The sequence below is a fragment of the Lederbergia sp. NSJ-179 genome (assembly GCF_022867885.1).
GTDB lineage: Bacteria > Bacillota > Bacilli > Bacillales > Bacillaceae_C > Lederbergia.
Window position 1 is genome coordinate 1 of record NZ_JALIFP010000020.1, and the last position, 57,671, is coordinate 57,671.

The 57,671-nt window shown below is 37.5% G+C and carries 47 protein-coding genes and 4 pseudogenes (1 of these 51 running past the window's edge); 39 read left to right on the top strand and 12 right to left on the bottom strand.

Annotated features, from left to right (window positions below):
• The 10 genes and pseudogenes from MUB24_RS14510 to MUB24_RS14555 form a co-directional block, all read left to right on the top strand.
• A pseudogene (locus MUB24_RS14510) lies at positions 1–381 on the top strand (DDE-type integrase/transposase/recombinase); the annotation flags it as partial.
• Positions 382–751: 370 nt separating this feature from the next.
• Positions 752–1,624 (top strand): helix-turn-helix transcriptional regulator, encoded by an 873-nt coding sequence (locus MUB24_RS14515; protein WP_244705307.1) that lies wholly within the window; start codon positions 752–754, stop codon positions 1,622–1,624.
• A gap of 65 nt (positions 1,625–1,689) precedes the next feature.
• Positions 1,690–2,490 carry a hydroxypyruvate isomerase family protein gene (locus MUB24_RS14520; RefSeq protein ID WP_244705309.1) on the top strand — a complete coding sequence of 267 codons (801 nt, stop codon included), beginning with the start codon at positions 1,690–1,692 and terminating at the stop codon, positions 2,488–2,490.
• A gap of 2 nt (positions 2,491–2,492) precedes the next feature.
• The gene (locus MUB24_RS14525; protein ID WP_244705311.1) at positions 2,493–3,542 is read left to right on the top strand and encodes a zinc-dependent alcohol dehydrogenase; all 1,050 of its coding nucleotides are present in this window, start codon (positions 2,493–2,495) and stop codon (positions 3,540–3,542) included.
• Positions 3,543–3,742: 200 nt separating this feature from the next.
• Complete coding sequence (locus tag MUB24_RS14530; protein ID WP_244705313.1) at positions 3,743–5,038, top strand: ABC transporter substrate-binding protein; 1,296 nt, start codon at positions 3,743–3,745, stop codon at positions 5,036–5,038.
• A complete protein-coding gene (locus MUB24_RS14535) occupies positions 5,031–5,936 on the top strand; it encodes a carbohydrate ABC transporter permease (RefSeq protein WP_244705314.1) in 906 nt (301 codons plus the stop codon). Before MUB24_RS14530 ends, MUB24_RS14535 begins: the two co-directional genes overlap by 8 nt.
• An 8-nt stretch (positions 5,937–5,944) precedes the next feature.
• Entirely contained in the window at positions 5,945–6,751 is an 807-nt protein-coding gene (locus MUB24_RS14540; protein WP_244705316.1) for a carbohydrate ABC transporter permease, read from the top strand.
• Positions 6,752–7,026: 275 nt separating this feature from the next.
• On the top strand, positions 7,027–7,278 hold the full coding sequence (locus MUB24_RS14545; RefSeq protein WP_244705318.1) for a hypothetical protein: 252 nt from the start codon (positions 7,027–7,029) through the stop codon (positions 7,276–7,278).
• Positions 7,279–8,326: 1,048 nt separating this feature from the next.
• The gene (locus MUB24_RS14550; RefSeq protein WP_244705319.1) at positions 8,327–8,917 is read left to right on the top strand and encodes a DUF3990 domain-containing protein; all 591 of its coding nucleotides are present in this window, start codon (positions 8,327–8,329) and stop codon (positions 8,915–8,917) included.
• On the top strand, positions 8,904–9,161 hold the full coding sequence (locus MUB24_RS14555) for a hypothetical protein (RefSeq protein WP_244705321.1): 258 nt from the start codon (positions 8,904–8,906) through the stop codon (positions 9,159–9,161). Before MUB24_RS14550 ends, MUB24_RS14555 begins: the two co-directional genes overlap by 14 nt.
• Positions 9,162–9,469: 308 nt before the next feature.
• Here MUB24_RS14555 and MUB24_RS14560 read toward each other — a convergent pair whose 3' ends face one another.
• A complete protein-coding gene (locus tag MUB24_RS14560; protein WP_244705323.1) occupies positions 9,470–10,879 on the bottom strand; it encodes a serine hydrolase domain-containing protein in 1,410 nt (469 codons plus the stop codon).
• A 308-nt stretch (positions 10,880–11,187) separates the two neighbouring features.
• Here MUB24_RS14560 and MUB24_RS14565 point away from each other — a divergent pair, with 308 nt between their 5' ends.
• The 5 genes from MUB24_RS14565 (at position 11,188) to MUB24_RS14585 (ending at position 16,859) form a co-directional block, all read left to right on the top strand.
• Positions 11,188–12,222: a mandelate racemase/muconate lactonizing enzyme family protein gene (locus MUB24_RS14565; RefSeq protein ID WP_244705325.1), complete on the top strand. Its 1,035-nt coding sequence runs from the start codon at positions 11,188–11,190 to the stop codon at positions 12,220–12,222.
• A gap of 309 nt (positions 12,223–12,531) precedes the next feature.
• On the top strand, positions 12,532–13,704 hold the full coding sequence (locus MUB24_RS14570; protein ID WP_244705327.1) for a DUF819 family protein: 1,173 nt from the start codon (positions 12,532–12,534) through the stop codon (positions 13,702–13,704).
• 205 nt (positions 13,705–13,909) lie between these two features.
• Positions 13,910–16,006, top strand: a complete 2,097-nt coding sequence (locus MUB24_RS14575) for a CocE/NonD family hydrolase (RefSeq protein ID WP_244705329.1) — start codon at positions 13,910–13,912, stop codon at positions 16,004–16,006.
• 237 nt (positions 16,007–16,243) lie between these two features.
• Positions 16,244–16,738 (top strand): Gfo/Idh/MocA family protein, encoded by a 495-nt coding sequence (locus tag MUB24_RS14580; RefSeq protein WP_244705331.1) that lies wholly within the window; start codon positions 16,244–16,246, stop codon positions 16,736–16,738.
• A complete protein-coding gene (locus MUB24_RS14585) occupies positions 16,722–16,859 on the top strand; it encodes a hypothetical protein (RefSeq protein ID WP_244705333.1) in 138 nt (45 codons plus the stop codon). Before MUB24_RS14580 ends, MUB24_RS14585 begins: the two co-directional genes overlap by 17 nt.
• A gap of 346 nt (positions 16,860–17,205) precedes the next feature.
• Here the strand turns inward: MUB24_RS14585 and MUB24_RS14590 are convergent, their stop codons facing one another.
• Entirely contained in the window at positions 17,206–18,543 is a 1,338-nt protein-coding gene (locus MUB24_RS14590) for an ABC transporter substrate-binding protein (RefSeq protein ID WP_244705335.1), read from the bottom strand.
• 412 nt (positions 18,544–18,955) lie between these two features.
• On the opposite strand from MUB24_RS14590, the gene MUB24_RS14595 reads away from it, so the two are divergent.
• Positions 18,956–19,798 (top strand): AraC family transcriptional regulator, encoded by an 843-nt coding sequence (locus tag MUB24_RS14595; protein ID WP_244705337.1) that lies wholly within the window; start codon positions 18,956–18,958, stop codon positions 19,796–19,798.
• A 134-nt stretch (positions 19,799–19,932) separates the two neighbouring features.
• On the opposite strand, the gene MUB24_RS14600 is transcribed toward MUB24_RS14595, so the two are convergent.
• On the bottom strand, positions 19,933–23,133 hold the full coding sequence (locus MUB24_RS14600; RefSeq protein ID WP_244705339.1) for a discoidin domain-containing protein: 3,201 nt from the start codon (positions 23,131–23,133) through the stop codon (positions 19,933–19,935).
• Positions 23,134–23,252: 119 nt separating this feature from the next.
• Between MUB24_RS14600 and MUB24_RS14605 the strand changes: the two genes are divergently transcribed.
• From MUB24_RS14605 to MUB24_RS14620, 4 genes are all read left to right on the top strand, one after another.
• Positions 23,253–23,513, top strand: coding sequence for a hypothetical protein (locus tag MUB24_RS14605; RefSeq protein ID WP_244705341.1), 261 nt, complete (start codon positions 23,253–23,255; stop codon positions 23,511–23,513).
• Positions 23,514–23,629: 116 nt separating this feature from the next.
• On the top strand, positions 23,630–25,048 hold the full coding sequence (locus MUB24_RS14610) for an ABC transporter substrate-binding protein (protein WP_244705343.1): 1,419 nt from the start codon (positions 23,630–23,632) through the stop codon (positions 25,046–25,048).
• A gap of 340 nt (positions 25,049–25,388) precedes the next feature.
• On the top strand, positions 25,389–26,372 hold the full coding sequence (locus MUB24_RS14615; protein ID WP_244705345.1) for a carbohydrate ABC transporter permease: 984 nt from the start codon (positions 25,389–25,391) through the stop codon (positions 26,370–26,372).
• Positions 26,372–27,202: a carbohydrate ABC transporter permease gene (locus MUB24_RS14620; protein WP_244705346.1), complete on the top strand. Its 831-nt coding sequence runs from the start codon at positions 26,372–26,374 to the stop codon at positions 27,200–27,202. The genes MUB24_RS14615 and MUB24_RS14620 overlap by 1 nt, the downstream gene beginning before the upstream one ends.
• A 676-nt stretch (positions 27,203–27,878) precedes the next feature.
• Here the strand turns inward: MUB24_RS14620 and MUB24_RS14625 are convergent.
• Both MUB24_RS14625 and MUB24_RS14630 read right to left on the bottom strand, forming a co-directional pair.
• On the bottom strand, positions 27,879–28,595 hold the full coding sequence (locus MUB24_RS14625; protein ID WP_244705348.1) for a ferredoxin reductase domain-containing protein: 717 nt from the start codon (positions 28,593–28,595) through the stop codon (positions 27,879–27,881).
• Positions 28,596–28,996: 401 nt separating this feature from the next.
• On the bottom strand, positions 28,997–29,584 hold the full coding sequence (locus MUB24_RS14630; RefSeq protein WP_244705350.1) for a hypothetical protein: 588 nt from the start codon (positions 29,582–29,584) through the stop codon (positions 28,997–28,999).
• 443 nt (positions 29,585–30,027) lie between these two features.
• Here MUB24_RS14630 and MUB24_RS14635 point away from each other — a divergent pair, with 443 nt between their 5' ends.
• Genes MUB24_RS14635 through MUB24_RS14650 form a run of 4 tightly spaced genes read left to right on the top strand, consistent with a single transcriptional unit; the run spans position 30,028 to position 32,246 of the window.
• Entirely contained in the window at positions 30,028–30,327 is a 300-nt protein-coding gene (locus MUB24_RS14635) for a DUF2089 family protein (RefSeq protein WP_244705352.1), read from the top strand.
• A complete protein-coding gene (locus MUB24_RS14640; protein WP_244705354.1) occupies positions 30,327–30,614 on the top strand; it encodes a hypothetical protein in 288 nt (95 codons plus the stop codon). The genes MUB24_RS14635 and MUB24_RS14640 overlap by 1 nt, the downstream gene beginning before the upstream one ends.
• Positions 30,615–30,635: 21 nt before the next feature.
• Positions 30,636–31,331: an ABC transporter permease gene (locus tag MUB24_RS14645; RefSeq protein WP_244705356.1), complete on the top strand. Its 696-nt coding sequence runs from the start codon at positions 30,636–30,638 to the stop codon at positions 31,329–31,331.
• 3 nt (positions 31,332–31,334) lie between these two features.
• Complete coding sequence (locus MUB24_RS14650; RefSeq protein WP_244705358.1) at positions 31,335–32,246, top strand: ABC transporter ATP-binding protein; 912 nt, start codon at positions 31,335–31,337, stop codon at positions 32,244–32,246.
• 211 nt (positions 32,247–32,457) lie between these two features.
• On the opposite strand, the gene MUB24_RS23295 is transcribed toward MUB24_RS14650, so the two are convergent.
• Complete coding sequence (locus tag MUB24_RS23295) at positions 32,458–32,679, bottom strand: phospholipase D-like domain-containing protein (protein WP_280516999.1); 222 nt, start codon at positions 32,677–32,679, stop codon at positions 32,458–32,460.
• 57 nt (positions 32,680–32,736) lie between these two features.
• Between MUB24_RS23295 and tnpA (MUB24_RS14660) the strand changes: the two are divergent.
• The 13 genes and pseudogenes from tnpA (MUB24_RS14660) to MUB24_RS14720 all read left to right on the top strand — a co-directional run.
• Positions 32,737–33,033 (top strand): annotated as a pseudogene (tnpA, locus tag MUB24_RS14660) (IS200/IS605 family transposase); the annotation flags it as partial.
• Positions 33,034–33,177: 144 nt separating this feature from the next.
• Positions 33,178–34,398 (top strand): site-specific integrase, encoded by a 1,221-nt coding sequence (locus tag MUB24_RS14665; RefSeq protein WP_244705362.1) that lies wholly within the window; start codon positions 33,178–33,180, stop codon positions 34,396–34,398.
• On the top strand, positions 34,395–35,375 hold the full coding sequence (locus MUB24_RS14670) for a tyrosine-type recombinase/integrase (RefSeq protein WP_244705363.1): 981 nt from the start codon (positions 34,395–34,397) through the stop codon (positions 35,373–35,375). The genes MUB24_RS14665 and MUB24_RS14670 overlap by 4 nt, the downstream gene beginning before the upstream one ends.
• Positions 35,368–36,393 carry a tyrosine-type recombinase/integrase gene (locus MUB24_RS14675; protein WP_244705364.1) on the top strand — a complete coding sequence of 342 codons (1,026 nt, stop codon included), beginning with the start codon at positions 35,368–35,370 and terminating at the stop codon, positions 36,391–36,393. Before MUB24_RS14670 ends, MUB24_RS14675 begins: the two co-directional genes overlap by 8 nt.
• Before the next feature lie 107 nt (positions 36,394–36,500).
• A pseudogene (gene tnpA, locus MUB24_RS14680) lies at positions 36,501–36,659 on the top strand (IS200/IS605 family transposase); the annotation flags it as partial.
• 413 nt (positions 36,660–37,072) lie between these two features.
• Positions 37,073–37,312 (top strand): hypothetical protein, encoded by a 240-nt coding sequence (locus MUB24_RS14685; protein ID WP_244705365.1) that lies wholly within the window; start codon positions 37,073–37,075, stop codon positions 37,310–37,312.
• Between the two features lie 134 nt (positions 37,313–37,446).
• Positions 37,447–38,739 carry an ABC transporter substrate-binding protein gene (locus tag MUB24_RS14690; protein ID WP_244705366.1) on the top strand — a complete coding sequence of 431 codons (1,293 nt, stop codon included), beginning with the start codon at positions 37,447–37,449 and terminating at the stop codon, positions 38,737–38,739.
• A gap of 94 nt (positions 38,740–38,833) precedes the next feature.
• Positions 38,834–39,715, top strand: coding sequence for a carbohydrate ABC transporter permease (locus MUB24_RS14695; RefSeq protein WP_244705367.1), 882 nt, complete (start codon positions 38,834–38,836; stop codon positions 39,713–39,715).
• 4 nt (positions 39,716–39,719) lie between these two features.
• Complete coding sequence (locus MUB24_RS14700) at positions 39,720–40,607, top strand: carbohydrate ABC transporter permease (protein ID WP_244705368.1); 888 nt, start codon at positions 39,720–39,722, stop codon at positions 40,605–40,607.
• A 33-nt stretch (positions 40,608–40,640) separates the two neighbouring features.
• Entirely contained in the window at positions 40,641–42,047 is a 1,407-nt protein-coding gene (locus tag MUB24_RS14705; RefSeq protein ID WP_244705369.1) for a family 43 glycosylhydrolase, read from the top strand.
• Positions 42,048–42,299: 252 nt separating this feature from the next.
• On the top strand, positions 42,300–42,911 hold the full coding sequence (locus MUB24_RS14710; protein WP_244705370.1) for a DUF624 domain-containing protein: 612 nt from the start codon (positions 42,300–42,302) through the stop codon (positions 42,909–42,911).
• 23 nt (positions 42,912–42,934) lie between these two features.
• Positions 42,935–44,677, top strand: a complete 1,743-nt coding sequence (locus MUB24_RS14715) for a sensor histidine kinase (RefSeq protein ID WP_244705371.1) — start codon at positions 42,935–42,937, stop codon at positions 44,675–44,677.
• Positions 44,677–46,284, top strand: a complete 1,608-nt coding sequence (locus MUB24_RS14720) for a response regulator (protein WP_244705372.1) — start codon at positions 44,677–44,679, stop codon at positions 46,282–46,284. Before MUB24_RS14715 ends, MUB24_RS14720 begins: the two co-directional genes overlap by 1 nt.
• 303 nt (positions 46,285–46,587) lie before the next feature.
• On the opposite strand, the gene MUB24_RS14725 is transcribed toward MUB24_RS14720, so the two are convergent.
• The 4 genes and pseudogenes from MUB24_RS14725 to MUB24_RS14740 all read right to left on the bottom strand — a co-directional run.
• Positions 46,588–47,622: an ABC transporter substrate-binding protein gene (locus MUB24_RS14725; RefSeq protein WP_244705373.1), complete on the bottom strand. Its 1,035-nt coding sequence runs from the start codon at positions 47,620–47,622 to the stop codon at positions 46,588–46,590.
• Positions 47,623–47,641: 19 nt separating this feature from the next.
• The gene (locus MUB24_RS14730) at positions 47,642–48,403 is read right to left on the bottom strand and encodes an ABC transporter ATP-binding protein (protein ID WP_244705374.1); all 762 of its coding nucleotides are present in this window, start codon (positions 48,401–48,403) and stop codon (positions 47,642–47,644) included.
• Between the two features lie 3 nt (positions 48,404–48,406).
• Positions 48,407–49,495 (bottom strand): FecCD family ABC transporter permease, encoded by a 1,089-nt coding sequence (locus MUB24_RS14735; protein WP_244705375.1) that lies wholly within the window; start codon positions 49,493–49,495, stop codon positions 48,407–48,409.
• 122 nt (positions 49,496–49,617) lie between these two features.
• Positions 49,618–49,722: pseudogene (locus MUB24_RS14740) on the bottom strand (helix-turn-helix domain-containing protein); the annotation flags it as partial.
• 351 nt (positions 49,723–50,073) lie between these two features.
• On the opposite strand from MUB24_RS14740, the gene MUB24_RS14745 reads away from it, so the two are divergent.
• A complete protein-coding gene (locus MUB24_RS14745; RefSeq protein ID WP_244705376.1) occupies positions 50,074–50,466 on the top strand; it encodes a substrate-binding domain-containing protein in 393 nt (130 codons plus the stop codon).
• A gap of 679 nt (positions 50,467–51,145) precedes the next feature.
• Here MUB24_RS14745 and MUB24_RS14750 read toward each other — a convergent pair.
• Together MUB24_RS14750 and MUB24_RS14755 are read right to left on the bottom strand one after the other, a co-directional pair.
• Complete coding sequence (locus MUB24_RS14750; RefSeq protein ID WP_244705377.1) at positions 51,146–53,200, bottom strand: galactose-binding domain-containing protein; 2,055 nt, start codon at positions 53,198–53,200, stop codon at positions 51,146–51,148.
• A gap of 407 nt (positions 53,201–53,607) precedes the next feature.
• On the bottom strand, positions 53,608–54,927 hold the full coding sequence (locus MUB24_RS14755) for an ABC transporter substrate-binding protein (protein WP_244705378.1): 1,320 nt from the start codon (positions 54,925–54,927) through the stop codon (positions 53,608–53,610).
• Between the two features lie 1,298 nt (positions 54,928–56,225).
• Here MUB24_RS14755 and MUB24_RS14760 point away from each other — a divergent pair.
• Positions 56,226–57,671 carry the 5' end (the start) of a GH92 family glycosyl hydrolase gene (locus tag MUB24_RS14760; RefSeq protein ID WP_244705379.1) on the top strand. 2,748 nt of this gene lie beyond the right edge of the window, so the window shows 1,446 of its 4,194 coding nt (coding positions 1–1,446); it begins with the start codon at positions 56,226–56,228; its stop codon lies beyond the right edge, outside the window.

Sequence of the window (57,671 nt, forward strand, 5' to 3'; positions counted from 1 at the left end):
GATGGAAATCCCATCTATCTTCTAGCTCAACATTTTTTCGCCCAACACGACATCCAGTTTGATGTCAAACAGGTGATTGGTCTGACAAATGAAGACCCTGTTTCAACCGAATTCAGGCCCCTTAAACAAGTCATTGAGCGACTTAATCGTACATTTAAGGGAAACTATCGTTCTACACACGGCTTTGGTTCAGAACATGGTTCTGTTTCCTATGTCACCTTGTTTGTCGCTTACTTTAATTTTCTGCGACCACATGCCTCTTTAGAGGGAAAGGTACCTGTTGTCAATCCATCCTTATCAGGTCTTCCTACAATGCCGGCACGGTGGACAAAGCTGATCGAGTTAGCTCAACAATGGATCGTTAAACAGCGGTTAGCCTAACTTTTTGTTTAGCTGAGCCCCTTGTTTTTTATTCGGCTATTCAGCAATCGGCGGAGCGAACTCTTGACAAACCGAACTTGCCAATGGTTTAAAATTGGAAAAACCAAGGGCTTATTTGACCTGCCTTCTTTTTGTCCCCTTCGCCCTTGTTAGTCTGAATTCAAACCATTGGCGTGTTTGTCAAGAGCGATTGCGGCAGCTTACCACCCCTTTTAGACCTTAGAGTTACTTTTCGGCTTTTGTTTTCATAGAATTTTTGACACTACCTCACCACCTGTAAATATGCAAATTAACACTTTAAAATGACCATTTAATTCCTTTATGGAAAAGGGATATAATAATTTATATAAATGGCATATGTTATAAATACATGCTTCGATATATCGAAGGAGGTGCTCGTATCAAAGATAATCTGCAGTATATTTTAGAACGCTCCGAGCTTCATCTTATAGAATTTGATATCCATGTGCGTAATGAAATGAGTTTTATGAAACGTTCATTGCCCTATTATGTCATGTCTTACCACAAGAAAGGTCAAGCGAAGCTTAGACTTAATAATGAGATAAAAGAAATTTATCCTGGAACAGTCATCTTTATTCCTCCACATCACGAATTCGATCATTATATGGATACTACCATGGAAACGGAATTTCTTTGGTGGCACTTTACTCTTAAGGTGGGGAATACCATTGACATTTTACGCCTGTTTCAATTTCCTCATACGTTCACTTTAAATAATAGGGATTATTTTGAAAGCATTTTCTCTGAGTTTATTCGGGCATCTGAACAAGGGAACTATCTAACTAGGACCATTCTAAAGAAAGCGAAAGCTTATGAACTGCTCTACTTAATTTTAGAAGGGGCACTCCATTCCAATGAAGGAAATATAATGGACGATCAGTCGATGAGCTTCCTATCAATTCTTATTCATATTATTAAGAAACCAGAAAAAGAATTGCGATTGCAAGACTTATCCAAAGAGTATCACCTGCATCCAACGTATATTAGCAACCGTTTTAAAAAAATTTTCGGAAAGTCGCCTATTCAAATGCAAAGGCAGCTCCGTATAAATCAAGCAAAAGTATTGCTAAAGACGAGTCAATTAACTGTATTAGAAATTGCGCAATCAGTGGGCTATACAACGGTTCCTGTATTTTCGCGAATGTTTAAAAACCATGTTGGTTTATCGCCTAGTCAATATCGAAGCCTAAAAGTATTAGAAAGTGATGAACAGATAAACTGAAGACGCTTGTAGCTGGTAAGCATGATATTTCTCGGAACGATTAAAAATAAAAGGCGGTGAGCATATTGATTTTAAATCAAAGCATGGAAAGGAATAATCAGAAGTTTTCGATCTGTGTTGACTCTGTGTACTCGGGAAGAGATTTCTTTGAAAGCTTAGAGGAAATCAATCAACTCGGCTTCACTCATTTTGAATTTTGGAGTTGGTGGAATAAAGATATAAAACGTATCGCAAAAGAAAAAAAACGATTAAATCTGCAAGTTTCTTCATTTTGCACAAAGTTTGTTTCTCTGGTTGATGCTTCAAAAAGGGATGATTATCTCAAGGGTTTACAAGAAACACTGACGATAGCCAAAGAGTTAGATTGCAAAATTATAATTACGCAAGTCGGAGATGAATTAGCCAATGTATCGAGAAAAGAGCAGTATCGAAATGTGGTTAATGGGCTAAAAGCATGCATTCCTATCCTTTCTGAAGCTGGAGTAACGCTTGTGGTCGAACCCTTAAATACGCTCGTTGATCATCCTGGGTACTACCTCTACAGCTCTGATGAAGGATTCGCCATTATTGAGGAGGTCAATAATCGGCATGTGAAGCTATTATATGATATCTATCATCAACAAATTATGGAAGGTCATTTGATATCCCGTATTTTAGCGAATATCGATAAAATCGGCCATTTTCATGCTGCCGGAAATCCTGGAAGGCATGAGTTGGATATGGGGGAAATTCATTATCCTTCAATTTTGGAACATATCAAAAAGAGTAGCTATAAAGGCGTTGTAGGATTGGAGTATTTTCCAGTCGATGATCCAGCAGCTGGACTTAATAAATTACGTAACTTAACTATTAGAAGGAGTTGTTAACGATGCCGAAGCAATTAGTTGCGGTAAAACCTAGGAAAGCTGCAATTCTTGATTATACGGAGCGCTCCGTAAAAGCAAACGAAGTAAAAATTCGATTAACAAACGCATCACCTAAACATGGGTCTGAATTGGCTGCATTTCGTGGGGAAAGTCCGCATCAAATAGATTACTATAATGAAGAATGGCGCTTATTCTTACCAAGAGAAGAAGGACAAGATTCCGAATTTGGAAACTGGAATTTAGGGAATCAATGGGTGGGTATTATTGAAGAGACCGGTTCATCAGTAACTGATTATGCGATAGGAGACCGTGTATGCGGATACGGAGGAATACGTGAGACGCACAATATTGTAGCTGTGGATAATTTTTACTTGTTCCCTATGCCAGAAGATATGTCATGGAAAAGCGCGGTTTGTCTGGATCCAGCTATTTTTGCCTTAGGTGGAATTAGAGATGGACATGTTCGTGTGGGGGATCGTGTCGCCGTATTTGGTTTAGGAGCAATAGGACAAATTGCGGTACAAATGGCTAAGTTAGCTGGTGCATCCTATGTAGCTGCAGTTGATCCTATTGAACATCGACGTGAAGTGGCTTTACGTAATGGGGCGTGTGACATTTTTAATCCACTCAGTCAAGATGTGGGATATGAATTAAAGAAAGCTACCGAAAAGATGGGCGTGGATGTAGTCATTGAAACAAGTGCGAACGAACTTGCAATGAATCAAGTACTAAGGGGGCTTTCCTATGGGGGGACGGTTGCATACGTAGGATGGGCAAGACCTTTTCGAGGAGGAATGAATTGGGGGAACGAAGCTCATTTCAATAATGCTCACATTGTTTTCTCACGATCTTGTAGTGAACCGAATCCAGATCACCCTAGATGGAGCTTTAGACGTATTGAAGAAACCTGTTGGAAGTTATTAAGTGATGGTTTGATTAACTGTGAGGATGTTATTTATCCTGTCGTCCATTTTAATGAATCGGCAACTGCTTATGAAAAATACGTTGATCGACACCCGGAGAAAAGCATTAAATTGGGGATCGAGTTTTAAAAAAGCGAATGGACAAGAAGTAATTATAAAAGTAAAGGCTCTCTAATCAAATTGTGAAAAACTTATTTTGCAATAATGAGAGTCAGCTTGTTTAGTGGCGAATCCCGGAATTACTAAAAATAATATTGCTCTCATTAAATGGATGTGAAACGCAGTTGCTCCTTACGCTTTGAAAATTTTATGACAAAGGAGGTATTATGATGTGTTTCAGGAGGCTTTTTTTCAGCTGCGTCGTCGTTATGCTGGTTACAGGTTGTAACCCAAATACAATAATCAATGATGATGAAATTACGAATGAGATTACCGTGTGGGCTTGGAATCTAGAAGCTGATTACCTGAATGATCTTGTCCCAGCCTTTGAGGAACAATACCCCGAGGTCGAAGTAAATATTGTTAAGCTGAGTGCAGAACAAGTATATCAACGTCTAACAACTGGACTTGCTTCTGGTGAGGGGACTCAACTCCCTGATCTTGTTCAAGTAGAAGAGCAGCGACTCCCTCTATACCTGGATAACTTCCACGAGAGTTTTGTGAACTTATCAGACATGGGTTTCGATCAATACCGTGACGAATTTGTCGAAACGAAGATTGCTTCTCTTTTGAATGAGGAAGATGGGATAATGGCATTTCCGCGTGATATTGCCCCTATGGGGACGTTTTATCGCAAAGACATTTTCGAGGAAGCAGGCATTAATATGGATGAAATAGATACTTGGGATGATTACCTTAGAGCTGGCATTCAACTTCGAGAGAAGACTGGAACCTACTTGTTTGGAATACCCTTCAATGATGATGCTGGAATTTTTAAAGGGATGCTGGAGCAGCAGGATTCATTTTATTTTGACATGAAAGGAAATGTAGCGGCTGATACCGAGGAGGCACACCGTTCGCTTGAAATGCTAAAGAAAATGGACGAGTCTGGAGTAACTCTACGTGCTTCCACCATAAGCGAAATTCAAGCGGCCATGAAAAACAATGCTGTTGCAAGTGTAACGGGTGGTGTATGGTGGAAAGGAGTTATTGAAGAACAAATGCCTGAACAAGAAGGGAATTGGGGGGTTATCCCAATGCCAGCTTTTAAGAAAGGAGGATCAAATGCAGCGAACAACGGAGGAGCGAATTTAGCGATCCCTAGTGCATCTAACAACAAAGAAGCCGCTTATTTATTTGGTGAATTTGCATCGGCAAATGTTGACAACCTTCTCCATGGTTTATCCACTTATGGGCTCTATCCGTCTATGATTGAAGCAATAGAAGCTCCGGAAATGCAGGAAGAGATCGACTTTTTTGGGGGGCAAGAGATCTTCAAGGTTTTTAATGAGCAATTAGAAAATTTACCGGTAAATAATTTTACGAGCGATTACATGCGAGCGGAGAAACATTTTAATGATGCTGTTGGAAGAGTCATACTTCAAAATATGGAAGTAGATGAAGCACTAAAGACTGCAGGTAATCGTTTGAAGGCAAGTACAGGAAGGAGTGCTAGTAATGAGTAAAAAATCTACCGTTACGCACAACCCAATTCCTACACGTAAAGGAATTCAGGATACAAAGATCGCCCCTTATGTATTTATCGGACCAAGTTTGTTCTTTTTCATTTTGTTCACGCTTTATCCTGTGGTTTATTCATTATTTTTAAGTTTTCAAACCAGCGAAGGTGGAGAAAATGTCTTTGTGGGTCTTGGCAACTATATCCGCCTTTTTCAAGATAGCTTGTTTTATGAATCGCTTTTTAACACTTTTATCATTCTCTTGATTCAAGTGCCTATCATGATAGGCTTAGCACTCGTGTTGGCCACTGTTCTACACACGGGCATTCAGAAAGCAAAAGGTGTCTTGCGGGTGGCCTTTTTTACGCCAACTGTCACATCGCTCGTGGCTGCGTCGATAATCTTTCTTTTAATTCTTAACCAGGATTTTGGGATACTCAATTTTTTGCTTACTATTATTGGAATTGAGCATATTCCTTGGCTAAACGATCCAATTTGGGCAAAAGTGTCTTTAATCATGGTTACTGTATGGCGTTGGACCGGATACAACATGATTATTTTACTTGCTGGGCTGCAAATGATTCCAAAGGAACTTTACGAAGCAGCAAACATTGATGGAGCAGGCGTAGTTAAGCGTTTTTTCTCTATCACCATACCTCAACTGAAGCCCGTTATGCTGTTTACAACCATTATGGCGACAATTGGTACTTTCCAACTCTTTGATGAACCATTTAACCTTACGGGTGGAGGACCCATTAACGCTACGACTACAGTCACCATGTATTTGTATGAAAACGGATTCGAGTATTTCGATTTCGGATATGCATCGGCTATTGCTTATGTAGTTGTTTTGATTATTGCAGTCTTATCACTTATTCAATTTAAAATAGGTGATCGCGGATGACTATTGCTATGAAAATACTCAAATACATTGCATTAGCGCTAGGCTTAGTTTTAACGCTGGGTCCTTTTTACTGGATGATGGTGGGAGCGACTAATCCTTCAGGTGCCATTTTATCAGTCCCGCCAAACTTAATTCTAGGAAGTTATCTAGGTGAGAATTTCAAAAACTTGATGAACAGTGTGGATATTTGGCGTTCGCTCTTTAATTCTGTCATTATAACTGGTGCATTCACAATCTTTGCAGGGCTATTTAGTGCAGCAGCCGGTTATGCATTTGCAAAGTTTAAATTTCGAGGAAGAAATGTTCTCTTTGCAGTGTTTTTGATGTCAATGATGATTCCTTATCAAGCGCTGATCATTCCTCAATTTGAGCTTTTTGCCAAATTAGGACTCTTAAATACGTACAGTGCGGTCGTACTACCGCAACTTGCTTACCCATTTGCTATTTTTCTCATGAGGCAAAGTATGCAATCTATCCCAGATTCCATTATTGAGTCCGCGAGGATCGATGGTTGCGGTGAGTATCGAACGTTTTTCCAGATTTCCTTGCCCATGATGTTGCCCGCTATTGGGGCAATGTCCATCTTCTTATTTACTCACCAGTGGAATAACTTCCTTTGGCCATTAGTTGCCCTAGTTACGGAAGATATGTACACATTGCCAATTTTACTCTCTATTTTGGCAGGTCAGGATAATTTGGACTATGGACAGCTGATGTTAGCAGCAACTATCTCTGTGATACCGATTTTTGTGATCTTTTTATTCTTGCAGCGCTACTTTATCGCTGGCATTGTTGGGGGTGCTGTAAAGGGATAGGGTGTTGGGGACGTAACAGGTTCCCGAACAATACTGAATAGTGTTGGAGCCTAGCATATAAGAAGTTAAGCAATATCATGGAATCCAAAAACCACTTCTTTTACCGATATAGACAAGAAAGAGAGGTGTATTTATGGAAATAGATTTCAGTCTGCTTCAAGGACTTAGCAATGAATTTAGTGAATTATTAAACCTTAAACAAACAAAAATAAAAGATAAAAAAGAGTTATAATAAACACATAGATCAATGTATTTATTTCAGAGGGGGTGGTATCGTGAAACAACAAAGAAATTGGGCAGGAAATCTTATGTATCAAATGGGAGTAGATGGTCCTTGGTTTGATCGTTTGCCCCATTTTCGCCTTGATTTTATGCCGAGCAACGGAAGTGAGTTGCAATCAGAGTATCTGATTCCAAGACAATTTGCCATCGAGTCATTGCAAGTCATTCTGGAGATGCGTGCAACGATATCACCTCTACTTCATGTAAATGAAATCCGCAATGTGGCGAGGATGACTTTTGTTTGAGTCCAAGTTATCAACAAGATGTCATAGGTATTCATTTTACTTGGAAAGATGTTCAACAAGTTCTTCCGCAAATTGAAACAGCATTAGAGCCTTTTCAGGCACGTCCACACTAGGGAAAAGTATTCACGATAAGGGTACAATCTTTTTATGAGAAATTACCAGAATTCAGACAATTATTAGTTGAACATGATCCGGCAGGAAAGTTTCGAAATGAATTTATAAACCATTATATTTTCTAGAGGCTAGGTGGCTGGCATATGCCAATGAAGTAAGGTAAATCCTAATACATTTTCGCACTAGTAGAATGACAAAGAATGCCTATTCAATCGTTTGTAATTATTCCCAAATGAAACGGCACAGAAATTAATCAGAGACTCCTGTGCCATTCCCGTTTCATTCTCTAAACATCAAAATTTAACTTTCTGCTTGGATGGGCGGGTTGTCGTCCAAATATCTAGTACCTGTTCCTTGATTTCTTCCATTAGGTTTTCTATGGCGTCAGTTACAGCCTATTAAAGATGGGATGTTGACCCCAGCCATCAATGCTCTCTTCTTCCATATAATAGAAATTCGCAAACCCCTCAAAATGATCCCCATACTGCATGAACAAGACTTGAATGCGTAAGCCCTTATGAGTCGTCCGAAATGATCCTCGTCCTTTGGTAATGGTTGCATGTTTATCCCCCATTTCTATGATAAAACACATATCAGCAAAAAATAGGGTTGACTGTAACCGCTATTACGCTATTAGTATTAAGATGTTATCAAATGTAACCATAATGTAACCAAAAAATAACAATAAACCTATCGAAGAGAATGCCAATTTTAGAATTATCCTCAGCGCTGAAGAGTAAAAGTTTTTCGAGCTAATCCTCCCCAGTTTTTCTGAATATGGGAAAACCAACTGGTAAATTTTACCATGTGGATAAGTCCATTCAACTACTTTCGCATTTTTTCATAAATTTTACTCCTCAAGGCTGGTAATATAATTCCCCTAATTGACTTACAACCAATATATTTACTATAATAGAGAAAAAAGGATATATCTATGGTTTCTTCTATTGTTCTATCTAAAAACTTTAATCAATTTTCAAAAGTTCTATATCACGGAACGACATCCAGTAAATATGAATCACTTCGAGCCGGAGTTAATATTTCCTTCTGTGAGGAATTTACTGACTTTGGAAAGGGTTTCTATTTAACTTCTAATTTTCTACAAGCAAGTAGACATGCGGATAAACGTTCAGGTAATAAGGAAGAATCAATAGTTTTTGTTTATGAGCTTGACATACAAGGTTTAAAACAGTTATATAAAGGATATATACTGAATAAAATGGATGTAGAATGGGCAAAATTTATTTATGACAACCGATCTCGAAAGACTAATTACACCCATAACTTTGACTTTGTATTAGGTGGAGTCGCCGATGGAGCAATTTTTGACCTTGTAAAAGCCGTTGATTTGGGCCTTGATATTAAAGACTTTTATGAGGAAATTGCCAAATACGGAACTTACGACCAATTATCTATACACAATCAAGATATATTCAAATACAATATAATCAAATACTCAAAGGTGGTGAAAGCATATGCAAAAAATGAATCGTATGACCAAAGAGGAATTAATGTCATTTCTTAAATTTGAGCATGAAAACGGATATCCTTCCTTTAGAGCTGAAATTGCACAGGTGTTACATGAAAGGTATAATGTTAGCCTTCAAAAGGCAGAGGAACTTGTATGGAATGATTTTATTGGTGAAAAAATAACCGAAGATATTGAGTGGTCGCAGCATATGGGGCCAAACTATTGGGCAAAATTCATTTTAGCCAATTGTAAGGATGCTTTACCCAAAAGAATGGGACGTTTAGTTCCGCAATATTAAAAGAGCCCCTTTTCGTATTTTACTACTTAATGGGGCTTTTTTTGTGCCAATCGGGACTGCCTTAAGTATGCGCCAAGTTCATCACTAAGTGCCAGCCTCTGATACAGATGATAATCGTTATTTATTTTAAGATAAAAGCTAATCCCGCCTATACGACCCCAAGCCTCTTCACCATTTCCACACCAGAGCTGTTATGCATTCCGTGACGGTTAATAAATAGATAAGTTGTTTTTAAGATGCAAAAAAGAAGTAATACTTAACTTTAAAAACGTTAAACACTACTCTTTAATATGGTCTGTAGACCTATATCAAGCCTTTAAAAGTTGTCTTTCTGCAAACGCTACTCGATCGATTTTTCCAGCATTGTCACGAATAAAATGAAAGGTAATCTCATCTTCTCGCATGTGGGCTAAAAACCAATCTTTATCGATTGCTTGGACATTGTCTTTAAGCAATCCGGGGGCGTCTGCTTGAAGTTTGTTGTCCACGATCGTAAAGGTAACTTTTATTCCCTCACTCGAAACAAACTCTCCAGTATATTCTTGCAATGCTTCAATTGGTAATTCTTTAGCTGTAACATTTAAGTAAGAGGCGTTTAAAGGTTGATCAAGGTAGTCAGCAAAGGCATTAAAAAGAACCTTCGATGATGGAACTGCCCCGAGATTCGCTAAAGCAATCCCCGCTAATCCAATTTCGGGAAGGATATTGATTTGCGCGGCAACACCTTTCAAGTCTCCGCCGTGTTGCAAGAGTTTATGACCAAAATAATCAGGTATGATTTTTAACCCATAACCATAATAGGAACGATAATCACATTGAATATGCGGAGTCATCATCAGCTCAACACTTTCAGGTGAAAGAATTTGTGCATCTCCTACCTTACCATCATTTCGATAAATTTCTGTATATCTGAGCATGTCTTTCACCGTGGATTTTAAGAAGCCCGACGCACGCATCGGAGGCGCATCCCAGGGATTATTGGAGCGAAAGACAATGGTTTCACCGTCTTTTTGCTTTACATCATATAAAACCGCGATATCTTCGTGGCCTTGTAAGTCTTCATAATGAAAGCCACTATGATGCATATCCGCTGGCTTTAAAATATGATCTTTGATGTATTCTTCGTAAGGGAAACCACTTACTCGTTCAATAATTAGTCCCAAAAGTGAGTAACCATCGTTAGAATATGTATACTCTGTTCCAGGTTCGCCAAGTAATGTATACTCTAAATTTCCCAAACTTGTAAGAAAATCCTCATAAGTATTAATATATGGAAAATTCGCTGGAATTTGTCCTTCATCCCCAAATTTCGGATCTTTTTCCATACTCTTTCTTAAGGCTCCAAAAAGAAGCGGTAAAGAGGGTAAACCAGATGAATGGGTCAAAAGGTGATGAATCGTCATTTTTTTCGTGTATTCCGCACGAGGTGTTTTTAACTCAGGGATATAGTTTAAAACCGGATCGTGGATAGAGAGCTTCCCAATCTCTTGAAGTTGAAGAATTGCTATAGCAGTAAAGGATTTGGTTATGGAACCAATTCCAAATACCGTGTTAGAAGTAAGTGGCAAACCTTTTTCCGTGTCGCGATAGCCAATCTTTTTTTCGTAAAAAAGTTCCCCGTCTTTGGCCAGTCCTAAAGCTAAAGCAGGGATTTGATAATTCTCGGTTATTTCATTGCAAAATGCCTCAAAACTACTTTGTATCCCTTCTTGTTTCATTTATTTATCCTCCCCTTTTTCTTCACTATCTGTTCTTCTAGGAATAAATACCCCTATTATCATAATTATATAGTTACTTGACGTTTTCTGTCAATGTGATTAGAGGGAATTTTCTGTTTTTTAATGATGCGAGGGTGCAATTTTTTTCTAATTCTATACTGAACGTGGCCAATAATCTTTTATATTCATTACATTGACACAAATTGGGGAGGTCATTATAATAAAACATAGTCAAAAAGTGCGGTAACTAAATATTTTGAATTTTTGGGGGGATCATCATTAAAATTACTAATATAAAAGTTGACACGTTGAAATTGGAGTTGTATAAACCTTTGACCGTTGCCTTAGGAACAATAGAGCATGTAGAAACCTTACTTGTGCAAATTGAGACAGATGAAGGGTTGATAGGAATCGGAGAAGGGGCTCCGTTTGAATATGTAACGGGAGAAACTCTTACGACCTCTTTATCAGTTGCTGAAATATTCAAAAAAGTGTTAATAGGGGAAAATCCACTGAATATCGAGAAAATCCATACGATGATGGATAAAACCATTGTTGGAAATACAGCTACAAAGGCAGCATTTGATATTGCTCTCTACGATATTATGGGCAAACAGTTGAATGCTCCATTGTATCAACTTTTAGGCGGAAGTGGTCATTCGTTTTTGACAGATGTCACGATCGGTATCGATGCGCCCGAAAAAATGGCTAAAGAGGCAAAAGAACGGGTAGATAGTGGTTTTTCAATTTTAAAAATCAAAGCAGGTTTAAATCCAAACGAAGATATAGAAGCGATCCGCTTGATCCGCGATGCAGTCGGAAACGATATTCGCATTCGGGTGGATGCAAATCAAGGGTGGACCGTTCCTGAGGCGATTCGTGTTATGAAGGCGATCGAAGACTATAGAGTCGAGGCTGTTGAGCAACCACTTCCTAACTGGGATATTGAGGGACATGCCTATATTAGAAATAAAGTGAATATTTCCGTGATGGCAGATGAGAGTGTACATTCCCCTCAAGATGCTTTTAAAGTGTTGAAACAGGGAGCGGCTGATGTGATTAATATTAAACTGATGAAATCAGCTGGTCTTTATCATGCGATTCAAATTAATCATATGGCAGAAGCGGCAGGAATAGCTTGTATGGTTGGGTGTATGCTTGAAAGTAAAATTGGCATTACTGCTGGGGCCAGTCTTGTTGCTGCAAAGAAAAATATTCTTGAGGCAGATATGGATAGCTTCCTTTATGTCAAAGATACTGGCATTAAGGGTGGAGTATCGATTGAAAATGGTATGATCACATTGCCAGAAAAACCAGGATTAGGAATCGAACTTACACTATAAAAATATATCTTGAATCCACTGAAAAGTCCTTCATTTACATGAATTTTTACTGTGAAGAGAGAGTTTTCACACCATTATTAAATGAGTGATAGTACCGAAAAAGTCGGTTGAAAAATATGTTTTTGAGATCAAAATATATTGATTTTAAACTTGCATATAAGACTTTGCTTGCAGATTGTAAAACCTTGGCAGCCTTTTTGGGAAAATGCCAAGTGTATTCCAAGTAGTGAACAAATATGTGAAACACCTTGACAGCTAGTTGGGTGGAAAAAATGAAGGCAGGATGGAAGAACTTAGAAGGAGAATATTATGGGAGCTTTGTTTACGAGTACGGGGAGTTTGTTAGCCATTATGGCCCTTACGGTTGCTGTAGGTTTCTATGTGCAACGATTCAGAGGATTTAAAATGTTGGGCCCTGCCCTGATTGTGATTATTTTAAGTATTATTCTTGCAAATTTGCGAATTGTGCCATTTAGTGCAGATGTTTATGGTGTCATTGCTGAATATGCGATTCCACTATCGATTGCAATGATGCTTTTAAGTGTCGATTTGAAAGCTATGTTAAGGATATCCAAAAAACCACTCTTAGCGATTCTATTGGCTAGCTTCAGTGTCAGTATTGTGACGTTAATTGCTGGGATGATTTTTGCGCCAATCATTGAAGAAGGTTGGAAAGTCGCGGGGATGTTTATCGGGACTTACACAGGGGGAAGCGCAAACATGGCGGCGATTGGTTATGCTTTGGATGCTTTACCGACAACTTTTGCTGCTGCCAATGCGGCTGACTATGTGATTGGCGTCCCTTCATTGGTTGCAATGTTTGCTTTTCCAAGCATTGCTGCAAAATCAAAATGGTTTCAAAAAGTATGGCCTTATTCCCTGTCTGACCCCGAGTTAAAAGGTGACAAAAGTGAAGTGGAAGAAGATCCATTTTTACAAAAGAAGAAGTGGAGCATTCAAGATATTGCTTGGGGCTTTGCGATTGCCTTTACGATTACGGCTGTGGCAACCTTTTTCTCTAGATATGCACCTGAGTCGTTTCAAAGTTCAGCCCGGATTTTATTGATTACCACTTTTGCGATTATCGGGGCACAATTTGGCCCCGTTAAAAAGTTGAAAGGAAACATGGATTTAGGTTTATTTGTTGCGCTCTTTTTCCTGACAACGGTCGGATATATGGTCAATATTAAAGAATTTCTAAGCTCTACTCTGGCGATTGCGTTATTCTGTTGTGTTGTGGTGATTTCCTCATTACTCGTCCATGCGCTCCTATGTCGTCTGTTAAAAATTGAATATCAATATGTTGTGATTGGGATTGTCGCTGCGATCGCAGATGGATCCACTGCCGCATTGATCGCAGCTTCCGCTAATTGGAGAAATCTCATTAGTATTGCGGTTGTTCTCGGCGTAATCGGATCAGTGATGGGGAATTATCTCGGTATCAGTATCGCTTATTTGATTAAATTTATTATCGGTGGATAAAAATTGGAAGCTTCTATCCTTCTGTGGCACTATTTGGACCCAAGCAGGTAGAAAATGGACGTAGATGTCCTACGTAGCTCCTGCACCAGTCCTTGAGTTTTTGCTAATCATAAATTCTCAATTCCCCATCAAATCTTTACTTGAAGTGGAGGGATTTGCTTCTAAACTATGGGGAGAACAAAATCCAATCAGGAGGTCGAAGCCTATGTCAATTTATCATTTGTATCGCTCAGGTATTCATGAAGCGACAATTGAATGTACAGAAGATGTTCTTTTTCTGTGTAGGAGAAATGTAGAGGAAAATAATTGGGAAGAAAAGAGAATCTTAGAGATGGAAGAGGCTGAAAAAATTGAAAAAATGTATCATATCCATCCAATAAAAGTTTACCAGCGACTACCAGAATTAAGAGGAATTTTCCAACCAAATCTACAGATTGTTCATACCTCTTATGGGGCCATTTATCAAAAACATGAAGAGGAGCAAAATTTATGGGTGGAACGTGAACGGCAATTTCCACTCGATATTGTGATGATTGAGCAAGAGCCGGTAGCTTTTATCAGCCCCGCACGGGAGAATTGCCATGTACTGGTAAAGGCAGGTTTTGAGTCCTATACCCCGGTAAAGTTATGGGAGGAAGATGTTTCTCCAGCACAATATGGGATCAATCATCTCGGAAACTTTCGTGTGAAAATGCGCGATGGGATTCATCTTGCAACAGATGTGTGGTTGCCAAAAGAGCTTGAACAGGCCGTTCCTGTTATTTTTGTTCGGACTCCTTATGGAAGATTGGCTTATGAGAAAATGTATACAAACTATATCCAATGCGGGTATGGGCTCGTCATACAGGATACACGTGGTCGACAAGATTCGGAAGGAGAATGGATTCCAATGACTGCGGAAATGGAGGATGGTGATGATAGTCTAAATTGGATCGCCGCTCAAGACTGGTGTGACGGAAATATTGGTATGATCGGCGCTTCATACGGTGGCTATGTCCAGTGGGCCGCCGCAGCTAGTGGTAATCCGTATTTGAGGGCTTTAGTTAGTATTGTGACAGCAGGTAGTGCCTTTATGGATATTCCTCGTAAAGGGGGGACGCTTGTTTCTGGGATGTTAGCATGGGCGTTTGCAATGGCAGAAAAAGAATTTAAGCCCGAAAATATGTTGCGTTCAGATTGGGAAGACATCGTCAAAATGAGACCCTTAAAGGATATTCCGAAAAAAGTATTAGGGCAAGATATTCCGTTTTGGAGCGAATGGATGGAACATGCTCATGAAGACCGATTTTGGCAGCGAGTCAATTGGTCGCTTCATAAAGATGCGATTCAAGCACCAGCCCTGATTGTCTCAGGATGGTATGATGACAATGGCATGGGAACGACAGAGGCTTTGGATATTGTAGCAGATTACAAACAACAAGATAAACGAGTGATTCTGGGACCGTGGATGCATAATCTCAATACAACTCGAGATATTCATGGAGTTCCATTGGGTAATAACGCCCTTCGCTACGATTTGGACTATAAATTTCAACAATGGTTTGATTACAAATTAAAGGGAATTAATAATCAGATCGCGGATGATCCGACAGTTCAATATTATATAACGGGGGAAAATAAATGGACTTCAGCTCATAGCTGGCTACCAGAACAAGTGGAATGGCAAAATCTCTATTTATCTAGTGGGGGTAAGAATGCGGCTTCAAATGGAGAAGGGGAATTATGCTTCGATGATCAGATACATGAAGGTTACGACGAGTACGTCTATGATCCTGAACAACCGGCCCCGCATCTGATTGATATCTCGGAAAATGAATGTGGTGTTCCTGCTGATTACCAAGAGGTAGAGAAACGCAAAGATGTGCTTGTATATAGTACAGAGGCACTTCAAGAATCGATAACTGTCGCTGGTGATCTTATTGTAAAGCTTTATGCAGCTAGTTCAGCACAAGATACGGATTGGATTGTGCGGTTAACGGATGTTGATCCTAAAGGACGTTCGATTAAGTTAACAGACGGTGTATTACGCGCTCGTTACAGAAACGGTTTTGATCATGAAGAACTTCTGGAATCGAATAAGGTTGAGGCGTACACCATTCGAACAGGAAAATTCGCCCATACCTTTAAAGTGGGGCATCGAATCCGTTTTACCGTCACATCCAGCGCGGATCAATTTATATTTCCTAATCATAATACAGGACAAGACCTAGCCACAGACACGGAGATGAAAAAGGCGCTCCAAAAAATTTATCATCGTCAATCGGAACGATCACATATTCAGCTGCCTGTCATAAAGATGTGATATTTTATTGGCTGGCAAGCATGTATTATCAGAAAGCCATTAGGGTTTAATAGTAAACAAAGGAACTTGTAGAATTGTCTAATAAAAGTTCAGTGGTAAGCGGAGTTTGTTTTAATTATCGTCATTTCCCATTGGTTCGGCAATTAAAAGACGAGCTTCATTCTAAGAGTCATAGAACGTTTATCATGTTCATGGTAGTTATCTGCAGGATTGGTGTTTGTATGACACGGATTATAGTTGGAGGATGGAGCGAGAGAAAAATGGCCATCTCGTGCAACGGCAGATATCGGTTCTCATTGGTGTGATATTGTCCAATATATAATGGATAAGAAAATTGTAGAAGTGCTGGCAGATTTGAAAACCGTACACAGTGTCCGAAAGAAAACGAAAAATCAAGTGAGTACATTTGAAAAAAGAGAATTGTTTGAGACAGAAGATGTCCCCATTGATACCGAAGATTATGGAAGTGTATTAATTCGTTTTGAGGATGGCGTACAAGGAGTTTTCACTGTCTCTCAAGTAGCTGCCGGAAGGAAAAACCGTTTGTTTCTGGAAATTGCTGCTGAACATTCATCTTTTTCATGGGATCAGGAAGAACCTAATAAATTATGGATTGGTAAAAGAAATGAAGCGAATCTAGAAATGATAAGAGATCCAAGTCTATTAAATAAAGATACTGTCAATCTTACTCATTATCCCGCTGGTCACAAGAAGGTTGGCCAGATGGATTGAAAATTTAACGATTGATTTCTATGGAACGATAAAAGGAGAAGTGAAGAATCCAAGTTTTGCAACCTTTAAAGATGGACATCAAATCGTGTTAGTAGTTGAGGCGATAGTAAGCAGTCATTAGAATAAGAAATGGGTGAAAATAGATGACATGATTATTGAGAGTGAAATCTTGTTAGGAGGGTATAAGTAAGGAAATAGGTGCAAGGTTCCAATCCAATTTTGTTTCGGAATCTTGCACTTGAGCTAATATACAGTGAAACTTGGTTTGATTATATGAATAGAGGGGCCCATATTGATATGCAAAATTCGAAGCACACTAATTAAAAAATAAGCGTAAAATTTTCTCCCATAGTTAGTAGAAAAAATATTACGCTATTTTGAAAAATCCTCTAAATATTATTGGCTGTTCAATTTAAAATTAGGGAAATGGTTGTGAGGGAGTGTATCATTACATTCCTCTCAAGTAGTTATTCCTCTTGTCCTTGAATCTCCTTTACAATGATTTCATATCTTTCTCCCATTTCACGAATGAAGGATTGACTATCTTTATCAGACTTTAAGAATTCAGTTGCTTCTTGGTGGATGAAGTCATTCTCATTGAATTCGGGGTTAGGTCCGTATTTAGAGTAAGGATGTAGTTTTGCTTTTTTCATATTAAAAATGGGGGAAAGATTATACGTTTTCTCGGTTTCTCCGATAATATTGGCACCAAATTGTTCAATAACTTCCTCATTTGCAATGGTTGGCGGATGACCAATTTTGGATAAATGCATCTGTGCTTTTTCTGATGATAAAAACTCGATAACCGCCCATGCGGCTGCTTTGTTATCACTATGCTTATTGATACTTAGTAACATGGGTGGGGTTGCGGGACCAACATTCGGTAAGTCAGACCATGTTGGCATTGTCACCATATCGAAGTTAAATCCTTCTACTTGGCTAAATAAAGGGAGCCATTGGATTTGCCCAATTGTCATGGACAAATTTTGTTCACTCGTGAAATTGTATTCGCCATCTGGGTTGATCATTTCCGGGATGTTTCTATAGTTATTGAGTAGTTCAAAGAATTTTGTGATCCCGGGGTCAGCTGGAAATAAGACTTCTCCTGTTTCTGGATCACTTCCTTTGATACTTAGCTGAGAATAGGCAAATGAATGAATCCCCATGCTTAAACCTTTATATTGGACTCCATTCTGTTCTTGAGTTAATTTTCGTGCTAAATCTAGCGTTTGCTCCCAAGTAATTCCATTTTTTGGATAATGTACGCCAAAAAGATCAAAGATATCTTTATTAAAGAACATGGCTTTAGGCATGTTTTCAAGTGGCATTCCATATAGTTGCCCTTCCTCGGTTGGATCAAGAGAACGGGCAAGATCTACGAGTCCTTCTTGAAAAATCCCTAAGTCAAAATTGAACCGACTTACATAAGGATCGAGTGATTCAAGCAAATCTAATTCATGTAACACTTCGAAATTTCCTGGCGCCCAAATAAGATCAGGTATCTCCCCAGTGGCAATCAGTTCTTGCAAACCTTCAGATTTAATGGGTTCCCCAATTAATTCAAGTTCGATATTGGGAAATTGCTTTTCAACCTGCGTTTTAAAACGTGTTTCAAACGTTTCTTCATCAACTGGAAGCATCATTGTTAATGTAACATCTTCTCCGTTGTACTCTGCATTGTTTATTTCGTCAGAATCTAATGAGTGAGTGTTACTATTATCAGATGTTTTTGAACAGGCGATAGAGAATAAAATTAATAAAAAAACTGTACCGATTAAAATCCATTTACTATTCGTCATTTTCATTTTAACTATCATTCCTTTCGCTGTGCTCAAGGCACAACTTTCATTTTTTGGATCATCTAGACGAAAGATAAAGATTACGAAGGGGTGATTTGAGATGGATATACCCGTCTCCTTTTTTAAGGATGTGAACGATTGTTTGTATAAAAATTTTACTATATCCCCGTTTTCAAGTATTCTTCTCTTGACGCAAAACAAAATGGAAGGTAAGGTTATTAAATAATAAAGCGCTTTCCTATTGATGAACGATGTCAAAAGGTTGTCGATAGACTTGTAAAGAATTCCTATTTCTGGGATGCTTGAAATCTTCAACGATTCAGGGATATAGTTTAATCATATAATGAATTTTGACCTCTCAATAGGATATTAGAAACATATCAATCGCACATTTTGAATATTACAAGGATGTGAAAATATGAGTTCTTTGTATTTCCTTCAGATGCCGATTAAAGATCGAGTGATTCCTCTTAGTTTAGTAACCATAGGATCTAATAATCAACCCTATCTAAACAGGCCGGTAGGACTGCCTTATCATCAGATTTTTTTAGCTACGGAAGGAAAAGGGATTTTTCGTCTATTTGGAGTTGGCGAATTTGAGTTATTACCAGGTGAGGTGATTATCATTCCTGCAGGAACAAGTCATGAATACTTTCCTTTATCTAGGAAGGCATGGGAACTTGGCTTTGTCGGTTTTGACGGTAAACTAGCGGATACGATGCTCGCACAATTAAATTTTCAAGAGATAAAAAAGATGGCCATTTATCCATTTTCTGTTATTTGGAAAAATATCGAACAACTCTGGTTTATTGCGAAAGAGAATGAGGACGATGCTCAATGGCATGCATCAAAGTATCTGTATTCTCTTCTATTAGAGTTAAAGAAATTATCTGAAGTTGATTATGGTGCTGAAAATGATTCGTATTCCCCTAATGGCCACGTTCAGAAGGTAGCCGAATTTATTCGAACACATTATAATAAACCACTTAGGGTAGCTTCTTTGTCAAACATGGCCGGATATTCAAATCATCATTTTACAAGACTGTTTCGGGAGACTTATGGGATGACTCCTCATCAATATTTGGAAAAAATTAGATTCGAAAAATCGAAGTTTTTACTTGAAGAGGAAAGAAGTTTGCTTATTTCTGAGGTAGCCAATCGTGTAGGGATGGAGGAAAATTATTTTATTCGATTGTTTAAGAAAAAATATGGCATAACCCCTGGGGCATATCGAGCAACATATGAAAAGGATGGGAGGTAGCTCTTTGTAAAGTTGGATACATTCGCCTTCTGTAGAGACTAGTTCAGAAGGCGTTCATTATATCCAGCTATAAAAAAATCATTATTATGTGCAATCTCTTTCTGAGTACGATAGCCAGGATTATTTGAAGTTTTTTATGCATTACGATAGACTTCTAGTTTTTTAATGGCAACTTTCTCGAGGCCCCCACCAGCCATAAGATCATAAACATAAATACGAATATACTTTATCGAGTGGACTTCAAAATCGATTGGATGGTAATAAGAACCAGTTGAAGTTTTGCTCACAACATCGACCCATCTTTGTTCATCCTTGGATACTTGAATTTTGTAAGCATAATGAGTACTGTCTTTCCCCCATAGTATTTTTGCCCCAGAAATGGATTCCTCATTGTCTAAGTTAATTTGTAACCACTGTGGCAGGTTATAGGTACCCGCTTGCCACAGGGTCTGAGCGTTTTGATTCACAGCGTTCTCAGGTTCATTTCCGGGTGTAAAGCTACTGGCTAATGCTGTTTTTCCCACTGCGATGTTGACTCTTTGCTTGGGTCGCAAGGGATGCTTTGTAGAGCCCCTACCCACAAAAAGCTGAAAATCCACGATGCCTTCACATCCTACAGATGAACTACATAAGCTTAAGCGCACATATCGGGTATTCGATGCAAAATATTCTAGCTGTGTCTGTTCTGTTCTTTCATTTTCGGATCGGTTGACTACTGCGATCCAATCCTTTTGATCTTCACTAACTTCTAATTTATATTTCTTTGGACTTTTGTTGGAAGACCAAAGTATTTTCGACCCAATGAGATTCATCTTTTCTTCTAGATCTATCATGATCCATGGTGTTGGATCCATTTTATCTGGTAGCCAGTAGCTTTCTTGATATTCATTATTGATACTCGATCCTTTATGATCAATCTGTTCGCTGCTTACAGTCAAGCACATAAATGATACGGTCTTTTTATTGAGGAGTAGAAGATTACCACCATCATCTCCTCCCGATATATATTTTCCACCATAAGGAATGCTATTGATCTCTGCTTCGCCAGACTGTAACCCAGGTGCTGTAGCTGTTAGGGTTAGAATACCTGGTGTTAAAGTGGATCGGATGAATGCAGGTCCAATTCCAGCTTCTGCCCTCACGGGGTTTGCTTCAACTCGACCATCTTCATTACCAATCAGTTGGCCAGGCCCCGATAGATGTAAAGAAATGGAATGGTTCGCTGTGGGAACGAGCTGCCCATGTTGATCCCGTATAGAAATATAAGCCATCATCATATCTGAACCATTTGCAATAAGCTCCTCCACTCCATTGGTCACAAATTCAACAGATAAGTGATTGGGTTTTCCTGGTGTATTAATGGTATGGGTGGCAACTAGCCTCTCATTTATAAAACCTTCAGCTCGGAGTTCCCCCTCCTCCCAAGGGATATCATGGAAAACGATGATAGGGTGACGAATATGGTCAATATTAGGAGGTTTTTTTGTGCCGATATATTTCTGGTTTCTATACAGCTTGACTTCATCTGTATTCGTATAAATATGTAGATCTCTTGGTGATGATTCCAATCCATAATTAGCAATGAAAATCATGGGCTTATGATTGGCACTGGGAGATTTCTGGCTTTGAAACCAATAATAATTAAACTTTGGATAGCGATCACGATCAACGATTCCAGAGTGAGCAATTTCTTGGGACAAGCCTCGGTTGTAATCATTGTAACTCCATAGTGCGTACCCTGAAATTCTCTGATTGGCATTCAATCCTGCCCAGTCCCAATATCCATCTTCTTCCTCGTCATTCTTCCATTTGTTTCCTTTTAGAGAGTTTTGACGGTGGAGACTAGCTTGAATAAGGCTTTTTTCGCCAAACTTTCGTGCGGAACGCTCTCCATCCAATAAATTGTGGTTCGCATCTCCCCATTCTCTGGTAATCAATGGTTTTGTTTCACTATAGGCCTCCTTGTACACGACATCAAAATGTTTTCCGTAGGGAGCACCGAAATCAGATGCCGCAATGGCTTGATTAGTTGGATATTCTTCGTGGACAGCCTGATAAGCCTTTTGGGCGAATTCCTTGGGGTACCATGTTTCATTTAAAACAGGTTCCCAGACGATAACGGAAGGATGATTCCGATATAAGCGAATCATCTCTCGTGTCATTTGTAAAGACCTTGTTTCGAAATCTCCTTTATCTGTATAATATTGCCACCCAGGAGTAGGGACAATCACGGCAATTCCTAATTCATCGCAAGCGTTTATGAAGGCTTGGTTCTGTGGATAATGACCAGTTCGAATAAAATTAAAGCCAGCCTCCTTGATCATTTTCACATCACGATAAAGCATGGAATTTGATACAGCATTCCCGACATAGAGGAAATCTTCATGATAATTGACACCATTTAATAGGATGCGTTTTCCATTTATATAGAAACCATTCTTGGCAGTAAATGTAATGTTTCTGATTCCGATTTGTTCTTGATAAGTATCTCTCAGCTGATTCCCTTCTTTTACTTGAATAAGCATGATATACAAGTTTGGATGATCCATACTCCATAATTTTGGCCTATCGATGGTTAATGTTTGAACAAAAGTTTCATCACTTTCTGCACGTAACGAGATCTTATTACTTTTACCTTCGGCTACAATGGTCTGCGTCTCTTTGTCCAAAATTTTTGCCTCAGCATAAATCTCTTTCATCGTTTTTTCATCATTTTGAACGTGGGTTTGAATTTGTATTTTGGCTCTCTGTTCGTCTACTTCTGGGTAGGTGATGAAAACCCCGCCGCTCGCAACTTTATTGGCATAAACGGCATCCGTAATATGAAGTGGATTAGTCACAATCAGTTGAACATGACGATATAAACCGCCAAAATAAACAAAATCAAGTTCTTTTTGTGGTTTTCCAGGAGGGGTCTCTCCATCATCATTTGAATCCACTTTCACTTCGATGATATTCTGTTTTCCTAGCATGACGGTCTCTGTCACATCAATAGTAAAGGGCAAATACCCTCCGTAATGTGAACATACATGTTGACCGTTCACCCAAACCTCTGCATTGATCATGACTCCCTCAAAGCGAATAAAGATTTTTTTTTTGATCAGAGTTTGATCCAATGTAAAATATCGTCGGTACCAACTGATTCCTTGGTAACTTGGTGAATCTTTCCACTCTTTTGGCTCAAGGCGAACTGTATGTGGTAAAATGACTCGTTCCCAACAGGTGTCATCAACCATCTCCTTATAGATGTCTCCTCTATAAAATAACCAATCCGTATTGAAATTAAATACTTCTCTCTCTATCTCGTTCTCGTACAGGGTACCATTTCCCATCATGATTACTCACTCCTCTTCATTTGTCAAATGGATGCCAAAAACATTCAATCGTTTAACATCATACAACACTAGCATTTTCTCTAGTAGGAGTATATGAACAATTCCATAGGACGATTTGGATGTTAGAAAGCATGAAAAATATCGAGAGAAGGTTCGTTTCTAGATGGTTTGCTGATACGAGTAATCTTGTTCAATTGTGTATTCATACATTAAATGAAGAGGAAATATTCGATTGTGATCGGTTTATTACTATTTTGAAATATACAAAATGTCCGATTGATATGTTCCTAATATCCTATTTAGTGGACAAAATTTATTATATGATTAAGAAACAGGAATCACGAATCACGGATCAATCTCACAGTGTCCTAATAGAATGAACTTTTTGTGATATTCAATAGTCATAATCAACTTATCTATATCTTTAGAGAGAATACGAGACAATCTGAGCTATAAAATCAAAAAATAAAATATTGAGCTATGAGGAGTGGTTTTAATGAAAAAAATGTCTATAATATTGAGTTTTATCATTTTGATTGCTGTTGTTACAGGAGCGTGTTCGAATGGTGGCGAAAGTGATGATGCTGTCACTTTAAAAGTATGGAACCGATATCCAGAATTAAATCCTACTTTTGAACAATTTGCTAAGGACTTTGAAAAAGAAAACCCAGAGATAAAAATTGATTTACAAAATATTCCGGTAGGCTCTGCAGCCGCACAATATCAAACGGCTATTTCAGAGAAAAGTCTACCAGATATTTTTACTACATCGACAGTGACATTAAGAGAGCTAGTAGATATGGATATGGCGAAAGATTTAAGTGAACTTTTCACAGAGGACATAAAAGATGACTATTATCCGGGTACATGGTACGAAAATGGGACAACCATCAATAATATACCGTATGTCTTTCCGTTATTTTCACCCAATCATGGTGTAAATATGATGTTTTATAATAAAGATGTTCTGGAAGAAAATAATATTTCTGAAAATGAACTTCCTCAGACTTGGGATGAATTGATGGAGATGGGGAAGGAAATTCACAAAAATTCTGATGGCCAAACATATGGATTAATGTGGTATAACGATGATTGGGCCAATGCTGGAGTCATTAACTATCAATCTACGGCTATTTTCCCTGAAACACCGGAAAATATTAATTATAAAAAAGGGACTCCAGATTTTAATAACATCGGAAAGATAGAGACAATTGAATATTTAAAAACATTACAAAAGGAAAACGTGATGCACCCAACCAGTCTGGAAATTGATACTTCTCAAGCAGAAGCAAATTTTGCAGCAGGGAAAGCTGCTTTTTATATTGGGGGTAATTGGACAGGTACTAATTTGATCGAAACAAGTAATTTTGACAATTGGGGTGTCGTGGAGATGCCTACGAAGGATGGGAAACCTTGGTATCATTCAGCAAATGGCACCAATGGTCTGATTGTAAATAATGATACAGAGCACGCGGAGGAAGTAAAAGTTTTTCTTAACTATGCTTTAGATCATATTTATAGTGATGTGATTTTAAAAGCGGGAAGTACACAACCGGCAAAAATGGATGTGGAAGGAGAAGCTCCTTTTCCGCAATATGAAGAAATTACTGAGTTAATGACGGATCAAGCGATTACGGTTCCAGATCCAACAGAAAGAAGTTTGAAAACCATTGATTTTAAAAGTGAATATACTTCTCAATTAAGTTTCAGTGACGTAGGAGAAATAGCGGTTGGTTATTTAGCCGGAGAAGTAAAGGATCTAAAAAGTGAATTGGACAAGATGAATGCAGAAGCCAATAAGACATTTGACAAACTTTTAGAAGATACCCCAGAGGTTACAAGAGAATTGTACCAATTTCCTAATTGGGAACCATTTACACCATACACGAAGGAAGATTATGAGACTTTAAAATAAGAAACATTGAATGTGACACGGTACTTACTGTCCCGTGTCACTTCAATTAAAAACTACACGATATGTGCGTATTCAAAAAGAAGGATCTAAAGAACTAAGGTGTTCAAAGCGTTTCGAACAGCTCACTTGTACAAGATGTAATGACTTCTGCGTTTCCCTCAGGACGTGGGCGGCTTTAGCTTAAGAGCCTTGAGCACAAGAAAAGCTTCTCCCAATTTGTAACTTACACGGGAAAAAGTGGTTTTCTTTTCCAAGAGTGGACAAGCAAGCCAACGAATACATTCGCAATGTCATTTCCACCGAATTTTTTGAACATCCTCTATAAAAGGAGTGAAAAAGTATGTCAAAGAGTAGTTTGAAAGTGCTATCAGCTAAACCCAAATATAGCCAACGAGAAAAACGGCGATTTATGTGGGCGTATATTTTTTTATTACCACAGGCCATTGTGTTTTTAACCTTATCGGTTTATCCCATTATTATGAGTTACGTGTATTCATTTTTTAATTGGACTGGTTTTGGTCCATTGACTAATTTTGTCGGTCTTGACAATTATATACGATTATTGACACAAGGACGATTTTGGAATGCTTTCCTCAATACTTTTTATTATGTGATTGGCACAACAGTTTTTAGCGTGGGTTTCTCTTTAGTTTTGGCCATTATTCTGAATGATGCTCGATTGCGCGGAAAAGCTTTTTATCGGACGATTTATTTCTTACCAGTTGTTACCACAACAGCCATTATAGGGATTATCATGGGGAATATATTTGGGATCGATGGCTTGGTCAATCAAGTTTTCCAAACGATCATTTCGGACAAGAAAGCCATTCCCTGGTTATCCACAGGAACACTGGCTATGTTGGTTTTAATTTTAGTGGGGTCATGGAAAAGTATAGGAATTAATATGATTTATTGGTTAGCAGGCTTACAAGCCATACCAACAGAATTATATGAATCTGCTCAATTGGATGGTGCAGGTTTTTGGAAAACGTTAAAGCATGTTACGCTTCCATTAATTAAACCGATGTTAGCCGTTATTGTTTTACTATCTTTGGTAAGTGGGATGCATGTCTTTGATCTTGTAAAAACGTTGACAGATGGCGGTCCTTACCGTGCTACAGAGACACTTGATCTCTATATTTATAATTATGCATTTGCGGATGGAGAAGGTGGCGGTACTCCCATGATGGGGTATGCTTCTGCAGCAGGTGTTTTATTAGGGATTTTTACCTTTCTCATTAGTATTATTTTCGGCGGGGCTGGTTTTTCAGCGGAAATAAGGAAGTTTAGGAAAACGAGAGCGGAAAAGAAGGCGGCGAAATAATGATCAGTAGTAAATCAGCACGTATTGTCATTCACTTTTTTCTAGCTGTGGTCGGTTTGATCTGGATCTATCCTTTTATATGGATGGTTTTCTCATCATTTAAAACGAATAGGGAATTACTTGTATCAGGGACAACATTACTACCAGAGGTTTTCCAATGGGAAAACTATTCAAGAGCTTGGAATAATGCAAACTTTTCAGGTTATTTTCTTAATACGGTCATTTTAACTGTTTCCACTGTTTTGATCGTGGTCATTCTATGTGCATTAACCGGTTATGCTTTGGGGCGAGTGAACTTTCCAGGGAGGAAACTTGTTGTGATGGGAGTAGCAGCTATTATGTTCATTCCAAAAGGTTACACGATTATCCCCTTATTTAAGTTGATTAATCAACTCGGCCTATCCGATAGTTTATTAGGTGTAATTGTAGCAGAGGCATCAGGAGCCCACGTTTTATTTATTCTGATGTTTACATCTTTCTTTGCTTCAATACCAAAAGAATTAGAAGAAGCAGCAGAAATGGATGGAGCAAGTTTTGCAGGGACGTTTACTAAAATTATGCTTCCTCTGAGTGCACCCATGATTGCAACGACAGCCATTATGCAATTTATTTGGACATGGAGTTCTTTCTTGGTCCCTCTTGTGTTAACCATTAATAGGCCTGAATTAAGAACATTAGCCGTAGGCATGCAGTCATTTGTAGGTACATATAGTAATGACTTTGCAGGTATGACAGCTGGTGCAACGATATCCTTAGTTCCAGTTATGCTGGTTTTTATTGTGCTGCAAAGATACTTTATTGAAGGGGTTGCAGGAGCGGTAAAATCCTGATGCAGGAAGTGATTACTTTGAAAACGACTAATTGCTTTCTTTCTCATATCAGGTGACTCATAATATTTTGCCGTATTTCACCATTTAATACACAGATATTTCCTTCTTATATAACGGTTTACAATGGAGAAGAGAACCGACTTGTAAATACATTTAAACAGGAGCAGGGATAATAGATTTGCTATTCTAATGTGATAGCATAAAGTTCAAAAATTAAATGAGTTGTCACTCATATAGAAATTTCAAGGGAATGAAGTTATCTGTAGGCGATTATTGATATTCTAATTCTTTGCAGTGCAAATGAATCCAAACAGCTTAAGAACTCGCATGAATGCTGATTCCTAGGCTGTTTTTATCTGCTAAAAGGTGCAATGAAATTGCTATATTTTCAGAAATTGTAACAATTTCCTGACTTTTCCTTAATCCTGGCTACCTCACTTTTCTTGAAGATTTTGAAAACCAACTAAAAACGAACATAACAAAGGCATATCCCAAAACTTGGAGGAAAGGTTCGGCAGCGACAACCGAATAAAAAAATTCTGGCCCCTGCAGATACTAACAAGGGCCTTGGGCAGAACAAGGTTTTGCACCTTGTGAGGTTTATTATAGCACCTTCAAAAGCTACCCGTTAATGGAACATCTATTTAGTATTTACCAGGAAAATATTTGGTCTCACTCAATTTGACAACTCAAAGGATAAAAATTCAGGCAGTTGTCGTTCATGCTTGTCGAGCCTAATTTGTTCCGGCTTGATGCCCTGTTCACGCAGTACTTCAATGTTTTGAACGAGGAATTCGTCGCTGCCGACAACATAGAAGAGTCCATCCTTGTCTGCAGCAAGATTTTTCACTTCTTCATAGTAGTCTTTACGGTTATCGACGAACTGTGATGTGAATTTCTTGTCAGGTGCGGATTTAAAAATATTCGTGAATAGAAAATCTTTTGATGAATCGATGTTCAGGGAATGAATTTGATTGACGTTGTCAGCACGTTCGAAATAATCAAGGACAAGCGGTCTGAAAGTTGCCAAGCCAACACCTGATGACAGCAGGTAAACATTTTTGTTTTCTCTTTTAAGCGGTACATTCGAATGAGTTTTAAAGATCGCCACTTCATTGCCGACTTCAAGATTTCTTAAAATCGCTTTAAACTCAGAGCACTGCTCTCTGATGCGTGTTGTGATACCGATTGAATTTTCATGCGGTAAAGTGGAGATTGACATATGCCGAATCAGGCTGCGGTTTGGTTTATCTCCAGCATTAAAACCTTCCAATGCCAAGTGGATGTGGGCACCTTCTTCCCATGTATAGTCTTCCGGACAGTCGAGCAGGTACGTTTTAACCTCAGGCGTTTCTTCAATAATCTTATTTATTTTAGTCCAGTATATTTGCATTATATCTTCTCCTTACTCAATGATATGTGTCGTTACTATCTAATATACAATAAGTGATAACAATTCTCAATTAAATGGATTGATTATTTTAGATAATTTTTTTGACCTGAATTTGCTAATAATGTAGAAAAAGAGCTTGAATCTGAATTATTCCTAGTAGGTTAAATGCAATAGCTTGGTAATGAGCGACAAGTCAGCATTTCTAAGAAGGCGCTTTATCGTAACAAAAATTTGGAAAAAGAGGAAAAGCAAATAACCAACATCTTCGCCTTCCTCGCTACATGTTCATTTTCACTTTTACCCTTTCGCTTTTCAGGAAACCCCATCTTCCAACTAAAATAATCATTATCTGTATTTTTCTTGTAATGTAGATTAGCATCAAACTTTCCGGTGTACCTATGCTATATGTATTTAGATTCATGATTTTGTGGTACTATATCTTTTCTTTTTATCCTTTCACACAAAAGAGTCTCATCTGTTTTTTTATAGGTAAAATCAATTTTATATACTATTCTGACTTCTCTCCTTGTTCTTATCGAAACTAATTTGAATCTGGGTTTATGCTTTAGTACTTTTTCATCCCATAAATACTTATAAAACTTAGATAAAAAATTCTCTTTCATTTCTAAAGTCTTATTTTTATTTGATTTCTCATCTACACAATATTGTAAATATGCATTTGCGTGAATCTTTCGCAGACCTGCCAAACCTTGAACTTCAGTATATTCAGTTGATCCTATACTCACTTTGTCTAATACAAAGTTTAGAAAAGGAACTATAATTTGTGCTACAGTAAGCTCAGTGTTTACAGATCCTGAGTTTCTATGGTAATTCTTAAATAAAAAATGGCTTACGGGATGGGGAAGTACCTCTTTTGTTGTCTTGTCCTCTAGTCCAATAATGAATGAAGGTGTATTTACAATTTCCCCGCCTTGTTTCCTATAGTATTTTATCGCCTTCCACACAAATCTATAGTTTCCAAATTCCATATAGTTTACCTCCAAAGCCCTTAATGACGAACGTATATTCTTGTTGTATGGTTTGGACGATTTCTCTCAAAAAGTCAATCAAATATAACATTAAAAGAAAAGGCATAAGGTTCTAAAAGTTAGTAGGGAAAACTCAGTCTTGGCTAGAATGCAATATTTATAATAAAGTTTGACTCAATTGAGTTACGAGCTAATCTGAGATAGTTCCACATTCGGACGTGTTTGTTGTACTTCCCGTTTGAGTTTTAAATATGAATTAATCAGAGCAAGTTGAAAACATAATATTTAAATGGATAAAAGCCTCAGTTTATAAAAAATGAGGCTTTTTGCATATAATTAAACATCTAATTCGTAAAATCATAAATAAAATTAAACTTTAGTTGAATTTTATTTAACAGCATGTTAAATTGTAATTATAAATTGTACAGAAGATGGGTGAAAACATGGATATAAAGGATGTTCCAAACTGGGTTTTGTCTCTAGAAGAAGACGATGTAGAGTTTGTTAAGAAATTTGTAATGAACTCAGGCTCTTTAAAACAAGTTGCAAAAATTTATGAAGTTTCTTATCCAACAGTGAGAATTAAATTGGATAGGTTAATTGAAAAAATAAAGTTAGCCGACACTGCTGACAATGAGGAGTTCATCCAATTTATCAAAAGACTAACGATTGATGATCGTATTAATTTGGAAGAAGCAAAGTTAATTATTGAAAGATATAAACAGGAAAGGAATGAGAAATAATGTTTGGCTACGGTGTTTATGATGTACTTATTATTGCTGGGTTTCTTGGCATACAACACTTTTTTTCAACTAGAAATAACGTTTATTGGGGAGGAGTTATCCCAGTAATTTTTGTTGTTTGGCGTACATGGGTATTTTTTACAGAAAACCAAAGCTTTTTAAAGTATGTATTAATCTTGTTAGTCGGTCTTGCATTCCTTATTGGAGGTTGGCATGAAGGACGAAAAGCTCTTCAAAAACGAAGAAAACAAGAATTGGATAAAATGAAATCCCGGGATTTGAAGTAACTAATAGAAAGAGGCGGAAAAATGTTCCATGTATTAAAACGGGAATTTATAGATTCATTTAAAAGTGTACGATCTATCTTGATTATACTGTTTATTACTTTTGTTTCTTATCAATCAGCTACATTCTTTGATAGCAATCCTGGTATTGTTAGTAATTTAATGGAGGACGGAGAAGAAAGTTCAATTTATACAGCTTCGATAGCATTGATTGTGTCAATATTTGGCTTTCTATTTGTGTTTGCAACATCTCACGATTTAATTAATAAAGAAGTTGAGTTAAAAACGATACGTTTACTTGTTACAAAGGTGTCGAGGGGAAATATCATGACAGGTAAGCTTTTAGGAACAATGTTATTTTGGGTTGTAACGGTCTCTATATCGTTTGTTGTATTAACTGTCATTGCAGGTTCGTGGTTTCCAAAAGACTATTTTCAAACCTTAGTGTTTCTATTTTATATTATTAACTCTGTATTACTAATTTCCACACTAGTCACGAAGCCGAAATTGACAATGTTCTTGGGTGTCATACTTGGTTTAGCTTTGCCAATTATAGGATTGGTCTCAATGCTATCGGACAAATGGTATCTGGTCCCGTTCAAATATTTGTTGCCTTATAGATATATGGAAGGCTCAATTGTTCTGATGCTCATCCCATTGGCTATTGGTGTTATTTACTTTTTAATCTCTGTCCTTATAATGAAAAGAAAGGATTTATAGAATATGAATATAATTGAAGTTAATCATTTAATGAAACAGTATGGAGAAACGGAAGTATTAAAAGGTGTTAATCTGGCTGTTCGCAAAGGCGAGGTCTTTGGGTTTATCGGTCATAATGGAGCTGGCAAGTCGACTTTCATCCATACAATTACGGGTATCATTAATAAAAGTTCTGGAAACTTTAACTTATTGGGGGTTTCCGATAAATATCTTAATAAAGTCAAAAGCAAAATAGGTGTTATGCCTGACGTATCCAATTTATATGAAAACATGAAAGGAATTCAATTTCTACAATACATGGGTGGATTAGTCGGTGATAATCGAAGTAAGGAGGAGTATAAATCTTTAATGAAGGATGTTGGGTTAGAAGGAATGGGAAAGAAAAAGATTAAGTCTTATTCCTTTGGTATGAAGAAGAAAATATGTATAGCCCAAGCTTTGTTGGGGAATCCTGAATTGATTATTCTGGACGAGCCTACTTCAGGACTTGATCCTGAATCTGCAATTAAAATTCGTAACCTTGTAGCAGGTTTACAAAAGAAAGGGAAAACTATTCTACTTACCTCACATAATTTAGATGAAATAGAAAGAATAAGTGATAGGGTCGGTATTTTAAGCGATGGTCTTATTAAGAAGTTAGGTACACCTCAACAATTAAAGGAAAAAGTGGATGATGGAATTTGTATTGCTGTTCGAACAAAGCCGGTATTAGCTAAAAAGGATATTCAAGAGCTATCTGCAAGATTAAAAATTGATGTGATCTTTGATGAAATAAAAAAGGGTTTCTCAATGTTACAAGTCACTTCAGAAGAAGATATTCCAACAATATCAAAGGAGTTAATCGAGTCCGGTGTTCATTTATATGAAATTAAGGTAGAGCACCGGTCGTTGGAGGATGTATTTATGAATGCTTAAAGTTTATAGGAAGTTTTCCGCAAATAGGCGTGATGTTTGTTTCAAAACTCGAAAGAAGGATTTTGGTGTAATTGGATATGCGCGTGTGCCATCGAGATTACTAAGTCGCTTGAAACATAAAAAGTAAGAAAGTTAATACTAAAGGCTGGCACCTGAATAAATAGCAATGGTCTACCTTTCAGGTGCCGAATATGGGATTGTAAAATTATGCTCATTTATTTTCTGTATAAATCCTCATAAATTCATCTGCAAACTTTCTTACAAAATCTCGTTCAAGTGCCGTAGCTAAAGTTTCATCATTGGCTCTTGCATTTTTACTCCAATTATAGGAACCATTCATGACGAATTCAAAGTCAATTATACAGAACTTATCATGAAGCCTGTTTGATAAATAATTTCCTTTTAACTCCAGATTAAGCCCCACGCTATGCATGGGAGAACAGAAACGGAAGTACCTTTACGTATGATAAAAAAGTCCTCCTCTGCTATAATGACAAAGGTTTCGCAAGCCAATGTCGGGCAGAGGAGGACATCCATATTGGATAAATCAAGTTTATCACATACAAAGTGGAATTGCATGTATCATATTGTGTTTATTCCTAAATATAGACGGAGAACAATGTATGGAAAGCTCAGAAAAGATGTTCGTGAAATAGTCAGAAAGCTTTGTGAGTATAAAGGAATCGAAATTGTAGAGGGAAGTGTATCTATTGATCATGTCCATTTATGTGTCGAAATACCCCCAAAGCTTAGTGTTTCAACATTTATGGGTTATTTTTATAGTAAGTTTTGATTTATAGAAAGTGATACTCTAGATCATTGAAAACTCCATATTTTTCACATGATTTCTTTCTATAAATCTTCTGGTTTGCATGTTCTCTATTTTATTACTTTGCTATTATTGTATAAAAAATAGAGGAGGCAAACTAAAATGAAAGAAAACCAAAGTCTTCTACAGATAATAGAAGATACAGCAGCGGAAATGGAAAAATTAGGTTATTCCAAAAGTAGCATGCTACATTATCATGAGGTATGGAACAGGTATCTGAAGTATACTGCTCAGAAATATCTTAATCGGCATGACATGGATGAATTCCTGTCGGAATGCTATGAAATTTCTGCTGATACGAATACGTCGACAAGATACCAGCGTAGCGCTATCAGAGCAATGAACGTACTGGCCTATTATGCGGAATTTGGGAAAATCTACATCCGTTTCCCGCTGGCCACTCCACTGAATACGCAGACGCCATTCGACTCTATCCTTGCCGGATTCACGGCCATGCTAAAGGAATCTGGCTATGCCGTTTCAACTATCCATACACATGAAAGGGTAATAACTCGTTTCCTGCAGTTCCTCAGGGATGATGGCATAAAGTCTGTGCAGAATACCAGTACAGCTCATATAACATCCTTCATCTTAGAAATTACCGGACGAAGGGGCAAAGTCTCTTATGAACTTGGCTCCCTAAGGAAGTTCTTCCGTTATCTTTATAAGAACGGGCTGCATGAAAATAACCTTGCCCTGTTTGTTCCCGCATCAAATAAGCTAAAAAGTAGGGAGCGCCTGCCATCCGTGTGGAGTGTGGATGACGTACAGTTAATCTTGCAGAGCATCGATACCGGGAATCCGGTAGGAAAGCGGGATTATGCCATGATACTCCTAGCCACACGACTTGGATTGCGCGGGAGTGACATCAAGGGTCTAAAGTTCCATGACATTGACTGGGATAAGGAAACCATCACGGTGGTGCAGGCTAAGACAAAAGAGCCTGTCGCACTTCCTTTGTTGGAAGATGTTGGGATGGCACTTGTCGATTATTTAAGGAACAGCCGTCCCGTATCTGATCATCCATATGTGTTTCTTGCATTAAGGGCACCGTATAACCCGCTGTCACGTGACAACCATCTTCATCAGGTGCTTAACAAATATATAAACTGTTCAGGTGTAACGATAACGGCGGATAAATCGCACGGCATGCATAGCATGAGGCATACATTGGCATCAAAGCTCCTAAAACAGGGAACACCGCTTCCTATAATTTCCGGGATTCTGGGTCATAGGGATTCCAATACGACTGCCGAATACCTTAGGGTCGGTGTTGAGCAACTCCGTTCATGCACCCTGGATTTGGAGGTGCTACCACGATGAATGGTAAAACCTGTTTTTTAAGCAACTTTGCTCCATTACTGCAGTCGTTCATTGAAGAAAAGAATTCCCTTGGATATAAATATGAAAGTGAATGCAACAGATTGCGACATTTTGATCTATACTGCCTTGAAACCAGTCGCCCTGCCGTACTGGATAAGAGTCTTGTAGACAGCTACCTTACTCCAGATGCAAACCGAAGTGCCAAGACGACACTGAACATAATAGGACTATTAAGGCAGTTCGCTTTTTACCTACAGCGCAACGGCCATGAGGCCTACGTTTATCCAACAGAGCTATTTCCGAAGGAAGAGCATTTATATACACCGTATATATTTACAAGGGATGAAATAACCGCCCTACTCGAAGTTGCTGAGAAAATCAGCCCAAACCGCAATTTCCCGACACGTCACATTGTGCTTCCTATGCTGTTCCGCACGCTTTACTGTTGCGGGCTTAGGATATCAGAAGCATTGGATCTTACCATTGATGACATAGATTTTGAAAACGGCATCCTGGCTCTGAAGAATACGAAGGATTACCGCGATCGCCTGGTTCCGCTGTCGTCAGATCTGCAGCAGAGGTATCGTGTTTATAGCCAACAGCTGCATACGGGGAATACAGGTGATTCATATTTTTTTCAGTCCGACTACGGAAAGCAGTACAGTAGGGCTGCCGTGGCGACAAACTTCAGGAACCTGCTCTGGAAATGCGGCATTTCCTATGGTGGTAGGAAGAAAGGTCCACATCTCCATGACCTACGCCATACTTTTTCAATCCATTGTCTTCAGCGGGCAATGGCAAGGGGACGGGATTTAAAGGAATTCCTGCCCATTTTGTCTGCATATCTGGGACATAAAACATTACAGGGAACACAGACGTACCTCCATCTAACAGCCGAGCTTTATCCGGACATCCTTTCAAGGCTTGAGGGACACTGCAGTGACATTATTCCGAAGGCAGGTGATACCAATGAATAAGTCAGAAGAATTTGCCATGCTAGTCTCAAAATTCCTTGCGGATTACCTGCCGGTACAAAAAAACTTAAGCAGCAACACCATTCTGTCATACCGGAATACCTTTATGTTACTGCTGACATTTATGCAACAGATAAAAGCAGTACCGCCTGAGAAGATGGAACTCAGTTATCTTGACAGCAGTTGCATACAGGATTTTCTTCTTTGGCTTGAAACTGAAAGGAAATGTTCCATATCCACTAGGAACCAGAGGTTAGCAGCAATTCATTCCTTTGCGCGATATGTCATGTTTGTAAGACCCGAAATGCTTTATGTTTGCCAGCAGATCCTTGGCGTAAGTTATAAAAAGGTACCACAGACAATTATACATTATCTTACGGAGAGCGAAACAAGGCTCCTGCTTGCACAGCCTGATACTTCCACACTCAAGGGAATCAGGGATGCGGCCATGTTAAGCCTCCTTTGTGACTCTGCAGCACGTATTCAAGAATTTATCGATTTGAGTGTGGGGGATTTAAGGATCAATCAACCTGCTACGCTTACAATTACAGGAAAGGGCAGGATTACACGTCAGGTGCCTATCATGAAAGAGACATTACAACTTCTGGAACAGTATATGTCCATGAGTTCACTATCAGGCGAACAGTCCTCAGGGCATCCGCTTTTCGTAAGCCATACGGGAAACAGGTTTACCAGACCGGGAGTTACACATGTAATGAATAAATACCGCCTGCAGGCATTCGGATCTAATGGACTTTCCTTTCCGTTGACTCCACATATCCTCCGGCACAGTAAAGGAATGCACATGTTAAATGCAGGGATCAACATCTATTACATTAAGGAATTTCTTGGACATTCGGATCTGTCCACAACAGAAAGGTATTATGTCAGGGCAGATACCGAGATGAAACGGAAAGCATTGTCAAAAATGACTGATGATATAACACCAAAGCCTTCCGAAGAAATGCCGGGCTGGAAGAAAGATTCAAACATTCTAAGCTGGCTAAAATCACTGGGTTGACGATACTTATTTATGGAAAGAAATTAGAGAGTTGATATGAAGTTTTCTAGGTTCAATAACGGTTTCTTTCCATAAAATCTTTCTTTCTATAAAAATAATTATGGAAATCTTTCCATAATTATTTAAAAGGTAAAAGCGCGTTAATGATATTCGATAGGCATCCGGAATACAAGAAGAAAGGGAATAGGCACTTTTGGGCAAGAGGATATTATGTGGATACAGTAGGAAGAAATGAAGAGGTGATTAAAAAGTATATAAAAAAAAAGTGATTTATAATAGGCTGTTTTCTGAAGTTATTGAGGGAATGGACGTACAGATCAACTTGTTATTTGTGAGTGGTTTTTTATTCCAATTATGCATTGAAATGGATTTATAGCACAAAACTACATTCCCCCTTTGCTAACGAGAATCAATGCTGAAAAACTTGAAGAAGATTTTACTATTAATTACTTGAACATAGATATATCAAATTTCCCATCTAGGTAATTACTAAAATCTAATATTAAATTTCAAAGTTGGAGCAAAAGATTCAGAAGCTTAATTGAGAAAAGTAAAGGTATATATTATGTTCATTTATTACTTAAGTTTTTGAAGTAACTTTTTATTTTTTTGTTAAATATGTAACCGCTAACACAAGGTTTGAGGGACATTAATTTCAATTTACGAGGGAGGGTTTTATGTGAAAAAGATATTTTTTAACTTAGTACTTCTATTCATAATTAGTGCATTAATTATCGGTTGTTCTTCAGAATCAAGCGGTGATAATTCCTCTTCCAAAGAGACTAAAGGTAGTGAGGAGGGACCTGCTGTTGAGTTAGTGTATGTCTCAACGCAAAATGAAGAAAGTATGAAGCAAGTTATCAAAGCATTTGAAGAGAAAAATCCCAATATCAAAATTAAATACTGTGTTATAGATTGAGTAAGGTTGATGTTTTGACTCGCATTCCACTTAGGCTCAATGGTTAATATACTACCATTAGTTTATTTTTCTTATATTGAAACCGCTTCTATATATTGATAAATTCTATTTATCAAGTAAAGGAGGGATTCAAAATGAAAAAGTGGAAAAAATTATTTCTTAGTTTTGCGGGCGCTATCATAATTTTGGGCTCATTAGGAGCCTGTGGTGCTGGAGGAAATACAAAAACAGATGGTGATCAAGAGCGAGATAAAATTACCGTCTTGTTAAGGTCTAGCGAAACAGGTAACAAGTATAAGATTCTCAAAAAAATGTTAACAGAGTTTAGTAAAGAAAAAGGATTAAAAGAACCAGAATTTGAATTGATAAGTAGTGATGCAGACTACTTAACTAAACTGCAACTTTATATTAATTCGGACACTTTACCAGATATTTATGGTGCTGCAAACGGTGCATTATCTGATGCTGCACAGCAGATTGATGCAATGGTTAATATCGGGGAAGAATTAAAGAGAATTGATATGTATGATCAGATGAACGAGGCATTGATTGATTTTTTTGCTGATGCCAAAGATGGGGAAATGTACCTGTTTCCCGAGGCGCTTTATACCGAGTACTTTGTTTACCGAAAAGATATTTTTGAGAAATATAATTTGACGCCCCCCACCACTTGGGAGGAATTCTTAAAAATTAGTGAAACGTTGAAAGAGAAAGGAGAAATACCATTGATTGTTGCAGGAAAAGATAACTGGGTATTGATGAGGTACTTATCCTTTGCTCCTTGGCGTGTGACCTACGACAAATTTATTACGGGCTATATTAATGGGGAAGAAAGTTTTCAAGAGAACAAGGCTGCACAATATGGTGTTGAGTTGTTGCACACATTAGGTACAAAAGGCTACTTCCAACCTGGATTTATGAGTACAGACTATAATGCCGCACATGACGTATTTTATGGTGGGACTGGTGCCATGATGTATACAGGCTCTGGTACTATGTACCGAGCACTGGACATGTATGATGAAGGGAAATTAGGTTTATTTCCAGTTCCAGCCGTAGAAGGTGAGGAAAACATTCCTACCAATACTCCTATCCATGGCGGATTCGGAACCGCATTTAACGCTAAAACTTATGATAAAACGATGCAGGAATTCTTTGAATACATGTGTGAAAATTATACTGATGAAGCTTTCAATACGGCTTCAGTTTTCTCACCATTTAAAGGAGAAATGCCAAAAGACTTGCATCCGATGTTCTACGAAATTAAACCAATGATTGAATCCGCTACTGAAGGTTGGGTTTCTTGGGATGACAAACTGGATTCCGCAGTTTTGACAGACTTAGTAACTGAACAACAAAAATTAGCGCAAGGAACAATCACTCCCGAAGAATTTGAAAAGAAAGCGGACTCCTTCATTCAAAAGTGAGAAATAAGAGTCAAGAAGATAAAATACCTATTATTGTGATAGCAACTTTTAACAGCTATTTTTCTTCTCGTTAATGTTAAAAGGAGGAAGAAATGTGCAAGGAACTTTAGGTAAAAAAAGAACAATCCTGGGTTTTCTTCTACCTGCAACAATCATCTATTTTGCCTTTGTGGTCGTCTCCATCATTTGGGCTGGATACTATAGCTTTTTTGATTGGCGCGGTGTTGGTGAAATGAACTTTGTAGGTTTCAAAAACTATATTACATTGTTGACAGAAGATCCGGTTTTTTGGCTGACCGTTAAAAATACAATCGTTTATATGATAATAAACGTAATTATTCAAGTTTTCGGCGGACTTTTATTGGCCATTTTTCTAACTCGAATCACCAAATTTCGTTCATTCTTACAAACAATGTATTATGTTCCGGTTGTTATTTCATCCGTTGCTTTTTGCCAGATTTTTATTAAATTGTTTTCAGTAACCCCCGCCGGTGTAGTAAATTCAGTTTTGAGTATTTTCTCGAGTTCATTTCTTGAAATGGAATGGATTTCTAATGCGGATATTTCCTTATATGTTGCAGCATTTGTTGAAGGATATAAATATGTTGGCTTATATATGGTCATTTCTTACGCGGCGCTGATTGCTGTGCCCAAAGAACTGAGTGAAGCGGCGATTATTGATGGTGCTAATTTATTCCAAGAGTATCTATATGTCAGAATTCCTTATATTAAAGGTGTTATAGTGGCCAATTGTATTTTAGTCGTTACTGGTTCTCTGCGATCATTTGACATTTCTTTCTTGTTAACTCAAGGGGGGCCGGGTAATGCTTCTGAACTAATGTCTACATATATGTATAAACAGGCATTTAGTAGTTTGGAGTATGGATACGGTAGTGCAATTGCAATAGCGATCGTTATTATTTGTTTGGCCATTGGATTTGGGTTTAGGCGTATTACAGAAGGAAAGGAGGAATAAGGAAATGTATGAAATTGAAAAAGATTCTGCTGTAGTGATGAAGAAAAAAAATATCTTTCAGCGGAAAGAAAAGTTAGGGACTGTATTAAAACCCATGCTCGCTATAGTCATTCTGGTCATACAAATATATCCCATCTTTTACGTCATGACTTCCAGTCTTAAAACGCCTGAGGATTTTCGTAATTTAGCTACATATGCTTTACCGTCGTCGCTAAATCTAGAAAACTATATAACTGTTTTTTTCACCAGTCCTATGGTTAACTACTTTAAAAATAGTATGATCATTTTAATCGGGTCACTGATAATATTATTGTCGACCAGCTTGATGGCAGCATTTGCATTATCAAAAATCAAGTTTAAAGGAAATAAAAAACTATTTAGCTTCTTCATGTTAGGGCTGATGTTGCCATTTCAAGTAGCATTGATTCCGCTGTTTACGATTTTCTCAGAAACGAATGTATTAAATACCTATTTTGCAGTTATTATGCCGCAAGTAGCATTTTCGTTGTCTTTTTCAATCTCGCTTTTCTATTCCTTCTGTAAGTTTTTACCAGACGATGTGATAGAAGCGGCGATTATTGACGGCTGTAGCTCATTAGGCATTTTTACGAAAATCGTCGTACCAATGAGCAAAAACGCGATTTTGACTGTAGCTACGATGCAAGGAGTTTTTTGTTGGAATGATTTTATTTGTGCCAATACATTTACACGCACAACAGATATGAAGACTATTACTTTAGGATTGAATGACTTCGTCGGCTTTATGGGATTAACAGATTGGGGTGCAACCTTTGCAGCTATCACAGTAACTGTTTTACCAACATTTATTTTTTACTTCTTAGCAAGTAAATATATGTTAGAAGGAATGTCTGCTGGAGCTGTTAAAGGATAATTAATCAATGATAATTGAAAGGAAGAATTGAAAATGTCAAAAACTAATAATTCAAACCACTTATATTATCAGCCTAAAGGATACTGGGTTGGGGACATTATGCCTTGGGGGAAAGACGGTAAATTTTATCTGTATGATCAACGTGATAATCGTAATCCGGGACCGTTTGGAGAACCTTTTGGGTGGTCATTAGCAACAACAGAAGATTTTGTTCACTATGAGGATTTTGGTGATTCAATCAAAAAGGGAGACGAAGATAGCGTTGACCAATTCATTTTTGCCGGCTCAGTCTTTGAAGCGAACGGAAAAGGGCATGCTTTTTATACGGGTTACAATCGAAACTGGGCAAAGGAAGGCAAAGTTTCTCAAGTCTTATTACATGCATATAGTGATGATTTGATTACTTGGCATAAATCAAATAAATTGATTGAATTAGCACCTCAACCAGGATATGATCCACAAGATTGGCGCGACCCATGGGTGGTATGGAATGAAAATAAACAGGAATATTTATTGATCTTAGGTACACGTTTAGAAGGTCCAAAAACCAAAATGACAGGCCGCTTAGTTCACTTTAGCTCCAAAGATTTGGAAAACTGGGAATTTAAAGGTGATTTTTGGGCACCAAATATATACACAATGTTTGAAATGCCAGATCTATTCAAGATGGGGGACTATTGGTATTTAGTATACACCGAATATAGCGATCAAAGTAAGACACGTTATGTAATGAGTAAAAATATCGATGGTCCATGGATGATTCCAAGCGATGATTCATTTGATGGTCGTCCTTATTATGCGGCGCGGACTGCTTTTGATGGTAAACGACGAGTATTGTTTGGCTGGGTTGCAACGAAGGAAAACAATGATGATATGGGGAACTTTGAATGGGCTGGAGCATTTGTACCTCATGAAGTTTATCAAAGAGAAGATCATACATTAGGTGTAAAACCAGTGGATTCATTATGGAATTCTTTTACAAATAAAAAAGAAATTTCAAACCGAGTTTTGTTCGCTGCCTCTGAAATAAAAGAAGAGGTGTTGATCGATGAGATTGATAATTTCTTTGCTTTTGAAACAAATATAAAATTTTCAAAAGACACACGTTCTTTCAGCTTGCGGCTATTTAAAGATGAAGAAACGGACGAATCTTATGAATTTACGTTTTCTTTGGTAGACAATGAGCTGTCTTTTGATAAAAGTCCTTGTTATCCATGGTACCAAATGATGAATAAAGGATTACAACGTCCCATTCGATTGAAGGAAGATCAAGAATACAATTTGAAATTAATTGTTGATCATTCCATTTTCACAATCTATATTGACGGGGTAGCATTAAATGTTCGCGGATATAAAAAACTTGGAAACAAATTATCTGTTACAGTCATGGATGGACAGCTGGAGCTAACAGAAATCAAATATGCCAATAAATTGAAGTAAAAATAACTTCTTGGATGTGGAAAGTGGCTATACTTCATCATATAGCTACTTTTACATCCTGTTATGCTTTAAAACATAAAAATAGGCACGTAGTTTGAAAGAATTGTGTAAGGTGTAGGGGGCAAAATAAGCCTACTAACACACATGACTAGAGGGAGTTATTTTTTCTTTCAGTCATTTTTGTGCCTTAAGCGCAGCGAAGGGAATGAACCTTAAAGTGTTGAACCATATACAACAAAAGGGGCACTTCATATGAAAAATAATCTTCAAAAGCTTTTTGGAATTGAGGGTTCAGTGAATACTATCTTGGACGAATTTTTTAGTATCGTAGCTTTGAATATACTTTTCATTGTGTGTTCATTGCCGATTTTTACTATTGGTATGGCATGGCACGCGTTATATCAAAGTATGGCTAGTCTTATTACAAAAGAAGATGCGCATATTTATAGAAAGTATTTCTCTCAATTTCATCAAAATGTAAGACAGAATCTGGGCTTAAGCTTTCTGATGATTTTTTGGATTTTATCACTAATGATTAATCTCATCATTTTTCACCGCTTTATCCCTATGAGTCCATTTTTTGATTTGATAAGAATTTTATTTATTACAGTGAATGTTTTTATATTTTTGGGGATGCAAACTCTTTTTATTTGGTATTCGTTGAAAAAGAAGCCATTATTTATGTCCTTTAAATTGTCAATCCTTACTTCCTATAAGCAGCTTCCAAAGATTATTTTGGCACTTGTGGTAGGAGCTACTCCATTATTTCTTACATTTCATAATTTAGCATTTATGCCGTTGATTATTTTGTTTTGCCCTGCCTTACTGGTGTACGTGAAGTTAAAATTGGTGGACTATATGTAAATTAATAGGAAGAGATTAGATTTATGATACGATATTTTAAACAATGGTTTTTAAACTTAGCTATAAATAAAAAACTTTTGCTTATTTTGGCTTCTTCCTTATTTGTTTTGATCTTCATTATTGATTTTTTCATTTACAGTGTATACGCAAATATTATTGCAGATAAAATTGAGGAACAAGCATTTCAGACAACGGTTCAACTGTCTAATAACTTTGATAATAAAATTGAGATAATAAAAAATAAAATTATTCAGGTTGTGAATGATCCTACTGTACAGGAAGAATTAACAGATGACATTGCCATTGAGCAACAAGATAAAGATAACTATTATAGCAATTTCCGTAAGATTAGACGAATTCTGGTACAAGTTTATTCGAGTGTAATGCTTGAGGACATCGAAATCTATGCAGATAATGGGGATCATTATTATATTTCCATAAGTAATGAAAAGCGACCAATAAAACATGAAGCGTTATATTTAGAAAAAGTGCAACAGAGTAATGGCGGAATCCTGATGTTTGCTGAACCGGAAGCTAGTGGTAATATTCTTTTTTTGAAGCAGATCAAAGATGAACGAACAGGACAAGAATTGGGTATCATTCGTTTTGCTTTGAAAAAAGAATATCTTTATAAGTCAACAGAGGACAGCATAAAGCTGTCTAAGGGAATTATTTGTTTATACGACGGTCAGCTACCAATTTTTATCCGTAATGAATCGGATATGGACATAACAGATTTACAAAATAATTTAGAGAATGATGAGCAAAGAATTCCCGGTTTTTTTTCTATTCGTTATCTATCATCGGACACGCATTGGAAAACAGTAGTCTTATTATCTAAAGAAGAGATGTTTAAAGAACTGAATCAGCTAAAGTATGTAGTCATCTTGGTATCTATGATCATTTACATGTTAGTCCTATTATTTGTTACGCGCCTAAGCCGAACCATTACTTATCCAATTGAAGAAATCACGTCTGGATTGAAGAAATTTGTAGCAGGTGATTTGTCTGTACGACTTTCTGTGAATCGTAAAGATGAGTTAGGAACGATGAGCGAGACTTTTAATTATGCTGTTAGCCAAATTGACGAATTGATTACAGAAGTCAGTAATATGCGAAAGTTGGAGAAAGAGTTAGAGTATAAAACCCTGCAAGCTCAGATCAACCCTCATTTTTTATATAATACATTAGATGCAATATATTGGATGTCTCATTCCTCTGGAGAAATTGAAATCGCTAAAATGATTCTTGCATTAAGCAATCTTATGAGAAATGCTATTGACAATCAAAAAAGTATCACGACAATTGCTGAAGAATTAAAAATTGTGAATGATTATTTATATATTCAACAAATTAGACATTCTGACAAATTGACAGTAGATTACCAGATTGACGAAGAATTAACCATATATAATGTCCCAAAATTAACCTTACAACCACTTGTTGAGAATGCTATCAAACATGGCTTATCAGATATTGACGAAGGTGGAAGAATTGTGATCCGTTTGTTTGAACTAGAAAATAAAGTTTTCTTATCCATTAGTGATAATGGAAAAGGGATCTCCGCTGAAAGGATGAAGCAAATCATTTGTAATTTAAAGGCCAAAGATTCATTAGAAGACACTCCACATGTTGGTTTATTAGCAGTGCATAAGCGAATTCATTTTTTGTATGGTAAAGAATATGGATTGAGAATTCATACAAAAGTAGGTAAAGGAACGCTTGTTGAGTTGGTACTTCCTACAAAAGAGGAAAGGGGTACATAATGCTGAAACTATTGATTGTTGACGATGAACCTCTTGTATTAAACGGGCTAAGCCAGTATGACTGGAATAGTTGTGGCTTTGAATTGATGGGTACAGCTAAAAATGGTTTATATGCTATCGAGTTTTTAGAAGACCATACTCCAGATGCTATTTTGTCAGATATCAGAATGCCGAAAATGAACGGGGTAAAATTTATCGAAAAAGTGATGGTATTACTTCCAGATATTGAATTTGTCTTTTTGACCGGTTTTAATGATTTTGCTTACACCAAAGAAGCAATCAAGCTGGGAGCATATGACTATTTATTGAAGCCGGTAGATTTTGATGAGCTAGAAAAGGTTATGCTAGGTTTAAAGCAGAAGATTTTAGATAAGAAAAAGGAGAAGGAAGCATTCATTCATTTATTAGAAAAGGAACAAGAACTCAATTATTTGAAGAATATAGACCATTTATTCCCAGCTTTATGGTCTGATCCTCAGTCAATCTCTAAGTTTCAATCTGATTTTAAGTTCAGCTCAACAGACAGAATTGTGTTGATTGGTTCTGATCTAGTTCGTCAGTCGTCTGAAAAAAATTGGAAAGACACACAGTTTATTTTGTTAAAAGAACTTCAAGAACAATTTAAGAGGGAAGATATTCGTATTATGCAAAAAGAACTTGAGGAGCTAAATTATTCTTTTGTGATTTTGAACAGTATCAAAGGAGATGCAGTTTTGGTACAAGAGATTGAACGATGCTGTCAAGAAGCGAATAAATTTTTGAAAACTAAGCTCGGTGTATCGGTCAAATTTGCTATTTCTGAGTTTCATAGTAATGTAAATGAGATTGAAACTCTTAAAGTCCAAGTAGATACGTTATTAACAGCTAGCAAGTTTTCCACTGACCATCCAGTACTGTCCTTCTCAAAGTATACAGAAAAAAAGTATGATCTGTGGATTTTTTTAGATGATTTTCAGATGAATATATTTGAAACAATGTTGAGTGGAAATGTAAATCAGACTAAGAATATTATCGAATCTTGGCTTAAAATGATACCAGAAACCGCTAAGATTGACTTTGTAAAGTTTCGTTTTAACGGGTTCTTGTTGGAATATATGCAGTTTTTTAATGATAGGAAGGCACGACTTCCAAAGACTCAACAGTTAGCAAGCCACTTGTATCCCTGCATTATTCGTATAATTGAAAAGGTTAATTCTGCAGAAACACTGTCTGAAGTACGAAAATCAATAAAAGAGAATATTTTACTTTTAACAAATATAGGAAACGGTAACAATAAGGGAAAGACTAAAAAAGAAAAACTTGTTGAGCAAATTTTAATGATTATTGAAACTGACTATGCTGACGATATTGCTTTGGAGGATTTGTCTGATAAGTATAATGTTTCAAAACCATATATTTCAAAGATTATCAAGGAGAAGACTGGCCGAAGCTTTATGGATATTTTAAACAGTACACGATTGACCGTAGCTACTGATTTACTAAAAGAGCATGGCTTGAAAATTAAAGATATTTCCAAAATGGTCGGTTTCATGGATGATAGTTACTTTATAAAAGTGTTTAGAAAGGAATACGGGATGACGCCAAGTGACTACAGACGTATTATGTAAATCAAAACGATCATCATCCCATTTTCCGCAGTGTAGATCCTATTCGTCCCCCACAGATCTACGCACCGTCGGTCTTGGATCATAGACTAAGATTCTAACCGCTCCCTACCTAAATGTACACGGTGTCTCTTACCTTTCTAAAAGTCCATTCACTATCCTATGCATGAATGGAATTTTTCCTTTTTTAATTAGTAGTACGGAACAAAATATAACACCTTCTTAAAAATCATGCTATGGGCACAATTCAGAAGGTGTTTTTTGTTGCATTTTATGAAAGTCACTGCAAAGAATTGCTGACAACGTTTATTTAAATAAATCTGGATACATTTCCTTGGCCAACTTTTCCATTCCATCTATCGTGTTATAGCCATATCCAAACATATAGTTATAATCAACAGCGTAAATCTGCTTATTTTTTATGGCTTTCATGCTTGATAATTTAGGATTCTTATAAAGCGCCTCTTTTAATGTCTTAGCATCTACCCCTCCAGTTGTGGACCAATCTGGAATAATCAAGACATCAGGATCCGTATCAACAAGCCTCTCTATAGATATCTGTCCGTCTCCTTTTTCATTTTTAAAAGCATTATCAAGTTTTACCATGTTCATTGCATCATTGAAAAAATTCTCACCATTGGCAGCCCATGCACCCACTTCATTGGGATCGGACATGTGCAGGTAGGCGAATGTTTTTTCTTCCTTTATGCTATCTAAATTAGATCGTATTGCTTCCTCTTTGTCCTTCAATTCTTTTATAAAACTTTTTGCTTTATCTTGGACTTGAAATATTTCTCCCAAGTTTTCAATATCCTTATAGATGGAGTCATACGTTGCTCCCGTAACGGATGATTCAAGAACATACGTATTTATTCCCATATCATTAAGGGTATCGACTGTTCCTACTCCCCAGTCCGCATTATCGAATAATCCTCCTCTCCCATAAACTAAGTCAGGATTTTCTCCTAATGCAACCTCTTTACCAATATAATCATCACTCAGGATGTGCAACTTGGAGTATTCTTTTTCTACCGATTTATCTGGCGCTCCAAAATTTCCCCCTACTCCCACGATCCTGTCACCTAAGCCTAAATGGAGTAGTAATTCTGCTGCCGGCCTTGTATTGGCCACAATTCTTTCCGGTGCTTTCGCAAATACTTGTTCTTTCTTCTCCGCAGTTCCTCCTCCTTCAGCTATAGTATAGTTTTCGATCGTTAGTGGATAATGTTGATTGGCTTTCGTGGTTTTCGTCTCCGAAGTGTCGCTTTTTGATTCATTTCCACATGCAGTTAAAGATAGCATGGCAATTATTACAAGAACTAGTAATCTATTCTTTTTCACAATTAATCTTCCACCTTTTTTATATTCCATATGCAAAACCTAATCCCTTTGTAATGGGATTAATAAACGTTTGACACTTAATTTCATAGAGTGCTTCAATCGTATCTGGTGTAAGTACTTTTTCCGGTGTACCATGCGCATAAATCTTGCCATCTTTTATTGCATAAATATAATCGCAATAATGCGCTGCAGTTTCTAAATCATGAAGAGCAGCGAGGACACCTATATTCAACTCCTTCACACAAGATAAAATTTCAATTTGATAACGAATATCTAAATGATTAGTAGGCTCATCTAAAATCATAAATTTAGGTTGTTGCGCAATCGTTCTTGCTAAAATAACCCGTTGTTTTTCTCCCCCGGATAGGGATAAAAAACTACGATCTTTGTATTTAAGTAAATTTGTCCTTATCAGTGCTTCCTCAACAATCCGGTAGTCCTCTTGCTTATCTGACTCTAACAATTTTTTATGCGGTGTTCTTCCCAACATCACCATTTGCTGGACGGTCAAGTCAAAACTCATTTCATTAAATTGCCCCACTACACCTAATTGCTGTGAAACCTTCTTTTCAGACGCTTTTAGAACATTCAAATCGCCTAAAAATACAGTCCCTTTATGAGGAATTAAACTCTTATACACACTTTTTAAAAATGTAGATTTTCCACATCCATTGGGTCCAATTAATCCTACAAATTGTTGTTTTTTTGCTGAAACTGAAATGTTTTTAACGATTTCCTTTTTACCAATCTTTATTTCCATTCCCTCTACGGTCAATTCCATTTTTCACCCTCCAAAATTGTAGCCTTTTTTGGCAATCATGTAGATAAATAATGGCGAACCAATAACAGATGTAATAATTCCAATTGGTAATTCAACATTGTGGATTAATATTCTCGATAAAATGTCCGCCCAGATCAAAAAGAGTCCACCTAATAGTAATGTCGCTGGCATAAGTCGTTTGTGATCTGCCCCAAATAGTCCTCTTGATATGTGGGGGATAATAAGGCCCACAAAACCAATCATTCCTGCATAAGCGACCATGGTTCCTGTGATTAGTGCGGCAAGGATCATATAGAGTTTGCGATAGACACTTAAGTTAATTCCAAGTGTAATCGCGGATTCATCTCCTAATAACATCGTATTGAGCACTCGATGTTGAAAAAGAAACAGGCCGCATCCAGCTAGAACAACAACTGCCATAATGGGGGTTTTATCCCAATTTGAAGAGGCTAAACTTCCCATCGACCAAAAGGTCACTGTTTTAATCCCTTCCGCATTATTAGCAAAAAATATAATAAGACTCGAAAATGAACTACATAACGCCCCAATGACAACTCCCGAAAGGACGAGTTTCACGGATGTTGCTTTTCCACCCACACTTGATAAAATAAGCACTCCTATTGAAGTAATGATCGCACCTACAAAGGCTCCAAACGCTACACCAAATTGTGCCAATAACGCTCCGCTGCCAAAACCGACTAATATCGCGAATGTTGCCCCTAGCGAAGCCCCTGATGAAATCCCCAGTATATAAGGGTCAGCGAGTGGATTTTGCACGACAGCTTGCATGATGGTCCCACATAAAGAAAGGCCCATGCCAATCAAAAGGGCAAAAATAACTCGGGGCATCCTGACTTGTGTAATTATATTTAAGTAGGATTGACTCTCAACAGTATCAATGGATCCCAATTTGCCATTTGTCACTGTATGTATAATGATCTTCATGGCTTGATTGAAGGGAATATGTACTTGCCCAATGGATACAGAATAAACAGTTGATACTATTATGAGGCAGATCAAAATAAAAATAATAGCATAATAGATGTTTCCTAATTCTTGTTTGTTTACCACCTTGTTACTCAGAAGCCTCATCCCTTTCAGAAAACCATCCAAACGATATTGATAATCATTATCAATTAAATAATAACAGATGATTTAATCATTATCAACATTTTTTTACACTTGATACGCTTCATCTAATTCCCAATTTCTTTTCAACCTTTTTCCTCCCTTTGCAGCATTCGATACAGAGTCATACGGGAGATACCAGCCTTTTCAGCAGCATCTGTCCGACTCATCCCTTGGGCGCTTAATGCCAATGGCACTAAACTTGCGTGACGTAAGCTGTATTTAAGTCCAGGGAAGCCTCTTCCAAATCTCTGATTTGTTGGGGGAGGTTCACCATAGGAGACTTCTGCCTAAAAAAGCATTAGGCCAAATGAATCGCAACTTTCTTCATTCGAGATCAGCGGTTATGAGGCTTATCAACTGATTTTTTTTACCAATTTTTATCCCGTATAAATAAGAAATAAGATAATTGTCCTGTTTATCTTCACCCACGAATAGGATAACAGCGGGGGCTCTGTAAACTACGCATCTCGAGAGAAAGACTTTAAGCCCTTAAGCTGATGCCTTTGAACGACTAGTAAAGGGGGGATTTGTAATAAAATGTGCAATTATTTCTTCAATGTAGAAGAAAAGATTCCAATCTAGAAGATAGTTTACCTCTTAAAAACCTTATCCAGAATAAGGTTGCTACTGCTTTTATTGCATTAAACGCAAAATTGGATCTGCATATTTATAAATTGGATGAAAGTATGAATTTGAACGTTCCAGATGATCTATCCATTATATCGTTTGATGATCCGTATTTTGATTCTGAGTTAGGTGCTTTTACACATATTTATCAGTCCGAACAACTTATAGGAGAGGGGGCGGCAAATATATTAATTCAGTTACTGGATAAGCGTCATAATAATGAAGGATATAAGAAAAAGAACATTCCGCCCAAACTTGTTGTGAAGGGTACAACCGGTACCGCACCAAAAGTACTATTTGACTAAAAAAGGGGAAGTCTTTTTTTAAAAGAAAGGAAATATAAATTTGACCTTTTTAAAATCGCTCTGTTGTGGGGAGAGAATTTATTCGGTTGCTAATCCTTCAAAGTGAGATAGAATAACAAAGATTCCTAGAGTTTGACCAAAGGAAATCTGAAAGAATGAGCCAAAGAATGGGCAGATCTGCCTTTCTTGGATCTAGCTCCAGCGCCCAGCGACTAGCAAACTTTCGGTGCCTTCCTACGATAAGTCAACATCGATTCACCCTTCGGGTTCATCGTGTTTCCTTTATCTCGTCAGGCCCCTAAAAAGTTTGTACGTCGCTAAACGGGCGCTTGCGCTTTTCTTAGCTCCATACTTTCAGACTTAATTAATGAAGCAGCGGTAACTAGGGTTAGCCTAATTATAGGACGCTTTAGACGCAGCTTTTTACCATAAGAACTGCATTTACTCTCAAGTTATAACTAAAAAAACATGAATTTAATTTTTGTTTTCACCCGAAAAGGTCATTCATCCAATTGCAGCGCATATAAATCGCTCCGGATATATACTTCGCTAAAGTAGCGTATTGTTCACCTGTAAAATGATAATTTTTGAGAATCTATCTTTTTGGGTACTAACCAAATTTTCAATTGAAAAAAATCACAGATTGAGGATGAGTCCTCAGTCTGTGATTTTAACATTATTAATCCACTACTCTACCATATATTTCAACATCAGCAATTCTTGCGGTATCATCTGCACCTGGATTATCAATTGTAAGCCTTAGATATCTGGCTTCTACTGGATCGAATTCGATATCTGTTACATTTAATTGATTCCCTCTATAATCATCGATTAATTCCCATGTTGAGCCATCTGTGCTTACTTCTACTCGATAATCGCGTGTATTCAACTCTTGTTCAAGGCTATGTTCCCCTGCATGTCTGATCACATACCGATTGATCTCATATGTTTCGCTGAAATCGAATTCCAACCAATTTTCTTCCTCTGAAGAAGACCAAATATCAGCGAAGGTGCCGTTAATAGTAACTTTTGGATCTACTGTAGTATCACTTGCTGTTACTGTGGTATGCTCTGACATCGCTAAGTTAAATGGTAAGTGATTTGCTTCATTATACAATGAAAAGAAGTGATCTGCTCGAACAAACTCAACATTCCCATCATACTGTTCATTCAGCTTATCATGAATTTCTATGATTACTTCTGGTCTTAACTCGCTCCAAATATCGACTTGATAAGATAAGAAATATGGAGATTCCCCATCCCATTTATTAATCTCAGTTGTCATATCACCGAGGATATGATCGTAGCCACTTCCGTATGGAATCCTTAATTTTTCAAAAGGTACTCGATCATTTTCGATACTTCCCGCAACAGAAGGGACATCCCTAAAATTCTGAACGGTTGCTCCATATAAGTTACGACCATTTCTTTCATAAGCTTCTCTAACCATTGGTGAAGCATCATCCCAGATCGTGACAACTCTAATACCTGATCTTTGTAAGTAGGTTTCTGTTAAGCGCGTATATCCATCGGCTGCATCCTCATCCGTTAAGATATCTTTTACTGGGGCTCCAGGCTCATTTAGTGTATTATAAGGCATCATGTAACCCATCCCAGAAGGTCCAGTTACAAAATATTCATTTTCTGTTGCATCTTGATAATAATAGTTTAATAGTCCAGGACCAATATCAACAAGGCCAGGAGCAATTGTCCAGTTCATCGGAATTTGTCCTCGATAGTCTTCATTCTCATCCCAAATCACCCTCATCGCCCGTTGTGTATATTGAATATTATCACCATCGCTTATATATAAAGCGATATATACTTTATTTTCTAACTCAGGTTTATTCGGAACTGGTGGAGGTGTTATGGTATGATCATTTCCGCTATATACACTACCGCTTATATAAAAATCAGCAGGCATTGTGCCTATGCCAAACTTTGATGCTAACGTAATGCCAGAACGCTCGGTCGTATACCAACCAAGTGCAATTGCATTTCCTGGTTCCATATCTCCATAAAACTTTTCAAGTACTTCTCTCTCGTCATCGTCTAATGTATCAAGCCAAAGAACTGTCTCACCAGTTGCTGCAATAATATCTCTCGTATGATGATGGTCTCCACCTTCATCATACGGTTTAGCATTTAAAATAACCCGTTTCTGTGTGTCATCCCAATAATTATCATAGAGATAGTTATAGATTTCAATCGGAGTTGTAAAAGTCATTTCTGTGAGATCTTCTACTACATCTAATTCTATCCCTTTAGCCTGCATTTCTTCATATACACTTTCAGCTACAGGTATAGCATTCATTATTCCAGCCATTGTTCCCGCTAAATTTCTATAATGGGGACTTATTGTTGGATCATACAATATGACGCCATCGACTTCGTCTGCGTACTTGGAAAGTAAATCGAATTTAGTAGTTTCTAAATAGGCTTCACGATTTTCAAAACCAATAATTGGTGTCATCGGCCATGTAAAAGCACCTTCATCTGTACCAGAGTCAAGCAATAAAATTCTAGGTTTTTCTTTATTCACAAGCCCTTGTAATGCAGAAAAAGTGATCGCTTCATCTGTCGTAAATGCTTGAACCAATATTGTATCAAGCGTATCTTCAGGTGTTGCAAATGTAGGCAATGCTTGCCCTTCTGGCCAAGAAATGCCATTTTCTATGTTTGTTACTTCGGGGTATGGCGTATAATGATTTGTTTTATTTTCGTAGCTTTCCATAAAGACTACATCCTCCTAATATACATCCAAGTAATAAGAAAAGAATCGGAAACATTAAAGATCCTTTATTCATATAACTTCTCCTCGTAAACTTTGACACTTCAAAATTAACATAGATTTAGATTCCGATCTGCAGGCCCTTTAGGCGATTGTTTAATGTTTGCTTGCATGATATTCCTCCCCAACATGACCACGTGTCGCATATCTTATGATTCATTTTGATTAACAGGAAAACGTTTGTCCGGTTTGCCTACTCATACCATGTCTTTTTCAACTGGTCGACTAGTTATGGATAATCTTATCATTGCACTCTCCCCAATATAAAAAATAAAGGGCATACCCTCCTCTTCTTAGTAAGGTGAAGAATATGCCCGATAATTATTTGAAAATATCATACAACCATTTCTTTATTCTGCTCCCATTGCCTCCTGAATCTTTGCAGCTGATTCTTCTGCGACAATACGCAAATATTCATTTCGATCAATGTTCATATATTCCTCATCATTTAACCAACGGTGTACGTTAAAATCAACATAGTCATCCCATCTACTAATATTCTCCGGTGGGCTTGCAGGCGGATGAGCAAAAGTAGATTGCATATTTTTATCATGCGTTGATTCATAATCTTGGAAGAATTGTTCTAGAACTTCATCTTCTACACTAGTAGGCCCGAGACCAATTCGAGCAGCAAATGTCTGATATTCTGTTTCGGTAAAATAAGTGATAACTTTAAACGCTGCGTCTTTGTTTTCACTTAGAGGGCTGATATTCCAAGGAAGGATCCCAAAATCAGGTCGATGCGTTACTTTTGGTCCACCCTCCCATGTAGGGAGTGCTGTAACATCATAATTAAGGCCTTCTGCTTCTGACCACCAATCTACTGCTTGAACAAACTCAACGAACATGGCTGTAGAACGTTCATCAGTAAATTTAGCTGCATCGAAGAAAGGTTCACCTGAATTATCTAGTGCTCCTATATCTTGGATTAAATCTAGATACCTAGCAAATTCCTCTTCCTCTTGGATTAAAACTTCGCCTGTTTCAGGATCAGTGCGATTCACTGAAAATTGTGCAAATGGTACATGCGCAGGTCCTAAATCTAAACCACGATAATGAACACCATTTCGCTCACCAGATACTTTACTTGCTAAATCGATCGCTTCCTTCCAAGTCATATCCTCTGTTGGATAATCAACACCAAAGGTATCGAAAATATCTTTATTATAGAACAACACCCAGTTGACAATCTCATATGGCATACCTAAAAGTCGTCTTTCTGGATCTTTAGCTCGAATAGCGTCTAAATAAACTGGGTTGATATGGCTCACATCATAGCCATGTTTCTCGATTAGTTCATCTAGATCGTAATCAAGTCCAAAGTACTCCATATTGTCGGGAGAGAGTTCAAAGATAATATCTGGATTCAAATCTTTAGCAAACAATTCTTCTAACTCTTCTCTACCAGAACCTGATTGAATATGTTCAATTGTAATCCAAGGAAATTCTTCTTCGATCGGATCTTTAAAACGATTGTTAAACATTTCTTCATCCCAACCTACAACTACTTGTAGAGTAACTGGATCTGGATCTCCCTCTTCCACTTCATCACCTGCTGTGTTATCCTCATCATTTGGTTCAGTATTCGTATCATTAGCACAGCCAAAAGCAACTATCACTAATAAAAAAAGCAGACACATCATTAGGAATTTTCTTATTTTTATACTCACGCAATTAACCTCCCGTATTTTAGGTAATTTCAACAATTTTTTAAGACCTTGCTTGTCATGTGATTCTTATCAACATGTTGTTGCAATTTCTCAAGGCTGAGTTAAACGTTTTCAATTATAGACTTTTAAGTGACAATGGCAGAATGAAAGGATACCATAACCTTAGACATCTCCTTTTTGTGTTTGTTTGTTACCCATTTCCAATGCCACAAAAAGCGAGGTGTCATTTTATTTCGCGCAAACATTACAAAACTAGTCATCATTCAACAAATGTTGACGACAAATTTTTTGCAAGAGTCAAGTTGATTATTTCAATTAACATATTCGGACACTATGAATCAATCATATTGAACTTGGATGTTGAAACTTGTTCATCCTATACGTGTTGATCTACATTCATTAACATTTTCCCAATCCCTCCCCCCCTTGAAGTCCCTTTTAAGGAGAAAACTGCAAAATAATTCAAATACTTAAACTAAATGTAATATATCCAATATAGCATAATTTGTTATAACAGTAAAGATATTATTAATATGTCATTAAGCGTATATTTAACAATTTTCTCATAAGAGAAGGGAAGGGATGAAGTATTTAGACTAGAATTTTAAATTTATTTATTATAATATTATATTGAATAAATTGTATTAAGAGATGTTAGAGAGGTGTTAGAAATGAAACCGTTGTACTTACAAATATGTGCATCCTAGAAATAGGATATAATATCAGTAAAGTTTAAAGGTGGAGACCAAGTCGCCGAAAAAAGGAGTTATTTAAATTGGTTTGGACAATTTAAGACGTTTCTGGGAAGAAGCGTAAAGATTATGATATAAAGAAGAGAATTGCATCGGATGAGGTTATTCAATCCTCATCCGACGCAAATCTTGCATTTTGCAGGCGATATCAAAAAGGATATAAATTTAACTTAAATGGTGATTTACCTGTTATATGTCTACGGGCTTGATGTGTATGCTGCAATTCAGGATGATAAATCCTACTGACCGAGGTTTTAATGTATGTGAAGAATTATTCCAACAAATTAAACGATCGAGTTGTCATTATGTTCACGAATGACTTTCCTTCCTAAATGATCATGTATGATCGTAAAATTTTGAAGACAAAAACAAGAAAGTATAGAAAATTTACCCTAAACATATATCAGTAGATGTATTAAAATGACAATTAGGCAACAAATAACCAAATAACGAAGGAGGTTTTAACAGGAATCCCCTCATAATAGGGGACAAGCGTGCAGGTGTTCTAAAAGATGAAGAGAGTTTTAAAGGAGGGTAACAAAAAAAGTGCAAAAAGGAGAATTAATAAAGCTCTTTGTCGTGATTATTTGTTTGGTTCTACTGGATGTGGTTCTGCCTACGTCGCCTGTTGAAACGGTTTTGGCAACCTCAACCTTTTTTTTCACCTCGTTTGAGGAGAGGGATCCGCAACCGGATTGGGAGAATACCGTCGAAACGGATGCTAAGGGCAATAAAATGACCAGTGGGATTGACGGTAACATTCCGTTTGACGGCATTCAAGGAGACATTACGGACAAAGTTGTGCAAGTGACGGCAAGTGCTGACAATCCGCCTAATGAAACAGAACAGCAGTTGATTGATCGGGATGTCAATACGAAATGGCTTGGGCGTGAAAGAACTGCTTGGATTGAACTTCAGCTTTCCGAGCCTGAGGCGGTTATCAAGTATGCGTTTACTTCGGCTAATGACGAGCCGGGTCGAGATCCTAAGGACTGGAAACTTTCGGGATCCAATGATGGTAAAAAATGGACGACTTTGGATACTAGAACGAATGAATCTTTCAAAGACCGTTTCCAAACGAAAATTTATGAGTTTGAGAATGGGACTGAATATGTATATTATCGCCTAGATATTACAAAGAATGCCGGAGACAGCTTTACGCAATTAGCTGAAATCCAGCTATCTAACGGTATTGACGTTCCGCCACCACCTCCTGCGGATATGAAATCCTTTATTTCAAATGGGCCGTCAAGTGCCTATACGGCTAAAACAAACGTTGGTTGGAGAGGTTTGAAGGCGTTTACGTATTCTGGTACGCATCTTACTAAAGGGCGTGCTTATTCGTATAATAAAATTTTTGACGTCGACATTCCTGTAACAGCGGATACCGAACTATCGTATTATATTCTTCCGGAGTTTAGCAAGGATCATTTGGATTATTCAAGCACATATGCAGCCGTCGACCTTGCATTCTCCGATGGCACCTATTTGCATGAGCTTGATGCAGTTGACCATCACGGCATTAAACTTAACCCGCAAGATCAAGGTAAATCAAATACGCTTTACCCAAATCAGTGGAACTTTAAAAAATCAAAAATCGGTGATGCTGCAGCGGGAAAAACCATTAAGCGCATACTCATTGCCTACGATAATCCCACAGGGCCGGGAGTCTTTAAAGGCACCATTGATGATATTAAAATTGAAGCGAATCCTGTAGAGAAAACATATAACAGACTTTCCGACTATGTCAATACACTTCGTGGCACACAGTCAAACGGCACGTTTTCACGGGGGAATAACTTCCCAGCGGTTGCCGTACCACATGGGTTTAATTTCTGGACCCCAGTGACAAACGCAGGCTCGAATTGGATCTATGCCTATCACGAAAATAATAATGCTGACAATCTTCCGACGATCCAAGCCTTTGCCTTAAGCCATGAGACAAGTCCATGGATGGGGGACCGCCAAACATTCCAGGTCATGCCATCTGAT

Coding starts and splice junctions, on each gene's coding strand:
- MUB24_RS14515 (WP_244705307.1), top strand. CDS start 752: ATGCTTCGATATATCGAAGGAGGTGCTCGTATCAAAGATAATCTGCAG.
- MUB24_RS14525 (WP_244705311.1), top strand. CDS start 2,493: ATGCCGAAGCAATTAGTTGCGGTAAAACCTAGGAAAGCTGCAATTCTT.
- MUB24_RS14530 (WP_244705313.1), top strand. CDS start 3,743: ATGTGTTTCAGGAGGCTTTTTTTCAGCTGCGTCGTCGTTATGCTGGTT.
- MUB24_RS14535 (WP_244705314.1), top strand. CDS start 5,031: ATGAGTAAAAAATCTACCGTTACGCACAACCCAATTCCTACACGTAAA.
- MUB24_RS14540 (WP_244705316.1), top strand. CDS start 5,945: ATGAAAATACTCAAATACATTGCATTAGCGCTAGGCTTAGTTTTAACG.
- MUB24_RS14550 (WP_244705319.1), top strand. CDS start 8,327: ATGGTTTCTTCTATTGTTCTATCTAAAAACTTTAATCAATTTTCAAAA.
- MUB24_RS14555 (WP_244705321.1), top strand. CDS start 8,904: ATGTCATTTCTTAAATTTGAGCATGAAAACGGATATCCTTCCTTTAGA.
- MUB24_RS14560 (WP_244705323.1), bottom strand. CDS start 10,879: ATGAAACAAGAAGGGATACAAAGTAGTTTTGAGGCATTTTGCAATGAA.
- MUB24_RS14570 (WP_244705327.1), top strand. CDS start 12,532: ATGGGAGCTTTGTTTACGAGTACGGGGAGTTTGTTAGCCATTATGGCC.
- MUB24_RS14575 (WP_244705329.1), top strand. CDS start 13,910: ATGTCAATTTATCATTTGTATCGCTCAGGTATTCATGAAGCGACAATT.
- MUB24_RS14590 (WP_244705335.1), bottom strand. CDS start 18,543: ATGAAAATGACGAATAGTAAATGGATTTTAATCGGTACAGTTTTTTTA.
- MUB24_RS14595 (WP_244705337.1), top strand. CDS start 18,956: ATGAGTTCTTTGTATTTCCTTCAGATGCCGATTAAAGATCGAGTGATT.
- MUB24_RS14600 (WP_244705339.1), bottom strand. CDS start 23,133: ATGATGGGAAATGGTACCCTGTACGAGAACGAGATAGAGAGAGAAGTA.
- MUB24_RS14605 (WP_244705341.1), top strand. CDS start 23,253: ATGTTAGAAAGCATGAAAAATATCGAGAGAAGGTTCGTTTCTAGATGG.
- MUB24_RS14610 (WP_244705343.1), top strand. CDS start 23,630: ATGAAAAAAATGTCTATAATATTGAGTTTTATCATTTTGATTGCTGTT.
- MUB24_RS14615 (WP_244705345.1), top strand. CDS start 25,389: ATGTCAAAGAGTAGTTTGAAAGTGCTATCAGCTAAACCCAAATATAGC.
- MUB24_RS14620 (WP_244705346.1), top strand. CDS start 26,372: ATGATCAGTAGTAAATCAGCACGTATTGTCATTCACTTTTTTCTAGCT.
- MUB24_RS14625 (WP_244705348.1), bottom strand. CDS start 28,595: ATGCAAATATACTGGACTAAAATAAATAAGATTATTGAAGAAACGCCT.
- MUB24_RS14630 (WP_244705350.1), bottom strand. CDS start 29,584: ATGGAATTTGGAAACTATAGATTTGTGTGGAAGGCGATAAAATACTAT.
- MUB24_RS14635 (WP_244705352.1), top strand. CDS start 30,028: ATGGATATAAAGGATGTTCCAAACTGGGTTTTGTCTCTAGAAGAAGAC.
- MUB24_RS14640 (WP_244705354.1), top strand. CDS start 30,327: ATGTTTGGCTACGGTGTTTATGATGTACTTATTATTGCTGGGTTTCTT.
- MUB24_RS14645 (WP_244705356.1), top strand. CDS start 30,636: ATGTTCCATGTATTAAAACGGGAATTTATAGATTCATTTAAAAGTGTA.
- MUB24_RS14650 (WP_244705358.1), top strand. CDS start 31,335: ATGAATATAATTGAAGTTAATCATTTAATGAAACAGTATGGAGAAACG.
- MUB24_RS23295 (WP_280516999.1), bottom strand. CDS start 32,679: ATGCATAGCGTGGGGCTTAATCTGGAGTTAAAAGGAAATTATTTATCA.
- MUB24_RS14665 (WP_244705362.1), top strand. CDS start 33,178: ATGAAAGAAAACCAAAGTCTTCTACAGATAATAGAAGATACAGCAGCG.
- MUB24_RS14670 (WP_244705363.1), top strand. CDS start 34,395: ATGAATGGTAAAACCTGTTTTTTAAGCAACTTTGCTCCATTACTGCAG.
- MUB24_RS14675 (WP_244705364.1), top strand. CDS start 35,368: ATGAATAAGTCAGAAGAATTTGCCATGCTAGTCTCAAAATTCCTTGCG.
- MUB24_RS14690 (WP_244705366.1), top strand. CDS start 37,447: ATGAAAAAGTGGAAAAAATTATTTCTTAGTTTTGCGGGCGCTATCATA.
- MUB24_RS14700 (WP_244705368.1), top strand. CDS start 39,720: ATGTATGAAATTGAAAAAGATTCTGCTGTAGTGATGAAGAAAAAAAAT.
- MUB24_RS14705 (WP_244705369.1), top strand. CDS start 40,641: ATGTCAAAAACTAATAATTCAAACCACTTATATTATCAGCCTAAAGGA.
- MUB24_RS14710 (WP_244705370.1), top strand. CDS start 42,300: ATGAAAAATAATCTTCAAAAGCTTTTTGGAATTGAGGGTTCAGTGAAT.
- MUB24_RS14715 (WP_244705371.1), top strand. CDS start 42,935: ATGATACGATATTTTAAACAATGGTTTTTAAACTTAGCTATAAATAAA.
- MUB24_RS14720 (WP_244705372.1), top strand. CDS start 44,677: ATGCTGAAACTATTGATTGTTGACGATGAACCTCTTGTATTAAACGGG.
- MUB24_RS14730 (WP_244705374.1), bottom strand. CDS start 48,403: ATGGAATTGACCGTAGAGGGAATGGAAATAAAGATTGGTAAAAAGGAA.
- MUB24_RS14735 (WP_244705375.1), bottom strand. CDS start 49,495: ATGAGGCTTCTGAGTAACAAGGTGGTAAACAAACAAGAATTAGGAAAC.
- MUB24_RS14750 (WP_244705377.1), bottom strand. CDS start 53,200: ATGGAAAGCTACGAAAATAAAACAAATCATTATACGCCATACCCCGAA.